At 55.2% G+C, this 53180-nt stretch carries 37 protein-coding genes and 3 pseudogenes; 25 read left to right on the forward strand and 15 right to left on the reverse strand.

Annotated features, from left to right (window positions below):
* The first annotated feature begins 429 nt into the window (after window positions 1-429).
* The 9 genes from ACIQJ2_RS33120 (at window position 430) to ACIQJ2_RS33160 (ending at window position 12176) form a co-directional block, all read left to right on the forward strand.
* Window positions 430-1086, forward strand: coding sequence for a DUF2291 domain-containing protein (locus ACIQJ2_RS33120; protein WP_400675791.1), 657 nt, complete (start codon window positions 430-432; stop codon window positions 1084-1086).
* Window positions 1083-2627, forward strand: a complete 1545-nt coding sequence (locus ACIQJ2_RS33125; protein WP_400675789.1) for a sugar ABC transporter ATP-binding protein — start codon at window positions 1083-1085, stop codon at window positions 2625-2627. The genes ACIQJ2_RS33120 and ACIQJ2_RS33125 overlap by 4 nt, the downstream gene beginning before the upstream one ends.
* A gap of 22 nt (window positions 2628-2649) precedes the next feature.
* The gene (locus ACIQJ2_RS33130) at window positions 2650-3702 is read left to right on the forward strand and encodes an ABC transporter permease (RefSeq protein WP_199086885.1); all 1053 of its coding nucleotides are present in this window, start codon (window positions 2650-2652) and stop codon (window positions 3700-3702) included.
* 100 nt (window positions 3703-3802) lie between these two features.
* The gene (locus ACIQJ2_RS33135; RefSeq protein ID WP_400675787.1) at window positions 3803-4750 is read left to right on the forward strand and encodes a D-ribose ABC transporter substrate-binding protein; all 948 of its coding nucleotides are present in this window, start codon (window positions 3803-3805) and stop codon (window positions 4748-4750) included.
* A gap of 265 nt (window positions 4751-5015) precedes the next feature.
* Window positions 5016-5771 (forward strand): DeoR/GlpR family DNA-binding transcription regulator, encoded by a 756-nt coding sequence (locus tag ACIQJ2_RS33140; RefSeq protein ID WP_400675872.1) that lies wholly within the window; start codon window positions 5016-5018, stop codon window positions 5769-5771.
* Window positions 5772-5824: 53 nt separating this feature from the next.
* Complete coding sequence (locus tag ACIQJ2_RS33145; RefSeq protein WP_400675785.1) at window positions 5825-7354, forward strand: FGGY-family carbohydrate kinase; 1530 nt, start codon at window positions 5825-5827, stop codon at window positions 7352-7354.
* Between the two features lie 59 nt (window positions 7355-7413).
* Window positions 7414-9156, forward strand: coding sequence for a glycerol-3-phosphate dehydrogenase/oxidase (locus ACIQJ2_RS33150; RefSeq protein ID WP_400675783.1), 1743 nt, complete (start codon window positions 7414-7416; stop codon window positions 9154-9156).
* A 738-nt stretch (window positions 9157-9894) separates the two neighbouring features.
* Window positions 9895-11031, forward strand: coding sequence for a mannitol dehydrogenase family protein (locus ACIQJ2_RS33155; protein WP_400675781.1), 1137 nt, complete (start codon window positions 9895-9897; stop codon window positions 11029-11031).
* 134 nt (window positions 11032-11165) lie between these two features.
* Window positions 11166-12176 (forward strand): zinc-binding alcohol dehydrogenase family protein, encoded by a 1011-nt coding sequence (locus ACIQJ2_RS33160; RefSeq protein WP_400675779.1) that lies wholly within the window; start codon window positions 11166-11168, stop codon window positions 12174-12176.
* Between the two features lie 51 nt (window positions 12177-12227).
* Here the strand turns inward: ACIQJ2_RS33160 and rfbD are convergent, their stop codons facing one another.
* Window positions 12228-13121 carry a dTDP-4-dehydrorhamnose reductase gene (rfbD, locus tag ACIQJ2_RS33165; RefSeq protein WP_400675777.1) on the reverse strand — a complete coding sequence of 298 codons (894 nt, stop codon included), beginning with the start codon at window positions 13119-13121 and terminating at the stop codon, window positions 12228-12230.
* 289 nt (window positions 13122-13410) lie between these two features.
* Here rfbD and ACIQJ2_RS33170 point away from each other — a divergent pair.
* A pseudogene (locus tag ACIQJ2_RS33170) lies at window positions 13411-14405 on the forward strand (IS3 family transposase); the annotation flags it as partial.
* Between the two features lie 26 nt (window positions 14406-14431).
* Here the strand turns inward: ACIQJ2_RS33170 and ACIQJ2_RS33175 are convergent.
* Window positions 14432-14575: pseudogene (locus ACIQJ2_RS33175) on the reverse strand (transposase domain-containing protein); the annotation flags it as partial.
* 124 nt (window positions 14576-14699) lie between these two features.
* Between ACIQJ2_RS33175 and ACIQJ2_RS33180 the strand changes: the two are divergent.
* From ACIQJ2_RS33180 to ACIQJ2_RS33190, 3 genes are read left to right on the forward strand one after another with little or no spacing between them, the layout of a single operon-like run.
* Window positions 14700-15941: a site-specific integrase gene (locus tag ACIQJ2_RS33180; protein WP_400675775.1), complete on the forward strand. Its 1242-nt coding sequence runs from the start codon at window positions 14700-14702 to the stop codon at window positions 15939-15941.
* Window positions 15938-16861, forward strand: coding sequence for a tyrosine-type recombinase/integrase (locus ACIQJ2_RS33185; RefSeq protein WP_400675773.1), 924 nt, complete (start codon window positions 15938-15940; stop codon window positions 16859-16861). The genes ACIQJ2_RS33180 and ACIQJ2_RS33185 overlap by 4 nt, the downstream gene beginning before the upstream one ends.
* The gene (locus ACIQJ2_RS33190) at window positions 16858-17859 is read left to right on the forward strand and encodes a tyrosine-type recombinase/integrase (protein ID WP_400675771.1); all 1002 of its coding nucleotides are present in this window, start codon (window positions 16858-16860) and stop codon (window positions 17857-17859) included. The genes ACIQJ2_RS33185 and ACIQJ2_RS33190 overlap by 4 nt, the downstream gene beginning before the upstream one ends.
* Here the strand turns inward: ACIQJ2_RS33190 and tnpC are convergent.
* From tnpC to ACIQJ2_RS33240, 10 genes are all read right to left on the reverse strand, one after another.
* The gene (tnpC, locus tag ACIQJ2_RS33195) at window positions 17742-19394 is read right to left on the reverse strand and encodes an IS66 family transposase (RefSeq protein WP_400675769.1); all 1653 of its coding nucleotides are present in this window, start codon (window positions 19392-19394) and stop codon (window positions 17742-17744) included. The two genes, ACIQJ2_RS33190 and tnpC, sit on opposite strands and share 118 nt — an antisense overlap.
* Window positions 19395-19465: 71 nt before the next feature.
* On the reverse strand, window positions 19466-19822 hold the full coding sequence (gene tnpB / locus ACIQJ2_RS33200; RefSeq protein ID WP_233943286.1) for an IS66 family insertion sequence element accessory protein TnpB: 357 nt from the start codon (window positions 19820-19822) through the stop codon (window positions 19466-19468).
* On the reverse strand, window positions 19819-20259 hold the full coding sequence (tnpA, locus tag ACIQJ2_RS33205) for an IS66-like element accessory protein TnpA (RefSeq protein ID WP_400675767.1): 441 nt from the start codon (window positions 20257-20259) through the stop codon (window positions 19819-19821). The genes tnpB and tnpA (ACIQJ2_RS33205) overlap by 4 nt, the downstream gene beginning before the upstream one ends.
* 36 nt (window positions 20260-20295) lie before the next feature.
* A complete protein-coding gene (gene tnpA, locus ACIQJ2_RS33210; RefSeq protein WP_400675765.1) occupies window positions 20296-20643 on the reverse strand; it encodes an IS66-like element accessory protein TnpA in 348 nt (115 codons plus the stop codon).
* A 43-nt stretch (window positions 20644-20686) separates the two neighbouring features.
* Window positions 20687-20863, reverse strand: coding sequence for a transposase (locus ACIQJ2_RS33215; RefSeq protein WP_400746707.1), 177 nt, complete (start codon window positions 20861-20863; stop codon window positions 20687-20689).
* A 335-nt stretch (window positions 20864-21198) separates the two neighbouring features.
* Window positions 21199-21714, reverse strand: coding sequence for a GNAT family N-acetyltransferase (locus ACIQJ2_RS33220; protein WP_400675763.1), 516 nt, complete (start codon window positions 21712-21714; stop codon window positions 21199-21201).
* Between the two features lie 141 nt (window positions 21715-21855).
* On the reverse strand, window positions 21856-24555 hold the full coding sequence (locus tag ACIQJ2_RS33225; RefSeq protein ID WP_400675761.1) for a glycosyltransferase family 4 protein: 2700 nt from the start codon (window positions 24553-24555) through the stop codon (window positions 21856-21858).
* A 4-nt stretch (window positions 24556-24559) separates the two neighbouring features.
* Window positions 24560-26416 (reverse strand): hypothetical protein, encoded by a 1857-nt coding sequence (locus tag ACIQJ2_RS33230; protein WP_400675760.1) that lies wholly within the window; start codon window positions 26414-26416, stop codon window positions 24560-24562.
* A gap of 48 nt (window positions 26417-26464) precedes the next feature.
* Window positions 26465-27271, reverse strand: coding sequence for a class I SAM-dependent methyltransferase (locus ACIQJ2_RS33235; protein WP_400675758.1), 807 nt, complete (start codon window positions 27269-27271; stop codon window positions 26465-26467).
* A 113-nt stretch (window positions 27272-27384) separates the two neighbouring features.
* Entirely contained in the window at window positions 27385-28536 is a 1152-nt protein-coding gene (locus ACIQJ2_RS33240) for a DegT/DnrJ/EryC1/StrS family aminotransferase (protein WP_400675756.1), read from the reverse strand.
* A gap of 702 nt (window positions 28537-29238) precedes the next feature.
* Between ACIQJ2_RS33240 and ACIQJ2_RS33245 the strand changes: the two genes are divergently transcribed.
* The 6 genes and pseudogenes from ACIQJ2_RS33245 (at window position 29239) to ACIQJ2_RS33270 (ending at window position 38185) form a co-directional block, all read left to right on the forward strand.
* Entirely contained in the window at window positions 29239-29385 is a 147-nt protein-coding gene (locus tag ACIQJ2_RS33245; RefSeq protein ID WP_400675754.1) for a hypothetical protein, read from the forward strand.
* 157 nt (window positions 29386-29542) lie between these two features.
* Window positions 29543-31033 (forward strand): annotated as a pseudogene (locus ACIQJ2_RS33250) (IS3 family transposase).
* A 435-nt stretch (window positions 31034-31468) separates the two neighbouring features.
* Window positions 31469-32029 carry a dTDP-4-dehydrorhamnose 3,5-epimerase gene (rfbC, locus tag ACIQJ2_RS33255; protein ID WP_400675868.1) on the forward strand — a complete coding sequence of 187 codons (561 nt, stop codon included), beginning with the start codon at window positions 31469-31471 and terminating at the stop codon, window positions 32027-32029.
* Window positions 32030-32128: 99 nt separating this feature from the next.
* Window positions 32129-33184 (forward strand): dTDP-glucose 4,6-dehydratase, encoded by a 1056-nt coding sequence (gene rfbB, locus ACIQJ2_RS33260; protein WP_400675752.1) that lies wholly within the window; start codon window positions 32129-32131, stop codon window positions 33182-33184.
* 211 nt (window positions 33185-33395) lie between these two features.
* Window positions 33396-34271, forward strand: a complete 876-nt coding sequence (gene rfbA, locus ACIQJ2_RS33265; protein WP_400675750.1) for a glucose-1-phosphate thymidylyltransferase RfbA — start codon at window positions 33396-33398, stop codon at window positions 34269-34271.
* Between the two features lie 56 nt (window positions 34272-34327).
* A complete protein-coding gene (locus ACIQJ2_RS33270; RefSeq protein WP_400675748.1) occupies window positions 34328-38185 on the forward strand; it encodes a rhamnan synthesis F family protein in 3858 nt (1285 codons plus the stop codon).
* 201 nt (window positions 38186-38386) lie between these two features.
* Here the strand turns inward: ACIQJ2_RS33270 and ACIQJ2_RS33275 are convergent, their stop codons facing one another.
* Both ACIQJ2_RS33275 and ACIQJ2_RS33280 read right to left on the reverse strand, forming a co-directional pair.
* Entirely contained in the window at window positions 38387-39382 is a 996-nt protein-coding gene (locus ACIQJ2_RS33275) for a lysophospholipid acyltransferase family protein (protein WP_400675746.1), read from the reverse strand.
* 4 nt (window positions 39383-39386) lie between these two features.
* Window positions 39387-40877 (reverse strand): cytochrome P450, encoded by a 1491-nt coding sequence (locus ACIQJ2_RS33280; RefSeq protein ID WP_400675744.1) that lies wholly within the window; start codon window positions 40875-40877, stop codon window positions 39387-39389.
* Window positions 40878-41311: 434 nt separating this feature from the next.
* Here ACIQJ2_RS33280 and bcsN point away from each other — a divergent pair, with 434 nt between their 5' ends.
* From bcsN to ACIQJ2_RS33310, 6 genes are all read left to right on the forward strand, one after another.
* Complete coding sequence (bcsN, locus tag ACIQJ2_RS33285) at window positions 41312-42307, forward strand: cellulose biosynthesis protein BcsN (RefSeq protein WP_400675742.1); 996 nt, start codon at window positions 41312-41314, stop codon at window positions 42305-42307.
* Between the two features lie 57 nt (window positions 42308-42364).
* Complete coding sequence (gene bcsA / locus ACIQJ2_RS33290; protein WP_400675740.1) at window positions 42365-44554, forward strand: UDP-forming cellulose synthase catalytic subunit; 2190 nt, start codon at window positions 42365-42367, stop codon at window positions 44552-44554.
* Window positions 44554-47043 (forward strand): cellulose biosynthesis cyclic di-GMP-binding regulatory protein BcsB, encoded by a 2490-nt coding sequence (locus ACIQJ2_RS33295; RefSeq protein ID WP_400675738.1) that lies wholly within the window; start codon window positions 44554-44556, stop codon window positions 47041-47043. Before bcsA ends, ACIQJ2_RS33295 begins: the two co-directional genes overlap by 1 nt.
* Window positions 47040-48089 (forward strand): glycosyl hydrolase family 8, encoded by a 1050-nt coding sequence (locus tag ACIQJ2_RS33300; protein ID WP_400675736.1) that lies wholly within the window; start codon window positions 47040-47042, stop codon window positions 48087-48089. Before ACIQJ2_RS33295 ends, ACIQJ2_RS33300 begins: the two co-directional genes overlap by 4 nt.
* Entirely contained in the window at window positions 48080-50497 is a 2418-nt protein-coding gene (locus tag ACIQJ2_RS33305) for a cellulose synthase (RefSeq protein ID WP_400675734.1), read from the forward strand. The genes ACIQJ2_RS33300 and ACIQJ2_RS33305 overlap by 10 nt, the downstream gene beginning before the upstream one ends.
* A 148-nt stretch (window positions 50498-50645) precedes the next feature.
* Window positions 50646-51443, forward strand: coding sequence for an ABC transporter permease (locus ACIQJ2_RS33310; RefSeq protein WP_400675732.1), 798 nt, complete (start codon window positions 50646-50648; stop codon window positions 51441-51443).
* Window positions 51444-51817: 374 nt separating this feature from the next.
* Here ACIQJ2_RS33310 and ACIQJ2_RS33315 read toward each other — a convergent pair whose 3' ends face one another.
* Entirely contained in the window at window positions 51818-52750 is a 933-nt protein-coding gene (locus ACIQJ2_RS33315; RefSeq protein WP_400675730.1) for a hypothetical protein, read from the reverse strand.
* Window positions 52751-53180 lie beyond the last annotated feature (430 nt).

Here is a 53180-nt window from a genome sequence, read left to right on the forward strand (position 1 = left end):
TGGAAGCCGCCGCGGTAATATGATCGGCCAACCCATCCGCGATTGGTAGAACTGAAGCATGAGAGCGCAAAAGCTGACAGACATATGTTCACGAGATCGCGAAGAACGCACAATGCCCGTTTTTGATGATTGACACCTTCTGAAATTTATAACATATGAAATACAGTTATTAACATAACTCTATCACAGAAACCATCGTTATCGATGGCGACAGAACCAAGACGGGCGACCGGAGGAGACGGCACCCGGCATGCTGAGGAGGCTCCTGATGCTGAACTCCCTTTCCCCGCGCGGCGCGGCTTGCAGCCGAATGGAACGCCCGCAGATCCAACCATACGGATCGGCGCCCGCTAGATCGTAGCCGGCATCGCAGCACCTCTCTCCCTCTCCATCAGGCAATCCGGCGCAATCGCCGAAGGTCGTTTGAACATGAATACGCAAACTGCATACACAACCGCCAAGCCAACAGGTTCCAAGCTCAAGATCGCAGCCGGCGTCGCCGCTGTCGTTATCGTGCTCGGTGCCATCGCAGCGGATACCAAGGTCGTCACGATCGGCTCTCAGCACGATGTACGCGAACAGGGCTTCCAGCCGGACAGCTACGGCGCCCAGGAATTCCCGAAGGTTCAGGCTGATGTCGAGAAACGTGCTGTCGATGCGGTAACGCTTGCCACCGCCGTCCTGGCGGACAAGAAGACCGCCGGCGAAAAATACGGCGTGGCGACCAGCACCGGCCCCGTTCTCCCCGTCTCGCTCAACGGCACATTTGGCGACCGCAAGGCCAACCTCAACGAATTCAAGGTCGAAGGTCTTCCGGACGGCGTCGTCATTCGTGTCCAGACCGGGCCGGCAATCAACGGCACCGAGCTTCGCGACGCGACCGGCAATATCCAGTTCGGCCAGTTCACCAATCAGATCGAATATCAGGATGCCGGTTCGGCCATCAACAACGAGATGAAGAAGGCTACACTTGGCAGTCTCGACCCGGAAAAACTGACCGGCAAGACCGCAACGATTGTCGGCGTGTTCAAGCTCATCAACCCGAAGAACTGGCTCGTCACCCCAGTGAAGGTCGACCTGAAATGAGCCAGGCACGAGAAAAAGGGGCCAAAACCGGCGAAGTCGTTCTTGCTGCCCGTAACATTGCCAAGTCCTACGGCAACGTTCATGCCCTCAAGGGCGTGAATTTCGACATACGCAGCGGCGAAGTGACGACACTCTTTGGCGAGAACGGCGCCGGCAAATCGACGCTGATGAAGATCCTCTCGGGCGTCATACAGCCAAGCTCCGGTGAGATCATCCTCGACGGCAGCGCGATCAGCTTTGCCTCCTCCACCCATGCCCGCTCCTGCGGCATTTCCATCATCCACCAGGAATTGAGCCTCGCCCCCAATCTGAGCGTCCGCGACAATATCTTCATGGGCCGCGAGATCATGAAGGGCGGCGTGGTCGATTTTGCCGAGGAAGAGCGGCAGACACGCGCCCTGATGGAGGAACTGGAAGAGCATATCGATCCCTTGACGCCGGTCGAAGATCTCCGGCTCGGTCAGCAGCAGATCGTCGAAATCGCCCGGGCGCTTTCGGTCAACTCGCGTATCCTCATCATGGACGAGCCAACATCGGCGCTCAGCGCCACCGAAGTCGAGGTCCTGTTCAAGGTCATTCGCGATCTGACCGGCCGTGGCGTGTCGATCGTCTATATCTCGCACCATCTCGAAGAGGCGCTGCAGATCACCAATCATGCCGTCGTGCTGCGCGACGGCAATATGACGGCCTATGCCGAGCGCAAGGATATCGATCTCGAATGGATCGTGCGCAACATGGTCGGCGACAATTTCGACCTCGGCAGCCCGCCAACCGGCTACAAGATGGGCGATGTCGCGCTGACGATCGACAATCTCACCGTTCCGGGCCCCTCAGGTGCCGCCTACAACGCAGTCGACCGCATGTCGCTCAAGGTCCGCGCCGGCGAGATCGTGTGCATTTATGGGCTGATGGGCGCAGGGCGCACCGAGTTGCTTGAATGCGTGGCGGGTCGTTTGAAATCGAGCGGCGGCCGCGTCCTGCTCGGAAACAGCGATCTCGGCAATCTCAGCATCGCCGGCCGTATCGCCCAGGGCCTTGTTCTGGTGCCGGAAGACCGGCAGCGTGACGGTCTCGTCCAGACGATGACGGTCGGCTCGAACCTGTCGCTCGCCAGTATCGGCGCCTTCACCAAGGGTCTGTTCACATCGACCGGTCGCGAGCGCACGCTGGTCGACGCATCTATCCGCAAGGTTCACATCAAGACCGATGGTGGCGAGGCTGCAATCGGCTCGCTTTCTGGCGGCAACCAGCAGAAGGTCGTCATCGGCAAGATGCTGGCGACGGAACCGAAGGTGATCCTGCTCGACGAGCCGAGCCGGGGCATCGACATCGGTGCCAAGGCCGAAGTCTTCAAGCTGCTGGCCGAGCGCGCCAAGGAAGGCCTGGCGGTGATCTATTCGACCTCGGAAGTCGCCGAGTGCCTCAGCATCGCCCATCGCATCATCGTCATGCACCGCGGCAAGATTTCAGCCGAATTCGGTCCCGACGTCCCCAAAGAAAAGATCATGGCCGCCTCGGGCGAAGCAGTGGTCGCGCACTAGCCGCATTCATGGAGCACTGATTATGTCAGTCACGAACATCACAGATAAAAAACCAGCGTCCAACGGACAGCGGCAGAATTTCAGTCTCGTGCGGCTGATTCTCGAAGGACGCGCCTTCTTCGCGCTGATCGTCATCATCGCGGTCTTCTCCTTCCTGTCGCCCTATTATTTCTCGCTCAGCAACTTCCTGACCATGGCCTCGCATGTCGCCATCTTCGGCATCCTGGCGATCGGCATGTTGCTCGTCATTCTGAATGGCGGCATCGACCTTTCGGTCGGCTCGACGCTCGGCCTAGCCGGCTGTATCGCCGGCTTCCTGATGCAGGGCGTCACACTTTCGAGCTTCGGCGTCATTCTTTATCCGCCGGTCTGGGCCGTGGTGGTGCTGACCTGCGCGCTCGGTGCGGTCGTCGGTGCCGTCAACGGCGTACTCATCGCCTATCTGCGCGTTCCCGCTTTCGTCGCTTCGCTTGGCGTCCTCTACGTCGCCCGCGGCATTGCGCTGCTGATGACCAATGGTCTCACCTACAATAATCTGGGCGGCCGTCCCGAACTGGGCAATACCGGATTTGACTGGCTCGGCTTCAATCGCCTCGCCGGCATTCCGATCGGCGTCATCGTCCTTGCCGCACTCGCCATCATCTGCGGTCTCGTTCTCAGCCGTACCGCATTCGGCCGCTGGCTCTATGCCTCGGGCGGCAACGAGCGTGCAGCCGATCTTTCCGGTGTTCCGGTCAAGCGCGTGAAGATCCTCGTCTACGTGTTTTCAGGCGTCTGCGCCGCCATCGCCGGCCTGGTTCTGTCCTCGCAGCTGACATCGGCCGGCCCGACCGCCGGTACGACCTATGAGTTGACGGCAATCGCCGCTGTCGTGATTGGCGGCGCCGCCTTGACCGGCGGCCGCGGTACGGTGCGCGGCACCATGCTCGGCGCTTTCGTCATCGGCTTCCTGTCGGACGGTCTCGTGATCATCGGCGTGTCGGCCTATTGGCAGACGGTCTTTACCGGCGCAGTCATCGTGCTGGCCGTCCTCATGAACAGCATTCAGTACGGACGCCGGACCAAGTCCAGCTGACGCTGCATACGACCTTGTCACTGGCCGGAGACTTTCCGACCAGCGAAAGAACCGCCGGTCCGCCGGTATCACCAAAGCTCATTAAAAGGGAGAGAGACTAATGTTCAAAAAAGGTTTGCGCATCGTCATGGCAGCGGTTGCTGTGGCACCGCTTCTGACGGGAGCAGCATGGGCCGCCGGCCAGATGACGATCATCGTCAACGATCCGTCCAACCCCTACTGGCTGACGGAAGGCAATGTCGCCAAGGCGACTGCCGAAAAGCTCGGCTACACGGCAACGGTCGGTGCCCATAAGGGCGATACCAACACCGAAAGCAACCTGATCGATACGGCCATCACCAACAAGTCGGTCGCCATCATCCTCGACCCAGCCAATGCTGACGGCTCCGTCGGCGCGGTCAAAAAGGCCGTTGCTGCCGGCATCCCGGTCTTCCTGGTCAATGCTGAAATCAACCAGGAAGGCCTTGCCAAGGCACAGCTCGTTTCCAACAACGCCCAGGGTGCCGCAATCGGTGCACAGCAATGGGTCGAAGCCGTTGGCGACAAGGGCAAGTATGCCGAACTCTTCGGCGCTCCCTCGGACAACAACGCCGCCACCCGTTCGAACGGCTATGAAACCGTTCTGACGCAGTATCCCGACCTGCAGAAGGTTGCCAAAGAAGTTGCCAACTGGGATCGCACCCAGGGCCACAACAAGATGCAGTCCATGCTGCAGGCTCACCCGGATATTATCGGCGTGATCTCGGGCAATGACGAAATGGCGCTCGGCGCAATTGCCGCGCTCAAGGAAGCCGGCAAGCTCGCCAACGTCAAGGTCGGCGGCTTCGACGGTTCGCCGGATGCGGTCGCCGCCATCAAGGCTGGCGAACTGCAGTACACCGTCCTGCAGCCGGTTGCTGTGTTCTCCGAACAAGCCGTCAAGCAGGCCGACAGCTTCCTGAAGACCGGAAAGACCGGTGCTGCCAGCGAAAAGCAGCTGTTCGATTGCCTCCTGATCACCAAGGACAATGTCGACAAGTACACGGCGCCATTCGTTCTGGCTCAGTAATCAAATTGGGGACGCCGGAGACGGCGTCCCCAACCCCACCGCCATCGGCGGGCACCTGACCAAACATCAGGCATAACTTGCAGCAACTCCAATAGCGAACTGTTATTTCTAAATTTTTATCCAGAATGCCATTCGCTGCGGCAAGTATAATCCGCAAGGCTCAGCGTCAGAGGCCAAAGTGACAGACAAGACAAGCCCCATCTCCTACCTGCAAGACGAACTGCCGAGCGACAGCCGGCAATCCCGTCAGATCGCCCGTCGGCAGATGATCGCCGAGGCTGTGATGGCGGAGAACTCCATCCGCATCGAGGATCTGACGGAGCGGTTCGGCATCAGCCTGATGACCGCCCATCGCGATGTCGATGAACTGGTCAGCCGCGGCCTCCTGCGCAAGACGCGCGGAATCGTTACCGCGACCGCCACCAGCCTCATCGAATCCAGCGACGTCTATCGCGCCAACCGCCAGGCTAGCGAAAAAAAGATGGTCGCGACGGCCGCCATGCAGTTCATCGAGCCCGGCCAGGCGATATTCCTCGACGATTCCACCACGGTCCTGCAGATGGCATCGCAATTGCCCGCCAAGGTTCCGGTCACGGCAATCACCAATTCGCTGACGTTGATGAATGCACTCAAGGATATGCATGATGTCAACCTGCTGGCGCTCGGCGGGCAATACTACAATTGGTGCAACGCCTTCATGGGTCGCATGACGATCAACGAAATCAACCGCTTGCGCGCAGATGTTGCCTTCATTTCCATGTCGGCCATCATCGACGACATCGTCTTTCACCAGTCGCCGGAGCTTGTCGACATCAAGCGGGCGATGTTCAACAGCGCCGCCAAGCGCGTGCTGCTGATGGACCACACGAAGTTCGAACGGCGGGCGCTACACAGTTTTGCAACGCTTGACGAGTTCGACGTCGTCATCGTCGACGAAAAGACCCCAGCAACGCATCTCGAGCGTATGCAGAGCAAGAACATCAATGTGGTCGTCGCCAGGAGCGACAAGGAACGAGCCTGACCATAGGGGCCATGTCGGCCGCGCCGGATCGTTCACCATCAGGAGTAACAGGAATGCCGAGTCTGCTCGGAATCGACAGCGGTCTGACCGTCACCAAGGCCGTCATCTTCGATGTTGACGGAACGCCGCTTGCGGTCGCCCGCCGGCGCGTGACCCAGTTCATGCCGAAAGCCCGTCACGTCGAGCGCGATATGAACGAGCTCTGGACGCAGACGGCAGATGCCATCGCCGAGGCGATCAAACTCAGCGGCCGCCCGGCCAGCGATATTCAGGCGATCGCCGCGACTGCGCATGGCGACGGCATTTACCTGCTCGACAAGGCAAAGCAGCCGCTCGGACGCGCCATGCTGTCGCTCGACAGCCGCGCCGGATCCGTTGTCGAGCAATGGCTGAAGAGCCCGCTTGCCGATGAAGCCCTGCGGCTGACCGGCCAATTGCCGCATGTCTCGGCGCCCTCGGCGCTGCTTGCCTGGATCAAAGCCAACGAGGCCGAGCGTTATGCGCAAATCGGTCACATCCTGAGCTGCAAGGACTGGCTGCGCTTCTGCCTGACCGGCGTGGTTGGAACGGACCGCACGGAGGCCAGCACCTCCTTCACCAATGTCTCGACGCAGAACTATGCGCCGGATGCGCTTGCTCTCTTCGGCCTGCCCGAACTGCTCGATGCGCTGCCGCAAATCTCAAGGTCCGACGACGTGGTCGGCCATGTGACGGAAGCGGTCGCCAGGCGCACCGGCCTTGCAGAAGGCACGCCCGTTGTTGCCGGGCTGCATGACGTGACCGCATCGGCGCTTGGTGCAGGCGGCTATGGGGAAGGCGTCGTCGCCGTCATTGCCGGCACCTATTCGATCAACGAGACGCTCTCGTCGGAACCGCGCGTCGATCGCCGCTGGTTCTGCCGCAACGCCATTGCCCCCGGCCAATGGAACAACATGTCGATCTCGCCGGCGTCGTCGGCCAACTATGAATGGTTCTTAGACAAGCTGTGCGCCAGCGACATCGCAAGCGCCGAGGCGGCAGGCCAATCCATTCACGCCCTGCTCGCCCGTGAGATCGAGGCGGCATTCAACCGTCCATCGAGCGCACTGTTTCACCCTTACCTCTTCGGCTCACCCTATGGCGCCGAGGCAAGTGCCAGCTTCTTCGGGCTTGGCGGCTGGCATGACCGCGGCGACATGCTGCGCGCCGTGCTGGAAGGCATCGCCTTCAACCATAAGATTCACGTTGACGCCCTAAGCGACGGTTTTTCCTTTGATCAGGCAAGGCTGGCGGGTGGCGTATCACGCAATCCTCTCGTGGTGCAGATGTTCGCCGATGTGCTCGGTATGCCGGCTACCGCTACCGAAACCGACGAAGCTGCCGCCTGGGGTGCCGCACTTTGCGCCGGCGCCGGGGTCAGTATCTATGCCACCCCGGAAAGCGATCCGCGCGATGTTGCAAAGATCGCGACGACCTATCATCCGGACCCTCGTCGCAGCGACGAATACCGGCTTCGCTACAATCTCTTCAAGGATATTGCCGAAGCCATGACGCTGCTCTGGCCACGGATCGGCGACCTCGCAGTTCCACGCTCCCAAGACTAGACCGCCAATTGTGCCGCGCGGACAGGCTCTGTCGCGGCAATGCAGCAGGACATGATGTTATGACCGATATGGCCGCCGATTTGAAACAACGCTTCTCGCAACTTCAAGATGGAGATGTCGACGTCGTCATTCTCGGCGCGGGCATCAACGGCGCGGGATTGTTTCGTGACCTTTGCGCTCAAGGCGTCAACTGTTTGATCGTCGACAAATCCGATTTCGGCTCGGGGACGAGTGCAGCCCCGTCGCGCCTGATCCATGGTGGCCTGAAATATCTGGAGACCGGCGAGTTCCGGTTGGTCGCACAGTCGGCACTCGAACGGAACCTGCTGTTGAAGAACGCGCCGCATTGCGTCGAGGCTTTGCCGACCTTCGTGCCCATTTTCTCCTGGATGCGCGGCATACCTGCGGCACTTCGCACCTTGCTGGGATCGACGACGGCACCGCGCAGCCGCGGCGCCGTGCTCGTCAAGATCGGCCTTGCGCTTTATGATTTCTTCGGTTCCCGTAACCGGGTCATGCCCCGCCACAGATTTCTGCTGAAGGGGCGCGCACTCAAGGAAATGCCGCATGTGACGCGACATATCGTTGCCGGCGGCATCTATTATGACGCCAAGATCAGTCGCCCGGAACGTCTGGTCTACGAATTGGTCAATGACGGGCTTGAAGCGAACAAGGGCTCGCTGGCAGCCAATTCGACATCGCTGGTTTCCTCTCGTGACGGCGAGCTGACCTTCCAGCGTTCGGATGGGTATGCTTTTTCGGTCAAGCCCAAGCTCGTCGTCAATGCCGCCGGTCCCTGGATCGATCATGTCAATGCGGCGCTCGGCGCACCGGCCCACCTGATCGGCGGCACCAAGGGATCTCATATCCTGCTCGACCATCCGGAATTGGTGCGCAGCCTCAACGGCCACATGATCTATTTCGAAGCGGACGACGGCCGCATTTGCCTCGTCTATGGCTATCTAGGGCAGGCTTTGGTCGGCTCGACCGATATTCCCTGTGACGACCCGGACAATGTCCGCTGCGAGGAACACGAGATCGACTATTTCATCGACAGCGTGCGCTCGCTTCTGCCGGGCCTGCGTTTCGACCGAGATCAGGTAACGTACAGCTATAGCGGCATCCGCCCCCTGCCCGCGTCGGACGCGTCGTCACCGGGTCTGATCAGCCGCGATCACTCGGCGCCGGTGTTCGAGCCGCAAGACGGTCGCCCCTTCCCGATCATTTCGCTGGTGGGTGGAAAATGGACCACCTTCCGCGGCTTTGCCGAAGAGGCAGCGGACACGGTGCTCACGCGCCTTCAACGCAGCCGCAAGACATCGACAGAACGGCTCGCCATCGGCGGCGGCCGGGATTTTCCGGTCAATTCCAACGAGCGTGCGACGTGGATCCGGTCAATCGCAGCGAAGACTGGCGTCGAGGCCGGCAGGGCCGACGAACTGCTCGGCCGATACGGGACGACCGCGGCGGCAATTCTCGCCCATCGCTCAGAGTGCAGCGACGACCAACGCATCAGCGGTGCGCAACGGCATAGTGCGCTCGAAATCGACTGGATCGCCCGACAAGAACTGGTCGTCCATCTATCCGACATCGTCTTCCGCAGGACGACTTTGGCAATCGAGGGCCTTCTTACGATCCAGGGCTTGCGCGAAATCGGCGCAATTGCCGCGGCAGCGCTGCGATGGGATGCGCAGCGGCTGGCAAAGGAGATCGACGAGGTCATCGCGTCACTTTCGAAATTCCACGGACAGACGCTGACCGAGGAAAGTGTGCGTCGGACGGCAAGCCCGGCGGTACGCTGATCAGGTTTTAACGAAAGACCACGTCTGGAGCCTTTCGCGGAAAATTGCGCAGCGGCTTTCCGCCGGAAATCCACAAAAGTACAACGGGATAGAGCGCTTTCGTCACTCCATGAAAAGCGGAAACGCTTTAGCGGCTCGCCTTGTAACGCTCGAACATTTCGGTGGCGGATAGCAGCTGGACGCGTGAGATATGCCCGTGCTTTCAATCTGTTGGAAGCTCTTGCTGCGAAGCTTCGTTAGTATGGCCGAAGCCCGTTTTACATATTCGCCGAGATGCGAACCTACTCCGGTGTTCCTGCAGCGCCCATCCGATAAAGCACGCTACAACAATGCGGTCATCCGTAAGGATGATTGATCCTGCGGGCACCAGGCCTGGTAGCGAACTGGATCTCGCCCGCCCAATCACCTGAAATCAGCGCCATGCCCCCGCCTATCGCCACATTCCTGCGGCGCCCCTGGGGATCGAAGGCGGACCGCGCATCAGGAGGTGGATATTCACCAGCCCATGTTCGCCACACTGGGCATGATCACGCATTCTGGAACGCATAGTCTTGAACGCTCCCTCTTGTTGAGAGCATCGCATTCTTGCGTCTGTTCTTACCCATAAAAAACATTTGACTGCCATCGATATCTGTTTTCTATAGATAAAAAACAGATATCGATGGATTGCGTGGTGACTGCAGGTCAGCGCAATCGAGCAAGCACGGAAATCGGTATTGCAGCTATGGGGATCTTTGCGTGAGCCCGCGGATTGTTCAGTTCGGCACCAGCCGCTTCCTGCAAGCACATGCCGCATTGTTTGTGCATGAGGCGAGGCAAGCCGGCCAGGACGTCGGTCCGATCACAGTCGTCCAGGTTTCTGGCGCCACAAGCCGGAGCGGACGCGTGAAGGCCTTCAATCATCCAGACGGCTATCCCGTCGTTATCCGCGGCATGTCGGACGGGCGGCCAGTCGATCATAAGGTACAGGTCACGAGCGTCGAAAACGGTCTGTCCGCGGCCGAGCATTGGGAGGCGCTGGCAACGCTCTTCGCCACGGATGCCGAATTCGTTATCTCCAACACCGGCGACACCGGCTATCAGACCTCGCCAGAGGATGATGGATTCGACGGGAAAGGCGAAGTTCCGCGATCCTTCCCCGCCAAACTTGCAGCGCTTCTGTTCCGGCGTTGGCTTGGATCCGGCCGTCCGCTCGTCATCCTCCCTTGCGAGTTGATAACGGCCAATGGACGCGTTCTCAAACAGGCGGTCATCGAATGCGCGCAGCGCAACTCCAGCCCAACCGAGTTCCTTGCCTGGCTCGACGAACATGTCGCCTTTGCCGAGACGCTCGTCGACCGGATTGTTTCAGAGCCGATCGAACCGATCGGTGCCGTTGCCGAACCCTATGCGCTCTGGGCGATCAAGCGCGCGCCGGGCGTCCGTCCGCCATGCAATCACCCCAGCATCATCCTGACGGACGATCTTGAGCCCTACGAGCGCCTGAAGCTGCACATTCTCAATCTCGGCCACACGTTCCTTGCGGAAGTCTGGCTGCGCGGGAACCGGCCTGCCGATGAGACGGTGTGCGCCATTCTGGCAGACGATCAGATCCGTCAGAGGCTGGATACGGTCTACCGAAACGAAGTGGTGCCGGGCTTTGCCGCGAGGGGCATGAGCAATGAGGCTCAGGCCTACATAGCGACAACCCTCGACCGTTTCTGCAATCCGTTTCTCAATCATCGCATTGTCGACATCAGCCAGCACCATGTCACAAAGGTCGATCGCCGCATCCGATCGTTCCTCGAATGGGCAGATAAAGCCGCCGACCGCCTGAGTGCGCCTGTGCTGAGAGAAATCGCCGCCCGCTACCCCATGGAAGAGGCGACGCAATGATCGTTTCGGTCCGATACGCTCGCGGCTACTCGGCATGGAGAGCATCAATGGAGCGCTCGACCCGCCGCCTCGCGAGCCCAACCAAGCAAATATATTGACATCAATGCCCCTTGGTCCTTTGAGAGTACATCGTCATGAAGACACTGATCTGTAACGAACCCGGCAAGCTCTCCCTGATCGAGCGCGACGTTCCAACGCCAGCCGCAGGGGAAGTGTTGGTACGCATCAGGCGGGTCGGCATTTGCGGCACGGATTACCATATCTATCAGGGCAAGCACCCCTTTCTTGAGTATCCGCGCGTCATGGGCCACGAACTCTCCGGCACCGTCGAGGATGCGAATGGTTCCAGCCGCCTGAAAAGCGGCGAGAATGTCTACATCGTCCCCTATCTCGCCTGCGGCAACTGCATCGCCTGCCGTCGCGGCGTGACCAATGCCTGCCAGAGCCTTCGCGTTCTCGGCGTCCATTGCGATGGCGGCATGACCGAGTTCATCTGCGTACCGGAGCAGAATGTAGCCTCGGCCGGCAAGGCGTCGCTAGACGACGCTGCGATGATCGAATTCCTGGCGATCGGCGCCCATGGCGTCAAGCGCGGCGGCATCACCGCCAGAGATCGCGTCCTCGTCGTCGGCTCCGGCCCGATCGGCATGTCGGCCATCATCTTTGCCAAGGCGCGCGGCGCAGACGTCACCGTCATGGACATGCGCGAAGACCGCCTGGAATTCACCCTCGCTTCACTCGGCGCCGACCGCATACTGATAGCCAATGACGAGGCGGAAGCCAAAGCAAAGCGTCTGACCGATGGCGACTTCTACGATGTGGTCATCGACGCGACCGGTAACGCACGCGCCATGCAACGCGGCTTCGGCTTCGTCGCCCATGGCGGTCGCTATGTGCTCGTCGGCGTCGTCCGCGACGACATCACCTTCTCAGATCCGGAATTCCACAAGCGCGAAGCCACGCTCTTTGCCAGCCGGAACGCGCAGCCGGATGATTTTGCCGAGGTCGTAAGGCAGATGGAGAGTGGCCGGGTGCCAACGGCGGCATTGAACACGCATCGTGGTTCACTGGATGATGGGACCAGGTTGTTTCGCGAATGGCTTAGGCCCCAAGCCAATGTCATCAAAGCTATTTTAGAAGCATGAAGTTGATCTACATAACTGTAGCTGGCTAAGCGATCATTTCGCTGCGGGAGCTTAAGAACTTACCAGTTCGCTGATAAATTCGTTGACTGATAATTCCCACGAGGGAAGAGAAAGACCAAAATTGTGCCGAAGCTTCGAACAGTCCAATTGAGAGTTGGCCGGCCGTTTAGCCCGCGAAGGATATTCTGCGGTCGAAATTGGGATAAGTTTATCAAAAGTAACCAAAAGCTCAAAATTTTTGGAGGTTGCCAGGCGGATTATATGCTCGGCGTAACGGTACCATGACGTGCTCCCTTCCGCAGCTACGTGATAGGTGCCCAATTTACAATCGCTTAGGCCATCAGCAGCGCGTTCGACCATCATCTTGGTAGCATCTGCAACCATTGCAGCAGAGGTAGGAGCCCCCACCTGATCAGCAACGACACTCAAAGAACTGCGCTCCCTCGCTAACCGAAGGATGGCCTTTGGAAAGTTTTCCCCATGCAAACCGTAGACCCAGCTTGTCCGCAAAATCAAATGCCGAACACCTGACGCTCGGATAGCTTCCTCTCCCAACCACTTCGTCTCGCCATAAACCGATTGTGGATTTACCTGATCATCCTCGGTATATGGCGAAGTTTTCTTGCCATCAAAAACGTAGTCGGTTGAATAATGTATGATCATTGCATCATGGTCGGCGGCGTAACGTGCCATAATGCCGGGTGCTACGGCGTTTACCGCCATAGCCTGATCCCTATTACTCTCCGCATGATCCACGGCCGTATACGCCGCCGAATTAACTATGATTTTTGGCCTGTATGTTCGAAGAGCACCTAAGATGCTCGCCTCGTCAGCAAGGTCCATTTGTGAGCGTGTAAGCATCCGCACTTCGCCAGAAACGCCAAAGATACGACCCAACTCAAAACCAATCTGGCCGTTGATACCTGTGACCAAAATCGCACTCAAATCTGAACCTCTCCACCGTTTATTCCAATGCAACACACCTCTGGTCGGCTCGCAACACTGAACTTCACTGCTTTACCAAAACTACGGTCAATGCTTTTCCCTTACGGGCTGGTAGCTCGCCTTGCAAGTGGTGTAAACCCATGGATGTTGGTTTCAGCTCCGAACTGACAGAGTGTGACCTTGCCCCCAAGTTTTATCCAGTTTTGAGTTCGTGACCTGCTGATGTGAACCCTTCAAACTGGACCAGTTTTGGGTAGAGTTTTCCCGGCTGGAAAAGGAACGGAAAACGATGAAGGCATCGCAGTTTTCGGACGCACAGAAGGCGTTCATTTTGAAGCAGGGTGATGAGGGTGTTCCGGTCGCAGAGATCTGCCGCAAGGCTGGAATCAGCCAGGCGACCTATTTCAACTGGAAGAAAAAATACGCCGGTCTGTTGCCGCCGGAGATGAAGAAGCTGAAGCAGCTCGAGGATGAGAATTCGCGGCTGAAGAAGATTGTCGCGGACCTGACGCTCGACCGTGAGATGCTGTAGGACGTCATTCGCCGAAAGCTCTAAGGCCTGCTCGCAAGCGGGAGATGGTAAAGGGCATGTGCCGGGATTGGGCGATCTCGATCCGGCGTGCCTGTGGGGCGCTGAACTTCGATCGGTCAACCTACCACTACACCTCTCGTCGTGCCGATCAGGCCGGTCTGGAGCGTCGTATCCGTGAGATCTGCGAGACCCGTGTCCGCTACGGTTATCGTCGTGTGCAGGTGCTGTTGGAACGCGAGGGTTGGTGTACCAACATCAAGCGGACCTACCGCATTTACAGGGACTTGGGCCTACAATTGCGTAATAAGACACCGAAACGCCGGGTCAAAGCCAAGCTGCGGGAGGATCGGCAAATGGCAGTCGGTCCGAACGATGTCTGGGCTATGGACTTCGTTCACGACCAACTCGCGACCGGCAAGAAACTGCGGGTGCTCACGGTGGTGGATACCTTCTCACGCTATGTGCCGGTGCTCGATCCGCGGCACAGCTATCGAGGTGAAGATGTCGTGCAAACCTTCGAACGAGTATGCCGCCAGGTTGGCTATCCCAAGACGATCCGCGTCGATCAGGGAACCGAGTTCGTGTCTCGCGATCTTGATCTCTGGGCCTATGCCAAGGGCGTCACGTTGGACTTCTCACGCCCTGGAAAACCGACCGACAACGCCTTTACAGAAGCGTTCAACGGCCGCTTCCGCGCCGAATGCCTGAACCAACACTGGTTCCTGACACTTGCGGATGCCCGCGAAAAGATGGGTAACCCTGCGGTCAGGGCCGCGGATCAGGCCGCTTTGTGTGCTGCAGCGGTCGAAGGGCTCCAATTCCATGGGAGCAAGTCTTCGAGCCGCGTGACGGGCATATCCGCAATGCGAGATAGAACATCAGCCAGCCAGGCCTGAGGATCAATGTCGTTGAGTTTTGCCGTTTATGCCGACCGGCGAACTATGCCGATTAATCGACTTTTTGCCAACGTTTCCGGCACCATAGCGGTCGCCTAGTCGGTATAGCTTAGTGTCTCTCCGTCGCAATTGACGCGAAGGAGAGGACACATGAACGCAACTGACTATTTGAATCGCAGCGCCCTATATCGGAAGCTGGTCTACGGTCCGTATCGGGAGTTTGCGGGCGTTTACGCTGCCAAAATGTCGAACGAAGGTTTGGGTCGGCAATGCACGTGGCGCTCGCTGAGCCTGTTTCGGGATCTGATGGACTGGCATGTTGGCAATGGACATGCTCCGCAGGATTTGAGCGAGGTTCACGTCGATCGCTTTCTTGAACATCGTTTCAAACACTGGAAGCCCGACTCGGGCGATCGATCAGCGCTCCGTCGCTTGCTTTTGGCGTTACGGGAGCAAGGGTTGATACCAGCCGCGCTTCCGATTCAGCGCAGTAAGCACGAGAAGATCGTCGATGTATTCGGGCAATATCTCTCGACTGAGAGAGGGCTCGCCGCCGCGACAGTGGGGAGCCACAAGCTTCTGTCGCTTCGATTTCTCCGGGAGGTGTGTCCTGCCGGCGCAGACGGGTTTGCGGCGCTCACCCCGGAGATCGTTATCGGTTATGTGGAGCGACACGCGCTCGACGGTTCCGCCGACAGTGGTAAAGCCATGTGCGGGGTCGTGCGTGCCTTCCTGCGCTATTTGCATCTGAAGGGCTTAATCTCGACGGCGCTGGCCGACTGTGTGCCGTCCATCCGCCGCTGGCGACTTGCCGGCCTTCCAACATTCCTGCCGCCGGAGAAGGTGCAAAAAGTTCTCGATGCTTGCGATCGGACGACGGCAATGGGTCGTCGGGACTATGCGGTTCTGATGATCCTTGCCAAGCTCGGTTTGCGCGCCAGCGAAGTTGCCACCCTCAATCTTGATGATATCGACTGGCAGTCGGGCACGATCCTCGTACACGGAAAGGGACGGCGGCAAGCGACTATGCCGCTGCGTCACGACGTCGGAACAGCGATCGTCGCTTATATCCGGCATGGGCGCCCAGCCTCGGCATGTCGGCGAGTTTTCTTGCGAACACTTGCGCCGCATGTGGGCTTTGCCTCCGGCTGCGCCATCACGATGATCGCGAAGCAGGCACTCGAACGGGCAGGCATTGACGGCTATGCGCATCACGGTGCCCATCTTTTCCGCCACAGCCTTGCGACCGACCTTTTGCGGTCGGGCGCCAGCTTTGCCGAGATCGGCCAACTGCTCCGCCATCGAAGCATCGACAGTACAAGGATCTATGCCAAGCTCGATATTGAGAAGCTGCGTGAACTGAGCCTGCCCTGGCCGGGAGGTCTCCAATGAGCCAGCTTCGCACCGCGCTTGAGCGCTACATCGGCATGCGCCAAGGGCTGGGATACAAATATGACGGTCCGGCAAAACGATTGTCGGAGTTTGTCGCTTTCATGGAAGCTCGCGGCGCCGAGACCATCACGAATGATTTGGCAATGGAGTGGGTGACCTCGATGGGACGGCAGCCGAGTTGGTCCATCCGACTGGCTGATGTGCGCTGCTTTGCCCAGCACCTCACTCATTTCGATCCTTTGACGGAAGTGCCACCGAGCGACGCTGTGGCGCCGGCACAGCGGACAAAGCCCTACATCTATAGCGAGATCGAGATTCAGGCACTTTTGGCGGCCGCACTGTCGTTGCCGCCGGCCAACGCCCTGCGACGCTGGACATATCACTGCCTGTTCGGGCTGATAGCGGTGGCGGGGCTGCGCCATTCCGAAGCGCTCGGCCTGCTCCGGGCCGATGTCAATCTCGACCAGGGCGTCCTCACCATCCGAGAGACAAAGTTTGGCAAGTCACGGCTGGTGCCGCTACATGCCACGACAATTGCCGTCCTTTCAGATTATGCTGTCCGACGCGATGTACACCTTGGTACGCCGCGCAGTCCCTATTTCTTCGTCGCCGAACAGGGCGGCAGATTGTTGCATCAATACGTGCACCGCGTGTTCTGGCGATTATCCCGGCAAATCGGATTGCGAGAGGAAGGGAATCGCAATGGCCCACGGATTCATGATCTTCGTCACCGTTTCGCCGTCCAGACCCTGATCAACTGGCATCGCGCTGGCGAAGATGTGGAACGCGAACTGCCGGTTCTCTCAACCTTTCTCGGCCATGCCAATGTTCGCGACACCTATTGGTACCTCTCCGCCACGCCGGAACTGATGAACCATGCCGTACGGCGATTGGATAAGCGCTGGGAGGTACGGTCATGAGACGCACGAACGACCTGGCCGTGCTGATCGAGCGGTGGTTTACAGATCGGCTCATGAAGCATCGAGGTGTAAGTTCCAACACCATTGCCTCCTATCGCGACACCTTCAGGCTCCTGTTTGCGTTCGCACAGACGCGCCTTGGGAGATCCCCATCGCAGTTGACGCTGCGGGATTTGGACGCTCCCTTCATCGGCGCATTCCTGGAGGATCTTGAGACGAAGAGATCCGCCTCGGTGCGGACCCGCAATCTTCGCCTCACAGCCATCCGCTCATTCTTCCGATATGCGGCGTTTGAGGAGCCGGCACATAGCGCTCATATTCAGCGTGTGCTCGCGATCCCCAGCAAGCGATGTGACAAGCGGCAGCTTCAGTTTCTAACCAGGCCCGAGATTGAAGCGATCCTGGACTGTACGGATCTAAGCACGTGGCTGGGGCGCCGCGATTACACTCTGCTATTGCTGGCCGCGCAAACGGGGTTGCGGGTCTCGGAGATCATCGCCCTTGACCGAGACTCGGTAATGCTCGGCCAGGGTGCGCATGTGCAATGCGTTGGCAAGGGCCGCAAAGAGCGAAGTACGCCGCTCACAAAGCTTGCACAGCAAGCCCTTCGTAACTGGCTCAGGGAGCCCACAAAGCGAGGTGCAACGGCTCTCTTTCCGAATATGCACGGTGGCAGGCTCAGCGCCGACGGCGTGCAGGCGCTGCTGAACAAATATGTCGCCAAAGCCCGCCATCACTGCGTCTCCCTTCGCTCAAAGCGGGTATCGCCTCATGTCTTGCGGCACTCCGCTGCCATGGAATTGCTGCAGGCGGGCGTCGATTGCTCGGTGATCGCCCTGTGGTTGGGCCACGAAGCGATGGAAACGACGCTGACCTATCTTCATGCGCATCTCGAACTGAAGGAAACGGCACTCGCAAGGCTGAAGCCGTACGAACGCGCCAAGGCCGAGCGGTTTCGACCAAGCGACCGGCTTTTGGAATTCCTGAACGCCCTCTGAGCATGAGGACTATGCCGAGTGCCAACCAACGGCGACCCGCCGAACCGGCCGGGAACGCACGGTTTGCCGCAAACATTGGAAGAGGCACTCGGCATAGTTCGCCGGTCGGCATAAACCGCCTTATGCCGCGCGCGGCATAAGGCGGTCTCGATGAGTGATGCGATGGTCGCCCAGTGCTCGGCCCCGGCGTCGGAACCCGCGAAGAGTGCGTTCTTGCGATTTAGGGCAATTGGCCTGATCGATCGCTCGACTATGTTGGAGTCGATCTCAATGCGGCCGTCGTTGATGAAGCGGGTCAATCCTTCCCAGCGTGACAGGGTATACCGGATCGCTTCGGCCAGCTTCGTCTTTTGGCTGATGAGGCCGAGCTGTAGGGTGAACCAGGGCGCAAGACTGTCGGTGATCGGGCGGCTCTTCTCCTGTCGGACAGCGCGGCGTTCGTCGTGGGCGTGGCCACGGATATCGTCTTCGATCCTGTAGAGTTCGGCAATGCGCCGTAGCGCCTCAGTGGCAATGGGTGCGGGACCGGCTGCTGCCAGCTCGTAAAAGCGTCGCCGAACATGCGACCAGCAGAAGGCCAGCGAGACGGTATTCTTGGCAGCCAACGGGCGGTAGCCACTGTAACCGTCTACTTGGAGAATGCCGACGAAGCTGTCGAGATGGGTCATCGGGCGCTCGGCCTTGCGATCTGGCGCATAGACATAAACGACACCTGGCGGATCGTTCCCCTGCCATGGTCGGTCGTCCCGCGCATAGGCCCAAAGTTGCCCGGTCTTGGTCTTGCCGCGCCCCGGATCGAGCACCGGTGCTGTTGTCTCATCGGCAAAGAGCTTGGATGATGTCTTCAAGACGTCGAGCAGCCGCTGATGAACCGGCCGCAGATGCCAGGCAGCACGTCCGACCCAATCAGCCAACGTCGAGCGATCAAGGTCTATACCTTGCCGCTTGTAGATTTGAGCCTGACGATAGAGCGGCAAATGATCGGCATACTTGGAGACGAGGACCTGGGCGACGGTTGCCTCGGTCGGAATGCCGCCTTCGATCAGCCGGGCGGGAGCCGGAGCCTGGACGACGACATCCTCGCAGGCCCGGCAGCCGTACTTCGGACGACGAACAACCAGCACCCGGAACTGGGCCGGAATAATGTCCAGCTTCTCGCTGATATCTTCGCCGATCTGATGCAGATCATGATGGCAGTCTGGGCAGGCATGATCATCGATATCAACGACCATCTCGATCCTCGGCAGGTGAGATGGAAGCGAGCCTCGGTTCATTCGTCGTTTGGCGACCCGCGTCTGGCGCAGATCGGCTGAGGCTTGCTCCGTTCCTTCCAGACCATCCGCCTCGACCTGTTCAGCTTCTTCCAAGCCTAAGAGAAGCTGATCCTCGGGAAGAGTTTCGGCGCGGCGACCAAAGCGGTGACGCTGCAATTCCTTGATGATCTGACGCAGGCGAGCATTCTCAGCCTCGCGCGAAAGTACCATCGCTTTCAGCGCGTTCAGGTCATCGGGAAGCTCGTCCACCGTCATCTTCATTTGGCAAGAACAGCATATTTTGCCTCCCAAAACGAGATGTTGGATGTGGCTGATTCAATTGGTCGCGGCTGCTATCCGGCCTGAACAGGCGTGCGCGTTTCGCTCGGCGCATGCACGCGTTTCCAATCCAGCCCCTCGAACAAAGCCGAGAACTGGGCGGACGTCAGATGCATTGCGCCGTCCTGCATCCGGGGCCAATGGAACTCACCATCCTCAAGCCGCTTGGCGACCAGGCATACGCCGCTGCCATCCCAGAAGATCAACTTGATGCGGTCGGTTCGCTTGGCCCGGAATACGTAGATCGTGCCGGAGAATGGATCGGCTCCCATCTCGGCCTTCACCAGTGCAGCCAATCCCTCTGCACCCTTGCGGAAGTCGACCGGTTTGGTGGCGATCATGACTTTCACCGCGCCGGACGGACCAATCACGATGATGCTTTCATGGCCGCAATGACGGCTGCAATCGTCGTGGCGTCAGCACCGGATGCAATCCTGATTGTCGCACCACCAATTTCCAGCTCAATCACGGCGTCGCCGTGAGCCTTCCTCGGTGAACGTGCTCGCCGTACCTTCTTCGGCATGGGCATATCCTGTGCGACGACGGCAGGCGCAAACATCGGTGCCACGTCCGGCAATACATCGAGCGGCTTGCGGGCAAGCCGCCGCCAGGTGAACAACTGTTGCGATGTCAGCCCGTGACGCCGCGCCACCGAGCACACCGTCACGCCGGGCTCATAGCTTTCCGCGACGATCTGCGCCTTCAGTTCGTCGCTCCATTCACGGCGACGACCACTTCCAGTGAAAACCTCAAACCGTCGAACCGGCTCATCATCCTTGGTTTTAAGCGTAAGCTCTGAAATCGACATATGTCTAAGCCCTCTATTCAGGCTCAACATCGTCAATCACAAGATGATCCGGAAGGTGGGGGCAAAACGACGCTTACGCTCGATCGTTACTACGCTCGTCTTCTTGCGCGGTCGTGACGGCGGTGTCGTTTCCACCGGATCAGGCCCTGGTAAACCCGCGACGACGTCAACCGGAATGAATTGCGGCGTGGGCGGCGCTGATATTTGGCAGAGCTGTCTGCGCCATCGGAATAATTGCCCGGAATGGATGTCAGCCGATCGCGCGATCTCCGATACGCTGGCCCCAGGCTCTAACGTCGCCGCGACCAGCCGCTCCTTATCCTCCCGTGACCAGCGCCGTCGCCGCTCGACCGATGTGATAACCTCAACCTGATGCTTCGCCATATGACTATCCCCAGTGCTTGCACTAGGACTTGCAGTCTTCAGCCTACCTCAGCAAGGCGGCCCTCACCGGGGGGCTACAATGGATGTCAGCCGATCGCGCGATCTCCGATACGCTGGCCCCAGGCTCTAACGTCGCCGCGACCAGCCGCTCCTTATCCTCCCGTGACCAGCGCCGTCGCCGCTCGACCGATGTGATAACCTCAACCTGATGCTTCGCCATATGACTATCCCCAGTGCTTGCACTAGGACTTGCAGTCTTCAGCCTACCTCAGCAAGGCGGCCCTCACCGGGGGGCTACGAGCTTACTTCAAAATGGATTATTTCACCGGGGCAAGGTCAGGTCACGGAAAATTCCACCTCCCACCGGCCTAACTTCGGGTGCACTTCACAAAACCGCTGGAGCGAACTCAAAACTGGATAAGACCTGTGGGCAAGGTCATAGGAGAACTTTGAGGTCTCCAATATAAATTTGAAAAAGATTAAATTTTCACACTAAGATTAATGGTGAAAAAACTAGAAATATACTCGGAAACCAACAAAGCATCCAAATTAATTTTATTTTTGGATCACAATCCGCATCTCAATAAGATCATCAACCTCTTTTACACGATCAAATCCGATGCGCTCGTATATGTTGATTGCTCGAGCATTCATTGATTTGACGAACAAATAAACTTGCTGAAAATTGGCTTTTTTTGCTGCCGACAACACAAGCTGTGTAGCCTCCATCCCAAATCCTCTTCCCACCACAGATGAATCACCAATTAACAAGCGACCAAACTCCGCGGTCCCCGCGACAAAATTAGCATCGTACAACGATACCATACCCACCGGTTTCCCCTCCTTGAGCTCAATGACCCAATTGAAATTGTTACAAGTTGCAGCTTGTCGATTGAACCATGAGGTATGCCCTTCTGCAGTAATAACATGCCCGCCAAGAAACCATTTAGCATTCTCCGGATTGTTACGCCAGCCAACGACCAACTCGGTGTGCTGCAAACCCAACGGCGTAAGCCGGCATCTGAGCCCCTCAATATTCGCTTCGAGTACACTTTTATCAACCTGCAACATTAACGCCCCACATTTCATATCCTCGCCTGGACAATGACTAGTCAACTTGAGTAATCGTTGCCTCTGCGTCCCCGACTTCTGCACAAAGCCAATCGTGGCTTTCGCCGCCGAAAAAAGCCGCCGGACCTTCCAAACCCAGCACTAAAAGATACTTTGCAATAGCTTATGATATGACTGAGTCACATAATTAACGCCATAACGCGCCCGGACATTACGCGCAGCATTCAATGCGATCGTCTCTCTCACTTGTGGCGAGTCTACTAGGTATTCAATTGCTTTTCTCCACTCTTCGCGCGAGTTCTCTGTTAGTAGCCCTGTTCTGCCATGACTGACCGAATCTCTATATGGTGCAATATTCGAATAAATCCCTGCGACTTTCGCCGCGCCATATTGCCTGAACTTATTGTCCGTTTTACCGGCATTGAAACGCGTCTGCTCTAATGGAGCCAAACCAATAGTCCAGTTCCGAGAATAGAGAAGGTTTTCAAACTCTCTAATACCTTGAACCTCTTTCCAATACCGATAGCGCGTCTCGTCCGCGAGGCGGGGAAAGAATTGGCCGATGCTCTCTACGACAACGTTTGGGCGCGCACTAATTATCGAAAGAAGGACATCCTCAATCAGTGCGATATCCCCTGCGTGCGTCGAGGTGCCAGCATAGCCAATGCGAACTTCAAATGGCGCTCCGAGCGGACGCGTTGTTTTCTCCAGCATATCGAAATACTCAATATTGCTATAAACTGGCAGTTCTTGAATGCTTGCCACTTTTGGCCGCAGCGTTGCTACTAGTTCTGGCGAGAATGCTACAACGCGATCCGACAAATTCAACAACGAATTAATTCGATCTGCAAAAGAGGGATCCAAACCTCTATCCTCAGCTAGAGCGAAGAGATCGTCGTCGATCATATAGATGACTCTTGCTCCCTCTTTCTTCGCCTCTTGAGCAAAGTGTAAAGTCGTATCCCTCGTTGCTCGCGCGAGCAAAACAACATCGACGCCACGTAGAACGTCAGTTGGCGGAAGGCAATCCTCTAGAAAGACCTCGCTGGAATAACCATATTCCCTCAAAGCATGAAGCGGCCGATGTAACAGCAATTCCGTTGATGGATTAGGGCCATCCCCAACACCAACAACAAAAGGCTTCGCGCCTCGCGAGAGCCTATCGATCTGTGAAGGCCAATACCTCAAGTGATCGAATAAACTGCGAGCAGTCTGCGAAATGATAGAATAGCCGAAACGAGATTTTTCACGCAATAGCGTGTCAGTTCCACTCTCAGTCACGTAATGGGATGGAGAGTTCGCTAGGCTGCGGCCTCCCCTAGCAAACCGAATGTCAAACTGGTGACCTCTGCCATCTAAAAAACGTTCGGGGATCGGAAAGACAAATCCCCTTTTCCCCTCGGCAATACCGGCCGCTTGTAAATCAGGACGAAATATCTCGGCTATGCAACTGCCCACGATGTGGCCGTCAATATATATCTCCAGTTCACTAGGTCCCGCCACTCCCTGATGAGCCCATCCTTTAAGGTAACGTCCACTTAGCAGCTCTTCGAAATTTGACCGATCGTTATCCTGCTCCGGTATCGATGCTTCCGTTGATGCCGATGGCACCTCGACGACTTTTTGAATAGTCGAATCGATGGCAAATTGACCTTGAGGGCTGGCAAACTCCAATCCGAAAATCTCTACGACATTCTCTAGAATCTTATTGTTCCTCTTGGCTACTTTGTGCTCCTCAACAGACGTGGATAAGAGAGCTGTAAATCTCCGTAAAGAGATCTTCCCACTAAACTTCGATCGAACTCGTTTATATCCTCCCTCTCCCAAACGCGCTGCCTCAGCTGGATTTCGTATAAGATAAGAGATCTTTTCAGCTAGCTTATCCGAATCCCCAGCAGGAAACAGTAATCCGCTCCTCTCGTCTTCGATGATCTCAGTCAATCCTCCAACAGACGACGCGACCACCGGCGTGCTCCACGCCATCGCTTCTACTGCAACCATACCAAAAGGTTCTATAAGCGACGGGATCACGACGCAGTAGGAGTTGCGATACACCTTATCAACGTTCTCACTCCGTCCACAAACGTTCACCCGACCGCTAAGGTCATTTATGTGAATAAAATTGGAGACGTAGTCAGATTGCTCGATGTATAAATCCAGGATGCCGGGCTCACCACCGAGCACTACCTTATGAAAGGCTGCCAAGAGTGTTGGAAGCCCCTTGTGTCTCTCCGCGGTACCTAGATACGAAAAAACAATATTCTTATCGTTTAGTGGCCTCTTATTTGGCACGTTCGTCCAATTGTAGATAGTCTCAAAATTCCCGCCACCAGAAAAATGCTGGTAATACAGGCGTGTTGTATCCGATATGCAAACGACTTTATCCGCCGCTGCAATGAGGATATTTTCGCACTGCCGCCTGATAGAACTATCAATTCCTAACCACCAAGATTCCAGTATTCCGTGGCACCAAACAAGGAACGGTTTGTTGATGCGGATAGCAGCAATAGCCCCATCCAATGCCGTCATAGTATTAACAATAATCACATCTGCTTTTATTACAGAAAGAATCCGGGCAATTTCACCCGCATTTCGTCGGGCACTCTGAAATAGAGCTGCCGCATCTTCTCTTTTTAATTCAATGAACCAATTATGCGATGGAATAGGATACCAAGCGATCCGATTAACATCCAAAATCTTAGGGAGAACGCCTAAATGAGGTTCAGGTATAAGAACAGATACCGACCAATTCGGAATTTTAGCGATCGCGCAAGCCAAATTTACAAGCATCTTTTCCGCACCCTGCAAATGCGGAGAATGCGAAATAAGAACTATATGCATAATACTAGCTTTCCAATATCGATTCAATTAATCTTCGAAACTGTGGCGCGACAACCTCAACAGAGTTCTCGGCAGCAACGATTTCTCTTGCTGAGGTAGAAATTTCACGCAGAAGCGCGTGATCGAGCAGTTCTATAATCGCAACCTCCCACTCGTGTGCATCGGCATCGACTGATACAAATTTCCCATTCACTCCGTCCTCAACAAAAGACAGGTAAGGCTCAACCTTACTGTAAATCCCAACCGCACCTGCTGCGGTTATCTCCAGGTATTTGTTAGGGCACTTTGACTGCGAAGTGCGCGAATTATCCAAAGGTGCCAATAATATATCTAAACCTTCTTGGCGTATGTTTTGAATGTAATTATGGTAATCCATCAGGGGCAACCGAGTAATATTTGCATCCGCAAATAGGATCTCATGTTCGGGATGAATACTCCCAAATATCAGTACATCTACTTCTTGTGACCTTGATATCCTAGCAAGTGCCTCAAATGGCGCTGACGTAAAGCGAGCTGATCCAGAATATCCAATCTTGAACCGGCGACTTTGCTCCGGTCTTTCGAAAATCTCAAACCTCGTTAGGTCAACGCTCGTGGGTAAGGAGACAATATTCTTCGCATAGCCCTCAATATCGGAAAGCAATATAGGGTTATAGGTTAGCGTAAAACTGCATTTTTCCAAACAATACTTGAATGTTTGCATGAATTCCGATTCCGCAGCAAAAATTTGGCCATATAAATCCGGCCAATCCTGAGAAACAGAAATCCAATTGTCATCGATCATGTAAAGAGTCTTGATGTTTCTAGCTACACACCGGTCAACTAAGTCTTTTACCGCGGCGACTTTGCCCCTTGAAATAATCACAAGATCAATATCAAATAAATCACTCTCTTCCACGGCTGAATCAAGCATAATTCGAAACGTTGCAAATCCGGAACCCGCGAGCACTTCCGCATAGTTCAAGAAACACAACCAGTTGTGGTGGTACTCCCAGAAGCTACCAGTCAGCAAGATTCGATACGGCGATCTTACCGACTTGCTAAGCTTGGACTGCGAATCCGCAGATCCGGCAACTCTTTTCCCGCAATAAGACGCAACAATTGCTCGATCCGATTCTCGAAGATCGGCCATGAACCGCTTCAACAATTCATCGAGGTCAATTGTTCTAATTCCGCCTCGAGACGTCGCTGTTCTTGGATAGACAATATAACGATGTATTAAGTCGTACGACTTAGCTTTCCTTTCGCCCAAAAAAGCTAGATCAATATCATAATCCACGATGGATTGCGATTTGAACAAGCGGAGCGCCCTTACAATAAAGTCCCAACCGCAGTACTCTCCCAACAATCCAAATTCATCGAAACCTCCCAATAGTGAAATCTGCTCACGCGAAAAGCGAAAATCTGCGAGGCAAACTAACTCTTGATTGAGAACCCATGCGTAGATAAGGCTTGGTGGCGGAGCGTTCGGATACCCGTTACGAACGAAAACCTTGGATCTTAGTACGCAAACTAAATTATCGGCCGCACACCGCTCCTCAGAAACCAACCCACCGCATGGAACGAAGAATGGCAATCGTGGATCCCAGAAGATTACCTCATTGGAGGTCATCACACCTATCGCAGCATTGTATGCCTTCGCGAGGTTGCCGGTCGACACCACTAAGATTTTAAGATTCTCCGTTGTTGGCTTGGCTAGGAGCCATTGCACCGTGGGAGAATGTCGCCAAGCGTCACCCCTAAACACGACTATGACTTCAAACGGGCATTCCTCGCGCAGAACCACATTGAGCAGAGAAAATAAAAAAGGCTCACCGATATTCCGGTCGTCAGGTATTGTAAAAACTACAGACGTCTTCAATTTCCAACCCCAATTGACTGGCGCACAACGCGAGCGCAAAGTTCATAGCTAATTTGCATTTCTCTCCGCGCTTTTCTTGGTATTTCCCTTACTTCTCAGATCGCGCCGAAGAGCAAGTAGCTCTTGCTTCAACTCAAGGACCAAACTCTCGAGCCTTTCGACCCTCGACGGAGCCTGAACCATTTCACAAATCAAATTGGCTGGCCCTGCTTCCTGCTCCATTTCACGACGGGCAACGACCTGGGGAGATTGTATGAAATCAACAGTCTTACTCCATTCAAGTAGCTCTAAATCACTGCAATCTTGTTTGCAAATTACGCAGTGTAGTAGAAAGGAGTCACATACGTCCGATAGCGTCTGCCGCAAAAGCGTGCGCGCTTGTTCGGGAAGCAGGCGGTATGGAGGAAAATAAAAATACTCGGCATGAAGCACTCTGACACTGGCTGCCCAAGTGCTATTATCAGATTGAGCAAGTCCCCATTGTGGACTGCCTGGGAAATCACTGAAATCGCAGCCGGCTATAGATGTTACTGAGTTTGTCCAGAACCTAGCGCTATGCTCATTGAAAGCATTGAGATGATAAAAGTTTGCTTCGTTAAGACGAGTTGCCGAATAGGGACTAAAAATAGTTAAAATAGCTCTATCTTTGCAGACTCTAACTACCTCCGACATCACGCGTTTGAGATCTTCGAAATGCTCCAGCGAATGAGATGCATGAATATAGGCGACGCTATTGTCGGCAAATGGCAAGCCCCGGTTGATGTCACATACAACATCCACACCAGGGAGGGAAAAGCGATCAACCCCTAGAAAGCCATCAAGCTTAACGGATCCGCAACCAATGTCGATTCGCATGCGAAACCTCCATATTGTACAACCTGACCTAGTAATCTCATGGCCGCATTCCGCTTATATATGAGTTGCCTGCCCGGCCATAGCACCGGACAGAACTATCATAATCCAGTATACTACGATCTCATCTCAGCGATAATTTCACAAAGGGTGTCGCACACGTACATCACATCGTCATATGTCAAGCGAAGATGGAGGGGGAGAGATATCACACTTTCCGAAAACTCGCGTGCGTTCGGGCATGAATTTCCTGCATTCGCATACATCGAGAACTCTGTGTTATCCCGATAGTGAACGCCCGGAAAAATTCCAGCATTATTCAGCGCTAGGAGAACCTCATCGCGTCTTGAGACCCTGATCTGAAACAAATGTCGCGACGACTCGCAATCCACCGAAATTGGAACGATCTCTATGCCCGGTATATTTAAGAGCCGATGCTGATACCAAGAAGATACCTGACGGCGATAGGAATTATCTTGATCTAGATACTTAAGCTGAACAAGAGCAGTCGCAGCAATTAGTGAATTTCCGTGATCCTTGAATCCTAGATGCGGCACGTCATAATGCCACTTATACGCACCGCCACTTTGCGACCGAGAAAACGTATCTTTATCAATTCCTAGCCAAGATTGCTGCCGGACAATCTTATCAAGCGCAGCCTCACGGAAGCAAACCATTCCCGAGTCGGCCGTCGGCAGATTCTTAACTGCCTGGAACGAATAGACAATTGCGTCCGCACCCAACCCAGGGGTTGTCGAATTAACGCGCGTACCCGCCATATGCGCAGCATCTAAAATTAGCCGCAACCCCCTGCGCTTGCATAGCTCTTGAACTGCAGTCAACTGGCCCGCATTCCCACCCAACCCAACAAAAATAACAGCTCGAGTTTTGTTGGTAATTCGCTCTTCAATACTAGCGGGATCAAGGCATCCATACTGATCGATATCGGCAAATACGACTTTCAGTCCTTCGTATAAGATAGCGTGATTTGTGGATACGAACGTAATCGGGGTACTTATGACTTCATCGCCTTCGGCCCAGCCGCCAACTTCCTTGAAGATCTTTACTGCCAAATGCAGCCCCGCTGTAGCAGAATTAAGAAAATGCGCATGAGAGACGCCAGTATATTTCTTCCAAGCCTCTTCAAATTCCACAGTCTTGAAGCCTAGCCCAGTCCACCCTATGTCCAAGCACTCTTTCATTGCCGCCAGGCATTCCTCAACGCGATACGTTGGGACAAAAAGCTGAATCGGAGATCTATTTGTCACAATGTTAACTTTCTAACACACCAAGTTGTTGGTTGATACTAAATTACCGTTGCTCTTGCTAGCGGCTAACGTAGGTTGAGTATCGTGTCAAGCAGCATCAAGAGTGGTGCTTTTGCCATTGCGGCAGAGCAGCCGCGGCAAATTCAGGAGCATACGATAGCGACGTGTCATTTGTTAAAATGGGTTGAGATAGAGTTAGTTTACGCCACCTCAGCGTAGCGACTCATCCGACCTGCCAACGAAGAGATACATCGGTTATAGCCGTATGGCTTCCCAACTATGAATGTAAGACTGACCTTACTCGCACGTAAGAACTTTAAATTCCTGCCCAGCTTACTTCAACATATTTGGCCTCACGATAACGCCATGGTCAAGATGGATGTTCGCGCCTAGAGGCCTCGGTAAACCAACAACGCTTCAACAAGCAAATTGCAGCGCTGATCCTTACCGGGCGTGATAAGAGACTGTCTCGAAAGTGGTTGAGGAATACAAGGCAACCTATTGATATTAATGCACCTCTGTCGTCCCTCCCTGTTTCCTCTGATTTACGTCAAAAAATAAGGCAGGAACCGAAAGGTTCCTGCCTCTACTCGACCGCAACACAGCAGTCATGTTAAGCTGGCCGGGGTAGGTCTCGAACACCTACCCCGGCCTATCAAGGCCATCCTATAATGTTCACATAACCACACGGAAACTTTTAAGATGACCAAGATTACTGTCCCTGATTACATCAGGAAAGATATGAACAAAATGCTGCACCTTGCACTTCGGAGTGCCGAAGTGGATAAGCAAAACGCAATGGCGAATATTCGCAAGCGAATGGAGAAATTCCGCTTAAACAACGCCTAAGCTATCTAGGCGCTTCAAAAATACGCAAGATACCGCCAATCTTTTGGTTTCCACGCGGAACTGAGCCGGGGGGATGCGGACGAAAACTTGGAGCACCAGGAGGTAGTTCATGTATTCCTACGCAGACAGACTTCGAGCCGTTGAGCTTTAATTCCGGCTGGGCAAGCGGCTTAACGCGACCATTCGCCAGTTGGGGTATCCCACCAAGAATGCGCTGAGGGGCTTGTACCGTGAGTACTTACAGCATCTCGACCTGCGTGTTCAGTCGACTGCCTGAGCGCCAAAATATTCCGAGGCCGAAAGGCAGGCGGCACTTGAGCACTTTCGCACCCACGATCGTTGCATCTCTGCGACGATGCGGGCACTTGGCTATCCCGGCCGAGGGACTCTGACCGCCTGGGTCCGGGAGGCATTTCCAGAGACGCGAACATCGATGGTCGGTCGATCGTGGCACCCTGTTTATTGCCAGGAGGTCCGGCAGGCGGGCGTTATCGGACTATGCGGTGGAGATGAAAGCGCTCAACAGGTGGCTTACCGGCTAGGCGTCTCAAGGCCGACATTGTACGCTTGGAAAGATCAGCTTCTCGGTCGTGAGGCTCCTTCATCCATGAAACGCCGCAAAGCCAACTCCAAAGTGCCAGAACGTGAAGAACTCGAGCGAAAGCTTGAAGCCCTTCAGCGTGATGTCCGCCAGTTGCAACTCGAGCATGATCTCCTGAAGAAGGCCAACGAACTATTAAAAAAAGGCCTGGGCGTCGATCCGCAGATCCTGAGTAATCGGGAGAAGACACAGCTGCTTGACGCCCTTAAGGAAGTTTATCGCTTGCCAGAACTACTCGCCCAGCTGCGAATTGCCCGAAGCTCCTACTTTTACCATCGCACGCGCATTTGTCTGGCAGACAAGTATGCGGCCGTCCGGCACAGCCTTGCGGAAATCTTTGAAGAGAACCGTCGTTGCTATGGTTATCGCAGACTACAGGCGTCGCTGGCCAGGCGGAGCGTAATAATCTCGGAAAAGGTTGTGCAGCGGTTGATGAAGCAGGAGCAGTTGGTCGTCGCCAGACCGCGTCGACGGCGTTTTGGATCATATCTGGGAGAAATCAGTCCTGCGCCTGAGAACCTGATCAATCGGGACTTCCATGCAGAAGCGCCGAACGTGAAATGGCTAACAGACATCACCGAGTTCCAGATCCCAGCCGGGAAGGTGTACCTTTCGCCTATCATCGACTGCTTCGACGGCATGGTCATCAGTTGGTCGATTGGAACGCAACCAGATGCGGGCCTGGTCAATACCATGTTGGACGCCGCCATCGAGACTGTGACCGACGCAGCGGAACGGCCAATCGTCCATTCCGATCGCGGAGCTCATTATCGCTGGCCCGGTTGGCTCACACGGATTAGCGAAGCGAAATTGGTTCGCTCGATGTCCCGAAAGGGCTGTTCACAAGACAACGCCGCGTGCGAAGGCTTCTTCGGCCGGCTTAAAACGGAACTCTTCTATCCACGAGATTGGAAGGCCAACACAATCGAACAGTTCGTTGCCGAGGTAGATGCTTATATTCGCAGGTACAACGAGAAGCGTATCAAGATATCGTTGGGATCGCTCAGCCCGGTCGAATATCGTAAGTGCCTCGGCCTGAACTTATAGAGCAGTCCAACTTTTTATCCGCACCCCCTTATGCGCCTAACCGGCTCAGTTCCGCGTGCAAACCAACAAATATTCTCCTGAGGCACAAAGTCGCGGCCTGAACTGCCCCACACATCTTAGCGAAATTGGCGTCACTCAAGTGCCAGCGTCCCCCACGGTACGATATCTTTTCAAAAACCTGTTTTCTTTCATATCTACTGCGGTATCCGAAAGGAGTAGATCAGCGAAGCCATCGCAATAGTTCCCAAGCGCCGAAAGCGAGTTGCATGAAGATGGTTAGGAGAATTTTAAAATGCTCGCAAATAGCCGCCGATCTCAGCATCCTCGCTTGAAGTTGCTAGAGAAACAACCTAAACCTGAACATTGCGGTCGTACCGACCAAACAATCCAATTGGCAACCACAGATTTACTCTGTACAAATTCGAGCGATACGTGATGGACTTTGAGCCAACAAAGATTACTGACGTGATGGTAATCAAACCGAAGGTTTTTTGTGACGACCGTGGCTACTTTATGGAGACATTTCGGCAGATTTTTTTTGCCGAGAATATCAGCCCCGTTAACTTTCTCCAGGACAATCAATCGCTATCCAAAGATATCGGTACCGTGCGTGGCCTACACTTCCAACTTTCGCCGAAAGCGCAAGGAAAGTTGGTGCGCTGCGTCGCGGGAGCAATATTCGATGTTGCCGTGGACCTTCGGAGCGATTCTCCCACGTTTGGAGAACATGTGGCAGTAGAGTTGACGGCAGAAAATGGTTGCCAACTTTGGGTCCCTCCTGGCTTTGCCCATGGCTTCTGCACGTTGGTGCATGACACTGTAGTGAGCTACAAGGTCACGCAATATTATAGCGCCAGACATGACCGTGGACTTCTCTGGAATGATCCCGCGTTGAACATTGATTGGCCAGTGTCTGCAGAAAAGGCGTTTCTATCGAATAAAGATCGAAGTCAACCGAAACTCGCCGAAATTGCGCCTACCGCCGACTGGCATTGAATGTTACGCGCTGATTGGGATGCCTCGAGTCTTATTTGTGCCTTGCAAAGTGGGCAATAATTCTAAACATTCATCACAAGTTTTAGGGAGGCGCCGGGGATGCGCGTAATGGTAACAGGCGGAGCAGGCTTCATTGGTTCAGCCGTTGTTCGACACCTAGTGTTGAATAGAGGCTATGAAGTGCTCAATGTCGATAAACTAACCTACGCTGGAACGGAATCCTCGTTAAACTCGGTACGGAATCTACACAGTTACAATTTCCTCAAAGCTGATATCTGCGATGCCTCAGCTATCAACGCAGCCTTGTTAGATTTCAAACCCGAACGAATTATGCATCTTGCCGCTGAAAGTCATGTGGACCGCTCAATCACCGGCGCTCGCGACTTCATCGATACCAATGTTTTCGGTACGTTCACTATGCTCGAATGCGCCAGATCCTATTGGTATGAATTAGATCGATCCAGGCAGGAGGCATTTAGATTTCTCCACGTGTCGACGGACGAAGTTTATGGTTCGCTTGGGAGCGAGGGATATTTTGTGGAAAATACTCCATATGACCCGAGCTCGCCTTACTCTGCAACGAAAGCCGCCTCTGATCACCTAGCTAAGTCTTGGGCACGAACCTACGGCCTACCGGTTATTATATCCAACTGCTCTAACAACTATGGCCCCTTTCATTTTCCCGAGAAATTGATTCCTTTAACCATCATCAATGCGATAAACGGTGAACCGCTTCCCGTTTACGGCGATGGGAGCAACATTCGCGATTGGCTGTACGTCGACGACCACGCGCGCGCACTAGATATTATTGCCGAAAGAGGCCGGCCAGGCGAGACCTATAACGTCGGTGGCCGCAACGAACAACGCAATATTGATGTCGTGACTCGCATTTGCGAGCTACTAGATTATTTTCACCCCTCAAAGGAACCGCACTCAACATTGATAACTTACGTAACTGATCGGCCGGGCCATGACGCACGCTATGCGATTGATGCAACTAAACTGGAAACCGAGCTCAAATGGCGAGCAGCGGAAAATTTTGATAGCGGGATCGAAAAGACTGTGCGCTGGTATCTTGAGAACGAATGGTGGTGGAAGCCCCTCCGCAAGGACTACAAAGGCGCCAGATTGGGCTTGCTTGAGAATGTGCTGTAGCACCGACATACATAGTGGATCGGTTAGACAGATGCCCTAGCTGCCTAGTATTGAAGGGAGCTGACGCGCCGAAGAGCGGTCTGAAATATACGCCCTCGATCGACGACAGAGACACAATATTGTATCCGCCACCTCCTTGTTTTAATCAAGTATTGATGAACTCGCCAGACTGAAAACAAGAAACATGTTATCTAACAGGGATTTCAAACTAATGAAGGGTATAATTCTCGCTGGAGGTAGCGGCACGCGGCTCCATCCAATGACAAAGGTGATCTCAAAGCAGTTGATGCCTGTTTATGACAAACCGATGATCTACTACCCATTGTCAACATTGATGCTCGCGGGCATCCGTGAAATATTGATCATTTCAACACCAATTGACATGCCTCTATTTCAGCGGTTACTCGGTGACGGGTCAAATTGGGGCATCAAACTTAGCTATGCCGTACAGCCTGAGCCCAAGGGGCTCGCTCAAGCGTATATCATTGGCGCAGATTTCATAGGAAATAGTCCATCTTGCCTCATATTAGGCGACAACATTTTCTATGGCCACGGCATTACAGAGGCCTTTGAGGAGGCTATCAGAAACTTACGCGGCGCTACAGTCTTCGCCTATCAGGTCGCAGATCCAGAGCGATACGGCGTCGTCGAGTTTGACAGTTCGAATCGAGCGCTTTCCATAGAAGAAAAGCCGCAAAAGCCAAAGTCAAACCACGCGGTGACTGGCTTATATTTCTATGACCACAATGTTGTCGATATCGCGAAGAATCTTAAACCATCACACCGTGGAGAACTTGAGATAACTGACGTAAACCGCGCATACCTTGAAAAAGGCTTGCTCGACGTGCAGATCCTGGGCCGGGGCTATGCTTGGTTCGATACAGGTACTCCAGATAGTATGCTGAATGCAGCAGAATTTGTTGCCACGCTTGAGCGTCGACAGGGCGTTAAAATATGCTGCCCTGAAGAAATTGCGTTCACATCCAGGTATATCGATCGGAATCAACTAGAGAACATTGTCGAAGCGCAAGGAAATAGTGCGTACGCCAAGTATTTGAAGCAGGTTTTGGACGGAACCTTACTCTAACAACCGCCTCTTGAGCAAATAACTCTTGTGTAGTTGCAATTCCTAGGCACTAAAAAATGTTGAAGAGCATAAGATTTTCACGTCGTAAGAGATCTAATCATTCGATTGCTCGCTATTTAGATGTGTCGTGGTATTTGGATAGGAATCCAGACGTTCGATCAGCAAAAATCGATCCAGTTGAACACTATATTCGCTTCGGCTGGAGAGAAGGGCGAAGCCCAAATCTTTTCTTTGACGTTACCTTCTATTTGAAGCAGAACGCCGATGTTGCCGACGAGAGCATTGAACCTCTACAACACTATATCAAATTCGGCTGGAAGGAAGGACGCAATCCTCATCCGTTATTTGATCCAAAGTGGTATTTGCAAACTTATCCAGATGTCGCAGCAGCCCAATTGGAGCCGTTGCTTCACTTCATTACTCACGGCGCTAAAGAAAATCGCCGCCCGCACCCACTGTTCGACTCTCAATGGTATCTATCCCAAAACGAACAAGTTAGAGAACTCGGCGTCCCCGCTTTTGCTCACTACCTGAATAGAGGCCGCTTTGAAGGTCTCCAGCCCCATCCCCTTTTCGATTCAGGCTGGTACGCAACGACCTATTCTACCTCAACAAAAATTGAAGACGCACTTTTCGACTATTTAAGCGTCGGAGCGGCTTTAGGGAGAGATCCCAATCCGCTGTTCTCCTCAAATTGGTACCTGCAGCAACATGAATTGTTGCGAGAGTCATCCATCAACCCATTAGTGGATTATATTCTTAGGGGCCATGATGAGGGACGTGACCCCCATCCAAAATTCGATGGCGATTGGTATCTATCGAACTATCAAGATGTTTCCGCCAAGGGCGAGAATCCGCTACAGCACTATTTGTCGCTCGGGCAATTTGAGAATCGTCAGACGGCGATGCCCAGCAAAGAGTCGGACGTCTGCGAAGTCCTGGACATCCCATACGAAATTCGAAGAATACCCCCGTGTTTCACTCAAAAGGACGTATGCCTGTTCGTAACATACACGAAGAGCGGGAAGATCCACGATCACGTTCTTCGATATCTACGAACCTTAAGATCGAGCGGTCTGCTAGTTGTGGCGATCATCTCTACTGATGGCCTAGATCATGCATTACCCCACGAGATCAAGGACTGTGACGGCTTAATTGTACGACAGAACCATGGTTGGGATTTCGGAGCTTGGGCCGCAGCGCTCGCAAGCATGCCTGCCATTTGGCAAGCTAGATCGGTTTTCTTTACAAATGATAGCGTCTATGGCCCATTTAGCCAGCGAAAATTACAAGCAATTATTGAATCTTTCCTAGCTAGCAGAAATGATGTCCTGGCGTTGACAGATAGCTATGAAATTAAGAGACATCTAATGTCTTATTTTATCGGCCTCAAGGAGGACGCGCTAAAATCTCCTGCGGTTCAAAATTTTTGGAAACGTGTGAAAAGCCTGAGGTCCAAAGAGGAAGTTATAACTCAATACGAGGTTGAGAATGGAAATGACTTAATTTATTCCGGCCTTAGGGTAGCCGTTCAGTTCCCAACAACAATAGAGAATCACTCTCAGAATCCTACATTGTTTAACTGGCGTGGCTTGCTAAAGAGAGGCTTTCCTTTCGTCAAGGTCCAGGCCCTAAGGGATGAAATCCCCGGCGTCGATATTTCAGACTGGCACAGAGCACTGAAAGCCTATCCAGACGCCGTAAATGAGATAGAACGCCACCTCAGCCACTTAAGACATCCCGATCCACAAAGCGACGATCGCCCTATTCCAGCGCCACCGCGGCGCTTTCGGTACCCCAAAACTTTAGTGAATGGGATTGGTGCCGTCAATGCCGTTCGAATTTCTGAAGATACAGATTTTGTTATGCAGGTACCGTTTGGATTCAACATCTCGCGTATGCAACTACCTGAAAAGGTAGCCGTGATTGCACACATTTTCTATGTGGATGTTGCCGATGCTATCTTACAGCAACTTAGCCTAATACCTGTGCCATCTTACATTTTCATCTCGACTGACAGTGATGAAAAGCGGACACAATTAGAGCATGTATTATCTAGGTACTCGTTGCCAAGATACGAAGTTAGGGTTTTTCCGAATGTAGGGCGTGACATTGCTCCATTCTTAGTCGGTTTTCGGGACGTTTTGCTTGAGTATGACTACGTGCTGCACGTCCACTCGAAGAAGTCCCCTTACGGTTCGTCACATCAGGGCTGGCGAGAATATCTCCTCCAAAACCTTGTTGGCTCTATCGAGGTCATCGAGAGCATCTTATATCTGCTTAAAAATACCGATACTGGACTGGTCTTCTCGGATCATTTTCCTGGCATAAGAAACTTGCTGAACTGGGGGCATGATTTCGGTTTGGCTCAATCACTTCTCGCGAGAGTGAATATTAGTATCGACGCTGGTCTAGCTTTAGATTTTCCATCCGGATCATTTTTTTGGGCTCGAACCGATGCATTACGTCCTCTCCTTGATCTTGATCTTTCGTGGCAGGATTTTCCGTGTGAAACAGGCCAGAGCGACGGTACCATTGCACATGCAATTGAACGATCAATTGTCTATGTTTGCGAAGCACAAAAGTATCGCTGGACAAAAGTATCGACGCTTCGGTCTGCCTCGATATCTCGTTTGATTAACTCAGGTTCCTCAAGTGAGGTGTCTGAAAGCCTTGAGCGAACCGGCCTCCGTCTCCTTGGCAACACGATTATGTCGAGCAGTCATTTCCAACGGAATGCTGAAACTATATCCGCCATGGCGAAAATTGATACATCGAATAGACCCCGCATTAACCTTGTCGTTCCAACAGTCAGGCCCGAAGAGACGTATGGGGGCGTTACCACCGCGTTAAGAATATTTGAGCAAATTGTGGATAATTTGCCTGAAGACTTTGATGTGCGGATAATTGTAACCCATAGCGCTGTCGATTTACATTGTTCCTTGGGGTTTCCAGGGTATTGCGTGATAAATCCCGCTTCGATGCAGGATAATTTTCGCAGGGTCATCGTTAACGTCAATGATGTTAGATCGAGCAAAGTCCTTAGCTTAAGAAAAAATGACCTATTTATGACCACCGCGTGGTGGACAGATCAGTATGCTAGGCAAATTGTTAGTAAACAGAACTCGTTCTTCGGCTCAAATCTCCCCAGGATCTATCTTATTCAAGACTTCGAAGTGGGATTTCACGCTTGGTCGACAGAGTATGCTCTTACTGCATCTACTTATTCTGATTTCTCGCAGGTCATACCGATAATAAATTCTGAAGAACTTGCCGAGTTCTTTTTGACTAAATTTAAGTTGAAGCACGGATATGTTGTCCGTTATTTCATGAATGAAACGTTGCGGTCCGCAATACAATCGAAAGAACGAGAACGTATTTTGCTACTCTATGGGCGCCCAAGTGCGCTACGCAACTGTTTCGACCTCGCATGCATGGCGCTAGCTGTATGGCAGAAACGTAATCCTGAACGTGCGGCTATGTGGGACATAGTTTCAGCCGGCGAAAACTACTCTGGTGCCAGACTTTCTCCGCTGTCTAACGCAAAAGTCGTGGGAAAACTGCCACTTGATCAGTATGCAGATATACTAAGCCGCGCTTCTATTGGGATTTCTCTAATGCTGTCGCCGCATCCGAGTTATCCGCCGTTTGAGATGGCAGCAACTGGCCTAGTCACCATTACGAATAACTACGAAAATAAACGCATGCAATTAAGGCATGAGAACATCATTGCCGTCGAGATACTGGACGTCGAACATTTGGTTGAGGCTATTGAAATCGCTGTAGATAGAGCCGAAGGGATGCTGGGTAAGAAAGCGGAGATCAAGGATATAGATACGCTTCCATGTGAACTTCCAGAGTTCAACCCGAAGCATCTAGCAAGTCATTTAGTTGAGTTGACCAAAATGAAGTGATTATCTTTACGTTTAACTGTGCAATGCCGGACATAGCTGCATCGCTGTCGTGTACTGCGCTACGAGCGGGTAGAATCCGCAGTTTGGTTGCAGCTGCCACCAGGCTCGGGTTCGTCTAGCGACATAGGGTGCGGCGATGGTACGGAGTGGTTGCGTATGGTTGTTGCAGGCAGTTGCCACCTAATTGCAGAAAGATCCCTTTTACGATAGTCGCTTGTCTATAAAATACCATTGCTCTGGGTACTCGCGAACAATGGGCTCTATGATCGCATTCAAAAGTTCGACATCCTCAATGATCTGATTTTCCGTGCTCGGCGCCGTCGCCAGTTTAAACGGCTCCAATGCCCGTGACGTGAAATTTGTCCCGTCATCCCGCGTGATGAACAGTGGATATATTAACGCATTCGTCTTGCGTGCCATACGCACAACAAGGGCATAGTTGCCCTCAAGGTGAGCCGGCCGGTCAAAAAACGGAGCACGGATATAGCCATTGAAGGCTTCATCACAGAACATTAGCAGATTGCCGCCATTCTCAAGAACTCGAAGTGCCGGGCGGACAAAACTGCGTCCAGGCTTTAGGATGCCGAGACCGGCGCCCTTCCGCAGTCGGTTAACTATGTAGTGGCGCGACCGGCGTTTGGGTGGATCATAGTTCATGGTCACCGCAAGCCCCATATCGAGCAGGCAATGCCAGAGCACTTCCCAGTTGCTGACATGCGGAGCGATGAAAATGACGGGATCTGAGGCGCAGCGCTCAATCATGTCTTCCGTGCCGACGGTTCGAACATGTCGCCGCGCCAGCCTAGGCACAACGGAATATTCGGCCATCTGCCGGCCTTGAGAATCGGCATAAGCCGTCAGCAATTTTTGAAGTTCGATATCGCCAAGGTTCGGTTTTATCATTTTCAGATTGGCTGCAGCGCGCGCATAAGCGCCTTTGTGAAAACGCGGTGCCAGAACGCGCCCAAGCCAACCGCCCAATGCAGAACAGAGCCGGGCCGGCAGCAACATGAAGGCAAAATAGAAGAACAGGTCTGCAGCATTGTCGATATTATCATGCAGCCAATAGCGCAAAAACGCTTTGCGCCGATCGCCGCCGGCTAAAAAATCGGCAAGCGGCGGCGCCTTGGGGGCCTCATAGGTCCAGGCCTTGCGCTTTTGAGGAGCGGCTGGTGTGCTGTCATCATCGGCCGGCATCGGATCAACGCCTATGCAGGGTAACAGGTATGCCGCCACGAGGGCGCAGCGTCAGACGGCATTGCGGCTGGACACTATGCCCCTGCTTCACACGCACGCGAAAACGCTGGGCCAGGATCGCAAGGCAAAGGATCGCCTCCGCGAGCCCAAACTGCAAGCCGGGGCACACGCGAGGACCAGCGGCGAACGGAATATAGCTGTAAGGTGTCGGCCTCGTATCACCTAGGAAACGCTCCGGATGAAAGCGATGGGGCTCGGCAAAAAGCGAATCTGTGCGATGCAGAATCCACGGCACGATCAGCACGAGTGCTGCCTTGCGTACCTTCACATGACCGATCTCGTCGGGTTCCGCCGCCTGTCGCGCCAGAATCGGCACTGGCGGATAAAGCCGCAGCGTCTCCTCGATCACAGCCCGGCACCAATCAAGCTTTGCGACGTCGTCTATCGATGGAATACGATCTCCGCAGACAGCCTCGATTTCAGCATGGACGGCCTCTTCTACCCAAGGTGCACCCGCAAGGAGATACCACGCCCAGGTCAGGGTCGCGGCCGTTGTTTCGTGTCCGGCCATGAAGATGGTGGCTGCCTCGTTTCTGAGCGCCACGACATCAAGCTTCAGTTCCGGATTACGTTGCTGTCGACGGATCAGGAGCTCGACCATCGAACTGTTGTCGCCCTTGCCTGCGAGATGGTCTTCGATCACTTGGTCGATAATGCGGTGGATGCGCTTGACCGACCGACGCAGGCTCGGCGTCTTGACGATCGGCAGGCCCTCGTCGAAACCAAGGAAATAGCCGAGATTGATGGAATCGACCAACGCCTGATAGCTGGCGAAACCCTCTGTGACGGCATTCGCACTCTCCTCGCCCAGATCATTGCCGAAGACGCTCCGCGAGATAATCTCCGCGGTCAGCCCTGCCATTTCAAAAAGAGCGTTTACCTCCGCTCCCTCGCCTAGACGCTGCCATCGGTCAACAAGTTCGCTCGCCGTCGTCTGCATGATCGCGCCGAAAGCAGGCACGCGGTTCTTATGCACGATATCGGAGACCAATGGTCGGCGTTGCTTCCAGGTTTCCTTGTCGGAAATGAACAACCCATCTCCGAGCAGATATTCCAAGGCACGACGCATTTGCGGCGTCTTTCGCTCGAAATTCTCATGCCGCTTGGCGACCACATACCGGATCGCCTCCGGAGAATTGACGATGACGATCTGGCGGCCCAAAAGCTTGAACTCCGCCACATGCTCGCGATAATCTGCCCGCCGCCAGATCGACAGAAAATCGCTTCGAGCTTGCAGCATGAGTTTCAGCGGCTGGCCAGGTTTTCCTGCATAGTCGGCAGCATGCGCCGGCTCGAAATACCGCGACGATGAATCGACGCGCTCGACGATTTCGGTTTTCTGATCAAGCCAGGCCAGCATATTGGTGCACAACTTTCGCGCCTTGCGGCCGGTAACGGTGGAACAGCGATCGGATACGACAACATCCGGTGGCACCGACTATATTCATTTCGCAAGTGCAGAAAAGCCCCCGTCCTACGGAAGCGGAAACTTCCCTCCTTCTTGCAGCTTCTAGCATTGCGCGCATCAGTCACGCTTTCTTGGAATTTGATTGGGAACCCTATCGACCTTTCGCAGCGGCACACCCGTTCAGCATCCGGGCCGGAGGAATAGTGAAAGAGAAGCATATACTTGTTGATCGGAATTCTAGCGTCCGCCCTCACCGGGCATCGCGCTCCACGACGATCAGCGCGCAATTGCATACGGAGTGGCTATTTAACCTCTATCAACAGGGCCGCAGCCCGAAAATTAACGCTCGGTTAACCATATTCACCTTTATTCACTATACCGAATACAAGGACTTGATTCCCCGAACCGGCGCGCAATTTGCCGATGAATCTGACCGTAAACAATTGTCGCGATCCCAAGATATGCATTTTACAAAGACCATAGCGCTGATGACCCTGGCCTGCCTGGCGGCTGGCTGCACGACGACGGGTCATGTGCGGCAGTCGATCGGCGTGGAAACCGTCGACAACGACAAGGCGCTAGCCTTCCCGCCACCAGGCGGCCCGGCGATCGTCAATGTGGTCGAGCGCCGGCATGGCAAAGATGTGGATCAGACGATTTCGCTTGCCACATCATCGTCTGTCCCCGGCCAGAATTTCGTGAAGGTTCAGTTTCTCGGCATAGCCGGACCAAATCAGGGTCTCGGCAGCAGGCCGTTCAACACCATCAATGAACGCACGATTGCCCGCGAAATGGCTTCGGCAATTCCGGGCGTCCGTCTCGCCCGTTCGGCGATCTTGGTTCAGAACAGCTACGGACCGTTCGGCTATGCTTCCGGCCAAAGCAGAACCGGGGATACGTGCCTCTATGCCTGGCAGCAGATTCAGGCCGGTTTCGCGCGGCAGCTCGACCAGCGCAATTTCGGTATGGTGCAGGCGAGGATCAGGCTTTGTGATGCCCACGCCACCGAGCGTCAGCTCCTGAGCACCGTCTACGGTTACACGATCGCCGGCCATTTCGATGGTGCCGCTTTGGCACCCTGGGGGACGCCGCGCGGAGCCGAAGCCGTTCTCGGCAAGCCGGGAGAGCTGGTCTATCCTGACGCAGCCCCCTATCGCACGGCGCCGATCACAATCGGCTATCAAAATCGTCCGGCACAGCCGATACGTCGTCCCGCTGTTGTCCGTAAGCCGGCCATGGTGCCGTTGCAGCCACAAACGCAGCCGGCCCTCCCGCCGATGATCGGCCCGCGTGTGCCATTGCCGGATGGGCAAAGCGACCCATCTCAAACGGGTGGCGCAACGGGACCGTCTTCGATGCTGGTGCAGCCGGTGCCGGCAAATACTGCGAGCAATATTATCGTGCCTTTACCGGACTGTAACGGAGACGCTGGCATATCCGGGGCATGCCGCCGCTAAACGGCGCGGTCTCGGGGCGCCAGGATGGCGCCCGACAATACCTTTGAAGGAACACCGATGCAGACAGCACGCAGCATCTTGATATGGGCCGTGATCGCGCTATGCGGGGTCGTGCTGATCACCTTGCCGGTCAACCTTCAAACGCAGCTGATCGCCAGCACGGTTGTCGTCACCATCATGGCCATTATCAAGATCTTGAAGCGTCAGGGCACATGGCGGCTTGTCGCGCTCGCCTTTGGTACGGCCATCGTGCTGCGCTACGTCTATTGGCGCACGACAAGCACTCTTCCGCCGGTCAACCAACTTGAAAACTTCGTGCCCGGCCTACTGCTCTATCTCGCCGAAATGTACAACGTCGCGATGCTGATGCTCAGCCTCTTCATAGTTGCCACGCCGCTCCCGCCACGCACCGCGCGCGCATTGAAGACGCAGCATTTCCCGTCCGTGGACGTTTTCGTGCCCTCCTATAACGAGGATACCAACCTTCTTGCCAACACGCTCGCGTCGGCAAAGGCGATGGACTATCCGGCCGACAAGCTAAAGGTTTGGCTGCTCGACGACGGCGGCACCGCACAGAAGCGGCATTCGACCAAAGTCCTGGAATCGGAGGCCGCCATCGCGCGGCATGACGAGCTTAAACGGCTCTGCATCGACCTGGATGTCGAATATCTGACGCGTGAGCGCAACGAACACGCCAAGGCCGGCAATCTCAACAATGGCCTCGAACATTCCAACGGCGAGCTCATTGCCGTTTTTGACGCCGACCACGCGCCCGCGCGTGACTTCCTGCTGGAGACGGTCGGCTATTTCGAGGACGACCCGAAGCTGTTTCTCGTCCAGACGCCGCACTTCTTCATCAACCCCGACCCGCTGGAGCGCAATCTGCGCACCTTCGACACCATGCCGAGCGAGAACGAGATGTTCTACGGCATCATTCAGCGCGGCCTGGACAAATGGAACGCGGCCTTCTTTTGCGGCTCCGCGGCCGTGCTCAGCCGCAGAGCATTGGAGTCGCAGAACGGGTTCAGCGGTATCAGCATCACGGAAGACTGCGAAACGGCGCTCGCACTCCACGGCGCCGGCTGGAACAGCATCTATGTCGACAAGCCCCTGATTGCCGGCCTGCAGCCGGCGACCTTTGCGAGCTTCATAGGCCAGCGCAGCCGCTGGGCGCAGGGCATGATGCAGATCCTGCGCTTCCGCTTCCCGCTATTGAAGCGCGGCCTCAGCCTGCCACAGCGTCTCTGCTACATGTCCTCGACGCTGTTCTGGCTCTTCCCCTTCCCGCGCGTCATCTTCCTATTCGCGCCGCTCTTCTATCTCTTCTTCGACCTCGAGATCTTCACGGCCTCCGGCAGCGAGTTCCTCGCCTATACGCTTGCCTACATGCTCGTGAACCTGATGATGCAGAACTATCTCTATGGCTCCTTCCGTTGGCCGTGGATTTCCGAGCTGTACGAGTACGTTCAGACGGTGCATCTGCTGCCGGCCGTCATCTCCGTCATGCTCAACCCGCGCAAGCCGACATTCAAGGTCACGGCCAAGGACGAGTCGATTTCCGTGAGCCGGCTCTCCGAGATCAGCCGTCCTTTCTTCGTTATTTTTGCCGTGCAGATCATCGCGCTCGCGGTAACAATATACCGTGTCTATGCCGAGCCCTATAAGGCCGACGTGACCCTCGTCGTCGGCGGCTGGAACATCATCAACCTCATCCTCTCCGGCTGCGCATTGGGCGTCGTCTCTGAGCGCGGCGAGCGCGCCTCGTCGCGGCGCGTGCGCGTCGATCGCCGCAGCGAATTCGGCTCCGGCGACAGATGGAATTCCGCATCCATCGAGGACGTTTCCGTTCATGGCGCACGATTGAACGTCTTCAACAAGGACCTCGGCCCTATAAAGGTCGGCTCCGAAGCCACGCTTCGTTTCCAACCCTATAGCGGAGCCGAGATGGTCACCTTGTCGGTTATCATCCGCAACATCGAGCAAATGGGGGATATCACCGCCATCGGATGCCAGTATGTCCCCAAGGGCGCTGCCGATCATCGCCTGATCGCCGATCTGGTTTTTGCCAATTCCGACCAATGGACGAAGTTCCAGCAGGCACGGCGGCGCAACCCCGGCATCATCCGTGGCACGATCTGGTTCCTCGGCCTGTCGCTCTATCAGACGAGCCGCGGCCTGATCTATCTCTTCCGAGGGGTCGGTGGCGAACGGGCGCCGCAGCGGCAGGACGCAAAGGCAAAAAGCTGATGAACCGCGTCCTCCCAACTCTCTTCTTCCTCGTTGGCGCCACCGTTGCACAGGCGCAATCGACACCGTTCGATATGTCCGGCGAACGCCCGAAGGGCGAGCAGCCGGTCACGCCACAGATCCTGGCACCCCAGGCAAGCACGCCGCAAGTCGAGCCACCGAAGGCCGCTCCGACCCAGATTGTCACGCCTCAAGCCGCTCCTCCCCAGGCCGCTCAGCCCGTGGTGACCGCCCCACAAGCGGTCGCCCCCCAGACCCCGGCTCCGCAAGCCGCAGCCCCGGTGACCCCGGCGCAAGCGGCGCCGCAGACAGCACCGAAGGTGGAAAAGGCGACGGCAGCGGCCTCGGTGTTCCGCCGCTTTGTCGTGCCCTATTCGAAGCTGCGCCTGGAGGGGGAAAACGACCACAAGTCCTGGTCCATCTACCTTACCCCAGAGCAGGCCGCGGCCCAGGCGAAATTCAATTTTTCCTATCAGAACGCCGTCGTCGTCGCTCCGGAAGCGTCGCAACTCACCGTGCTCCTGAACGATCGCGTCGTGCACCAGCAGCCAATCGGCTCTTCCGACAATCCGTCGGATATCAGCTTCGACATCCCGCGCGGTCTCCTGCAGCCCGGCGCAAACCTGCTGACCTTCGATGCTTCGCAGCGGCACCGCACCGACTGTGACATTGCGTCGACCTATGAGCTCTGGTCGGATATCGACCCGGCAAAAACCTATCTGACGTTCGCAGGACACGAGGCGGAAAAGCTCTCGACCACGGACGCAATACGCGCCATCGGCGTCGATGCCAGCGGCAAGACCCAGTTCAATCTTGTGGTGCCGGCATTGGCGCAGCCGGGCTCGACCAAGCCGATACTTCGGCTCTCCCAAGGCCTGGCCCTGCTTGCCGGAATGCCGAATGAGATCTTCTCGTTCAGCACGGATACGTTGCCGCCTTCAGGCCCAGGCAAAATGACAGTGATTGTCGGCACACCGGCCGAATTGCAATCGGTCTTCGCCGTGCCACCTGCCGCCCAGAACGGCGCTTTGGCGACATTTGCGACAGATCCGCATAGCGGGCAGCAGTTCCTCCTCGTCAGCGGCCCATCCTGGCAGGCCATTTCCTCGGCCATCGACATGGTTGTGTCGCCGACCGAGAGGGACCCCGGCACGCGTCGCGATCTATTGGTAACGCAGCGCTGGATGGCGCCCGATGCGCCATTGATCTATTCCGGAACCAGCCTTTCCTTCGAACAGCTCGGCGTCAAGACGGCGGAATTCTCCGGACGGCGCTTCCACACCAGCTTCAACATCGCAATTCCATCAGACTTCTATGCGAATGCCTATGGCGAGGCCAGCATTTTGCTCGACGCGGCCTATGCGAAAGACGTCAGGCCGGGCAGCCACATCGATGTCTACGTCAACGGCAATATCGCCACAACGAAGCCGATCACCGCGACAGGTGGCGGCATCTTCAGGCAATTGCCCATTCGCATCACCATGCGGCACTTCAAGCCTGGTCTCAATACGGTGACGCTCGAGGCCATGCTGCTTGCGGACGAGGATTCGGCCTGCGTGCCTGCGGCGACATCCAGCACGACGCCGCGCTTTGCATTGTTCGATACCAGCCAGTTCCGTATTCCGGATTTTGCAAGGGTCGAGCAGCGGCCCAATCTGGCGGCACTGGCCGGTACGGGCTACCCCTATAATCGCGATGGCGAATCGACGGCCTTGTTCATTGATCGGATCGATGCCGACATGCTTTCAACGACTGCAACGCTTCTTGGACAGATGGCGATCGTTGCCGGGCATCCGATCCCTATCGAGCCGATCGCATCCTCCAGTGCAGTCGGCAGCCGGAATGCGATCTTCATAGGCTCGATTTCGCAGCTGCCATCGACGATCCTCTCGCAGATGAACATTGCGGCGACGAGCCAGGTGGCCTGGCGGCCGCCCACACCGGGGCAAGGCGCAGCTCCGGATTCATCCGTCACCATCGCCGACTGGCGGACCCGCATCAGCGGCGGCCTGTTTCAGGGGCAACTCGACAATTTCCAGCAGTGGATGCATCGCAATTTCGACATTTCATTGAGTTCACTTCGCTTCATGCCGGGCTCCGAGCAGGTGTTTACGCCGTCAAACGCAAACACGTTCCTGATCGCGCAGGAGGCAAACCCCACCAACGATGCGACCTGGACCGTTATTGCCTCGCCAAGCGCCTCGGATTTGCGGGCCGGCGTCGAGGCCATGACCACGCAACTCAATTGGTCGCAGATCAGCGGTCATATCACCGTCTATTCGGGCAAGACGGGAAAGATCGACACTGTTCCGGTCAATCGCTTCGATTTCGTCATGCCTGAGCCATGGTCGCTGACCAACTACAGGCTTATCGCCGCCAACTGGCTGTCCAGCAATATCCTTTCCTACGCCTTCTTGCTGGTCATCGGCTCGCTGCTGCTTGGCATTGCCACGGCAAGCATCCTCTCCAAGATCGGTAGGCGAGAATGAGACGCTGGCGTTCCATTCTCGCCTTGTGCTGCGCAGCTGTTGTCGCGATCGCCCAGCCGGTCGCAGCACAACGGGCCGCGATCGATCCGGACGCATGGGCCGTTTACAAGTCAAAGTTCCTGGACACGAACGGACGCATCCTCGACAACGGCAACAACGGCATCAGCCATAGCGAAGGCCAGGGCTATGGCTTGCTGCTCGCCTATCTCGCCAACAATCCGGCGGACTTCGAGCAGATCTGGTACTTTACGAGAACCGAGCTTCTGCTGCGCGACGATGGTCTCGCGGCCTGGAAATGGGATCCCGCCGTTACCCCACATGTAACAGATACGAACAACGCTTCGGACGGCGATCTGCTGATCGCCTACGCTCTCGCGCTTGCAGGATCGGCGTGGAACAACAAAGACTACCTGCAGTCGGCCGCCGCCATGGCGAAATCGCTCTTGACCCATGTCGTGATCGACGCAGGCGGCAGGACGCTTCTCCTTCCCGGCGTCGAGGGTTATCGAGCACCCGGCCGAAAGGACGGCCCCATCATCAACCCGTCTTACTGGGTCTATGAAGCTATCCCTGTCATGGCGCTGCTGGCGCCGTCCACCCGATGGCAGAAACTCAAAGACGACGGACTGGCATTGCTGCGTTCCATGCAGTTCGGCGCTCGCAAGCTGCCAGCCGATTGGGTAAGCCTGCGAGCAAAGCCGACACCGGCCGACGGCTTCGAGCCGGAGTTTGGCTACAATGCCATCAGGATCCCGCTTTATCTGGCGCGCGCCGGCATCAACGACAAAGCTCTCCTCACGCGATTGCAGGAGGGCATGACCGTCGAAGGCGATGAACCCGCAACTATAGACCTGACGTCCGGCAAGCCGAAAGACCTGCTTTCGGACCCCGGTTATAGAATTGTTAACGATGTTGTGGCGTGTGTGGTAGGCGGAACGAAACTGCCCGCTTCGGTTCGGCAGTTCGCTCCGACACTTTATTACCCGGCCACTTTGCAGCTGTTGAGCCTGGCTTTCGTTACGGAGAAACACCCGGAGTGTTTATAAAGTCCACCTTGATCATGGCTTTCATGGCCGTCGCCGTGGCGGGGTTTACACTCGCCACGAAGGATCTGGATACGCCGGAAGACAAGATCAAGCTGGCGAGATCACACCGCCTTGAGCCGTTGGCGACACTCGTTGCCGACGCAAAGGCTGCCGGCATCCCCGGACAACCGGTCGATCTGAAGACAATCGCCGATCATATTCAGGCAACTGCTCCATCGGCTGTGCTTGCCGATGCGCCGAATACGGCCCCGGTGACCGATACCAAAGCTGATACAACAGCCCAGGCCGCCCCGCAGCCACAGCCGGGTGCGCCTCAGCCTGCACCGCAACAACCGTCGCAACAGCAGCCCAATCAGGCTCAAGCCGCGCCCACTCAGCCGAAGGTGGATGAAAGTGCTTTGCGCTATTTTGCCAGCCGGGGCGACAAGGCGCGTCTTCAGGCAGAGATTTCGCGACTGCAGACACTCTATCCGAACTGGTCGCCGCCTGCTGACCCGCTCGCCGTTCCGCAGAATAGCGACAAGCAGTTGGAGGCCATGTGGCAGCTCTATTCCGAAGGGCGCTACGCGGAAGTGCGCAAGGCAATCGCAGACCGTCAGGGCGCGGAAGCTGGATGGCAGCCACCTGGCGACCTCCTGGAGCGTCTCGCGGTCGCCGAGGCACGCACACGTCTCATCAACGCTTCCGATCTCAAGCAATATGCGACGGTCATCGATATAGGCTCGAAGAACCCGAGCCTCCTCACCTGCAGCGATATCGACGTTCTCTGGCGTGTCGCCGAAGCATTCATCAGCACCGATCGGGCCGCGCGCGGACAGGATGCCTACAGCTATATCCTGAAGACCTGCACAAACCCGCAGGAAAGGCTTGCAACCATCCAGAAGGCCTCTGCCCTTTTACCCTACCAGCCCATGCAGGATCTGCTTGCGCTTGAGAAGCCGGATGGTAATGGCGGTCGCGAGTTCGACAGTATACGGACGGATTTGGCGCGACGCTTCGTGGCACAGGGCAATGACGATCCGAAACTGACCGTCTCGCAGGACTATCTCTCCCAGGTCGAGCGCGTGGCTCGTAGCCAGGGCCTTGCCTCGGACGACGCGTTGCTCGGCTGGTACTATCTGCGCCGCAGCAACTACACCGACGCCGAACAATGGTTCAAGGCGGCTCACGAAAAGACGGACTCCGCCGCGATCTCGCAGGGTCTCGCCCTGGCGCTGATCGCTGATCGCAAGCCTCAGGAAGCCGAAGACGTCATGTATAAATGGCGCAATGAGTCCAAGGATGCGATGGCCACCTATTTGGCCGCGACGGCAAACCTGATGGCTTTGCAGCCACCCGCCACGCTCACAGAGGAAGTGCTTGGGCGCGTTGCCGCCGAGATCGTGAAGCAGAAATATGTTCCGACCGCCCAACAGTTCGGCTGGTTTGCCCGCTCGATGAACCAGCCGCAGGCAGCAGCCCGCTGGTTCGAGACGGCCCTGCGCTGGAAGCCCGATGATGAGCCTTCCGCCTACGGCCTCGCGATCACGCGCAATCAGCTGAACGATCGGCAAGGTGTCGCCGAGGTACAGCGCCTATGGGCCGGCCGGTCGCAGCGCATCGCCGTTCTCGGCGAACCGGCTCCGCGTACGCCTGCTTATGCGCCATTGCCCTCGCCGAACCAGACGGCGCAAGTCGTCGCGCCGCAGCTTGTGCCGCAAGTGCAGCCTCAGAGCGCTCCTCTGGTCGCCCCGCAGGTGGCGCCGCAGGCACCCGTCGAACCAGCCTATGTGAACACACAGGTCGCCCAGCAACCCGTGGCACCGGCTCGCCGCGCGGCTCCGGTCGAATATGCCGAGCCTGTTGCTCGTTCGAAAGCGATCGCTCGCACCACCCGCCGGCCGGCCGGCTGTACCACGACCATCAATGCCGAACTTCTATCGCCGTCCAATGCGCTCTCGCATGGCTGGTGCCTGATGAACCTCAATCGGCCAATGGAAGCCGTCGAAGCCTTTGGCGTCGCGCTAAACAACAGCGATTCCAAATCGCGAGAAGAGGCGGCCTATGGACAGAGCCTTGCCTATCTGCGCGCCGGGCTCGCCAACAACGCCGCCGTCGCGGCGACCAAGGCTCCGATGAATCGTCAACGGGCCGCCGAGCTGCAGGTCGCCATCCTTGCCGACCGCGCCCTTGCAGCCTTCGATGGCAAACGCTATCACGAGGCCCTGCTCTATCTCGACCAGCGCTCACAGCTCCAACAGGAACGCACGGACCTGATGGTGTTGCGTGGATACAGTTATCTCAATCTGAAAATGTACGATGATGCCCAACGCATCTTCACCGCCGTCGCCGCCACCGGCAATCGCGACGGCAGCCGGGGTCTCCGGGACTTGATGCTGGCTCTGCATCCGCAGCAGGGGGAGTATTGATAATTACTCACAGGCCGATTTCAACAAGTGGAGAAAGCTTGCCGTTACAATAATTGGGGTCCATCTCGTTGGCATCGACTTGATCCCATTAGCACTTGGATCCCCCACTCACTGTGATACATTCTTCTTAACTTGAAGGTCGGGAGCCATGGTATTGCGAACGGGAAAATATCCCTTTTTTCAATCATTAAAGGAAAAAAAGAACGTGATGGAAGCGGTAGTTCTTCGCGACATGCGCTCTCGTTTCTTCAATCATGGATTAGGCTTTATAGTCCAGTGCCTCTGGCCGTTGGCCCACATACTTATAATTATGGCAATCAATATTGCGGCAGGCAGAGCTGCTCCTTTTGGAACTCCAATGTTATTTTTTGCGACTGGCCTTATTCCTACGTTGACATTTATTTACATTTCTCGATTCATGGGCCTTTCCCTGGTTATGAATCAGCAAATGCTCTCCTTTCCAATTGTGAAAGTGACCGATATCCTGTTCGGTAGAGCTTTTCTCGAAGTCATTGCTGGTTGTGTAACCCTTGCGATGATATGGGGGATATTTATTGCGTTTGGAGACTATCCGTATCCCAATGATCCTGGTGATGCAGTACTCGCTTACATGGCGACAATACTGCTGGCACTTGGAGTCGGAACAATCGTGGGCGTCATCAGCCAATTCCTACCTATGTTTGCCACTGTTTATGCTTTGATGACGATCATAATCTACATATCATCTGGCGCACTCTTCGTGACCTCATCGTTTCCCGATCAAATCGCGGTTCCGTTATCTTACTTTCCTATCGTTCAATGTGTCGAATGGATGAGAGTTTCGTACTTTGAAAATTATAGCGACCGGCTGTTAAGTCGGGAGTACTTAGTATGGTTTGGAGCGACATCGCTGATGCTGGGCCTTCTACTGGAGCGCCTCCTGAGGCGCGTTGTCATGGAAAGTTGAGCCTCCAAGAAATCAGAACCCGTTGTTGACATCATGATCAATGATGGAGAATGTGTTGAAATCGAGCGTCATTCACCTCTCCTCGTTGTGAGGCGAGGCGACAGTTCTCAGTCTCGTTAAAACAGGGGTCAGTTTCTAATTTCGCCTTACACATAGGCAACCAAATGGGCTTTAATTGGCCAAGTCGGAAGTGCCTCTTTGAACGTGAGCTGCGATGCGGTCGCGCCCGGCAAATCCAGGCGACTTGCTTAGCGCATACCGCCCAGGGGCCACGGGGGTAACGTCGAAATCGTCTATGCCATGCAAATTGCGCCCCGAGTTCAAGCCAGGAGCTCCACGGAGTATTTTTCTCGCGGCATTTTTCGATGCGAGGGTCAGCTCATGTTAGTCGCTTCCGAGGCCTCGTTCAGATCACCGATCTTGATGAGGTCAACTAGGATAGAGCGCAGTTCCGGCCAGGGGCTTTCGCCTGGGGTGGTGCCGGGGTCTTCCCATTCGACGAGGGCATGCAGCTTGGCCGTAACGCCGGCGATCGTTTGAGCCGGGGCCATCCAGAGGCGCTTTGCGGCCTCGAGCTCCGCATGCATGACATCCAGTTCCTCCTGATGCGCCCGGCTGTAGCCGAGCTGGTCATCTGCCGCCTGCCATTCCACACGCAACTTGTCGAGCTGGGCTTTGGCGCGCCTTCTCGCCTCCGCCATATGCTCTCCAGGAAGAAGAGCGTCGATTTCATGGTCTGTTGTCGCGAAAGCGGAAGCCTCACCGCCGGGAATGGCCAGATCTATGATTGGCGTGCTGTCGACCATCGCCAGAAGGCGGGTTTCCATCGCCTGCTGTTTAACAGACAGAGCCTCGCGCTTCTCGTGCAGCATAAACCACTCGCTCCATAGGGCGAGTGCGGCATCCGTGTGCGGTTCTGCACAGATTGCAAGTACGTAGCGTTGCATGATTTTTGATAAAGTTCTGCTATTCTCAGAATCATCCATGATCCGAGCTCCGAACAGCTTGATTGTGGTCAGGCGGAAGCAGGTGGTCGAGACACCGGTTTCCGCCGTTATGGTCGTTTTCATATCACATTGACGTAAAGTCTTCAACGAGAAATCGAAAAATATGAGTGGAATAACCGGAGCACAAATACGAGCAGCAAGGGCTTTGCTCCGATGGTCCGCAGATGACCTCGCGATGGCGGCGAGCGTTGGAGTTACAACAATACGTCGTGCAGAGTCAGATGATGGACAACCGAAGATTACCGCTGCAAATTTGAAATTGATCAGGATTACTTTGGAAAATGCCGGCGTTGAATTCATTGCTCGGGACAGCGGAAGTATAGGCGTATTGTTTAACAAGTCGAAATGACGAACGGCCGCTTGACTACAATGTAGGCAAAGCATGAAAACGGCCGGCGGCGTTCCTTCTGCCCATCACACAATTGGAAGCTGAATATCGTTGGTCTGGCTTGGATGGCAATTGGGACGGCGTACACTCTGGAACCAGCCAAGTGTATGGGCTCGCGAGGGACGCGCGTGGCATAGGAGCAACTGCAGCGTGCATAGCGGCAAATTAGGTGAGATTCAGCGTCAATCAGGATGAGACTCGCGCCGGGGTGTGACGGAGTGAGGGCGTAGCCCGATCGTAGTCATACCCCGGCGCGGCGCAGATTTTCGGCGTCTCATGATCGCGGTCGGTCCGATACATTTGCGGTTTTCTGGATTGGAGAACCAGTTTGTGCCGGGTCGC

The sequence above is a fragment of the Rhizobium sp. NPDC092011 genome, from assembly GCF_044756305.1.
Lineage (GTDB): Bacteria > Pseudomonadota > Alphaproteobacteria > Rhizobiales > Rhizobiaceae > Rhizobium.

What these genes read in the sequence shown, in the direction of transcription:
- bcsN (WP_400675742.1), top strand. Translation starts at nt 41,312, where the DNA reads ATGCATTTTACAAAGACCATAGCGCTGATGACCCTGGCCTGCCTGGCG.
- tnpA (WP_400675767.1), bottom strand. Translation starts at nt 20,259, where the DNA reads ATGTCGATTTCAGAGCTTACGCTTAAAACCAAGGATGATGAGCCGGTT.
- ACIQJ2_RS33310 (WP_400675732.1), top strand. Translation starts at nt 50,646, where the DNA reads ATGGTATTGCGAACGGGAAAATATCCCTTTTTTCAATCATTAAAGGAA.
- tnpC (WP_400675769.1), bottom strand. Translation starts at nt 19,394, where the DNA reads ATGAAGATGACGGTGGACGAGCTTCCCGATGACCTGAACGCGCTGAAA.
- ACIQJ2_RS33125 (WP_400675789.1), top strand. Translation starts at nt 1,083, where the DNA reads ATGAGCCAGGCACGAGAAAAAGGGGCCAAAACCGGCGAAGTCGTTCTT.
- ACIQJ2_RS33295 (WP_400675738.1), top strand. Translation starts at nt 44,554, where the DNA reads ATGAACCGCGTCCTCCCAACTCTCTTCTTCCTCGTTGGCGCCACCGTT.
- ACIQJ2_RS33190 (WP_400675771.1), top strand. Translation starts at nt 16,858, where the DNA reads ATGAGACGCACGAACGACCTGGCCGTGCTGATCGAGCGGTGGTTTACA.
- ACIQJ2_RS33220 (WP_400675763.1), bottom strand. Translation starts at nt 21,714, where the DNA reads ATGTTGCAGGTTGATAAAAGTGTACTCGAAGCGAATATTGAGGGGCTC.
- ACIQJ2_RS33225 (WP_400675761.1), bottom strand. Translation starts at nt 24,555, where the DNA reads ATGCATATAGTTCTTATTTCGCATTCTCCGCATTTGCAGGGTGCGGAA.
- ACIQJ2_RS33300 (WP_400675736.1), top strand. Translation starts at nt 47,040, where the DNA reads ATGAGACGCTGGCGTTCCATTCTCGCCTTGTGCTGCGCAGCTGTTGTC.
- ACIQJ2_RS33130 (WP_199086885.1), top strand. Translation starts at nt 2,650, where the DNA reads ATGTCAGTCACGAACATCACAGATAAAAAACCAGCGTCCAACGGACAG.
- ACIQJ2_RS33235 (WP_400675758.1), bottom strand. Translation starts at nt 27,271, where the DNA reads ATGCGAATCGACATTGGTTGCGGATCCGTTAAGCTTGATGGCTTTCTA.
- tnpA (WP_400675765.1), bottom strand. Translation starts at nt 20,643, where the DNA reads ATGGCGAAGCATCAGGTTGAGGTTATCACATCGGTCGAGCGGCGACGG.
- ACIQJ2_RS33315 (WP_400675730.1), bottom strand. Translation starts at nt 52,750, where the DNA reads ATGAATTCAACGCCGGCATTTTCCAAAGTAATCCTGATCAATTTCAAA.
- ACIQJ2_RS33270 (WP_400675748.1), top strand. Translation starts at nt 34,328, where the DNA reads ATGTTGAAGAGCATAAGATTTTCACGTCGTAAGAGATCTAATCATTCG.
- ACIQJ2_RS33245 (WP_400675754.1), top strand. Translation starts at nt 29,239, where the DNA reads ATGACCAAGATTACTGTCCCTGATTACATCAGGAAAGATATGAACAAA.
- ACIQJ2_RS33140 (WP_400675872.1), top strand. Translation starts at nt 5,016, where the DNA reads ATGATCGCCGAGGCTGTGATGGCGGAGAACTCCATCCGCATCGAGGAT.
- ACIQJ2_RS33275 (WP_400675746.1), bottom strand. Translation starts at nt 39,382, where the DNA reads ATGCCGGCCGATGATGACAGCACACCAGCCGCTCCTCAAAAGCGCAAG.
- ACIQJ2_RS33150 (WP_400675783.1), top strand. Translation starts at nt 7,414, where the DNA reads ATGACCGATATGGCCGCCGATTTGAAACAACGCTTCTCGCAACTTCAA.
- ACIQJ2_RS33180 (WP_400675775.1), top strand. Translation starts at nt 14,700, where the DNA reads ATGAACGCAACTGACTATTTGAATCGCAGCGCCCTATATCGGAAGCTG.
- rfbA (WP_400675750.1), top strand. Translation starts at nt 33,396, where the DNA reads ATGAAGGGTATAATTCTCGCTGGAGGTAGCGGCACGCGGCTCCATCCA.
- rfbB (WP_400675752.1), top strand. Translation starts at nt 32,129, where the DNA reads ATGCGCGTAATGGTAACAGGCGGAGCAGGCTTCATTGGTTCAGCCGTT.
- ACIQJ2_RS33185 (WP_400675773.1), top strand. Translation starts at nt 15,938, where the DNA reads ATGAGCCAGCTTCGCACCGCGCTTGAGCGCTACATCGGCATGCGCCAA.
- bcsA (WP_400675740.1), top strand. Translation starts at nt 42,365, where the DNA reads ATGCAGACAGCACGCAGCATCTTGATATGGGCCGTGATCGCGCTATGC.
- ACIQJ2_RS33135 (WP_400675787.1), top strand. Translation starts at nt 3,803, where the DNA reads ATGTTCAAAAAAGGTTTGCGCATCGTCATGGCAGCGGTTGCTGTGGCA.
- rfbC (WP_400675868.1), top strand. Translation starts at nt 31,469, where the DNA reads ATGGACTTTGAGCCAACAAAGATTACTGACGTGATGGTAATCAAACCG.
- ACIQJ2_RS33145 (WP_400675785.1), top strand. Translation starts at nt 5,825, where the DNA reads ATGCCGAGTCTGCTCGGAATCGACAGCGGTCTGACCGTCACCAAGGCC.
- ACIQJ2_RS33160 (WP_400675779.1), top strand. Translation starts at nt 11,166, where the DNA reads ATGAAGACACTGATCTGTAACGAACCCGGCAAGCTCTCCCTGATCGAG.
- ACIQJ2_RS33120 (WP_400675791.1), top strand. Translation starts at nt 430, where the DNA reads ATGAATACGCAAACTGCATACACAACCGCCAAGCCAACAGGTTCCAAG.
- ACIQJ2_RS33215 (WP_400746707.1), bottom strand. Translation starts at nt 20,863, where the DNA reads ATGGCGAAGCATCAGGTTGAGGTTATCACATCGGTCGAGCGGCGACGG.